A 57,671-nucleotide genomic window follows, 5' to 3' on the forward strand; every position below is an offset into this window, starting at 1 on the left:
GCTCCACCGCGACCGGCGTCCCGCCTCCTGGCGCACGGCCGAGACCTGCGACCTGGTGCCGCTGCTGACCTCCGCGGACCCCGGGGGCGCAGGGCCCGCCGCGGACCGGGACGGCGCCGGCGGCTCGGACACCTTCGGCGGCGGGGCCGACGGCCGCTCGCCCCTGCTGATCGACTGCCTGTCGTTGTGGCTGACGCACACCATGGACGAGGTCGGGGCGTGGGACGAGGAGGTGTGGGCCGGGCGCGGCGAGGCCGAGCTGCGCAAGCGGGTGGCCGAACTGGTCGCCGCGGTGCGGGCCTCCCGTCGTCCGGTGGTCGCGGTGAGCAACGAGGTCGGCTCGGGCGTGGTGCCCGCCACCGCCGCCGGCCGCCGCTTCCGCGACGAACTGGGCCGGCTGAACGCCGCCTTCGCCGCCGAGTGCGAGCAGGTCGTCCTGGTGGTGGCGGGCCAGGCCGTGGTGGTGCGGGGCTGAGGGCCTGCTGGGGCGCGTGGGCCGGGACGCCTCTTCCGGCGGTGGCGCCGCGCAGCGCCCCCGCGGTGACCGGGGCACGCGGGCGCGGGGCGGCGGCGGCCGGTAACCTGCGGCGAATGAGCGCCCTGAACCTCGACGACTTCGCCCAACTGATCGTGCGCCCCGACGGTGGGGCCCGCCGTGACGCCGAGGAGCGGCGCGCGCGAGGGCACCTGCCGGCCGGCGCCCTGGGGCGGCTGGGGGAGATCGGCGACTGGCTGGCCTCGGTCCAGCAGCAGGTGCCCGCCGCCCCGGTCGAGCGGCCCCGGCTGCTGCTGTTCGCCGGCGACCACGGGGTGGCCGGCCTCGACGTCTCGGGGCGGCAGGCGGGCACCACCGCGGAGTTGGTGCGGGCGGCGCTGGACGGGGTCAGCCCGGGCGCGGTGCTGGCGCGGGGAGCCGGGGTGCCGCTGCGCGTGGTGGACATGGCGGTGGACTGCCCGCCGGAGGACCTGCCCGCCGAGGTCACCCGGCACCGGGTGCGCCGCGGCTCGGGCCGTATCGACGTGGCCGACGCCCTGACGCCCGAGGAGGCGGAGGCGGCGTTCCGGGCCGGTCTGGCCGTCGCGGACGAGGAGGCCGACAGCGGCACCGACCTGGTGGTCCTCGGCGACCTCAGTGTCGGCGGGACGACGGTGGCCGGCACACTGATCGCGGCGCTGTGCGGCACGGACGCCTCCGTGGTGACCGGTCGCGGCGGCGCGGGCATCGACGACCTGGCGTGGATGCGCAAGTGTGCGGCGATCCGGGACGCGCTGCGCCGCGCCCGTCCGGTCCTGGGCGACCAGCTGCAGCTGCTCGCGGCGGTGGGCGGCGCCGACCTCGCCGCCATGACCGGCTTCCTGCTGCAGTGCGCGGTGCGGCGGACCCCGGTGATCCTGGACGGGGTGGTCTCCGCGGCGGCCGCCCTGGTCGCCCAGCGGATCGCGTTCCGCGCCCCCGACTGGTGGCTGGCCGGTCACAGCAGCGGCGAGCCCGCGCAGGCCAAGGCGCTGGACCGGATCGCGCTCACCCCGCTGCTCGACCACGGCGTCGCCGCGGGCGAGGGCACCGGGGCGCTGCTGGCCCTCCCGCTGGTGCGGGCCGCCGCCGACCTGGCCGCCGCGCTGCCGGTGCGGCCGGAGCCGGCCGGGGACGAGGCGACGGAGGCGGACGCCGAGGCGGTGACGGCGACCGGCGGCGAGGCGGCGGACGCGGGCGAGGGGAAGCCCACGGCGTGACGGAGCAGTCCGCCGCGGCGCCCGCCCCCGACCCGGCCGGGCAACCGCCCGCCGCCCAGCGGCCGCAGGCCGCCCCGCCGCCGCCCGACCGGCCGGCCGGCCTTGGCGAGTCCCTGCGCTTCGCCTTCGGCACCCTGACGGTCCTGCCGGTCCACGTCACCCGCTGGGACCGGGCCGCCGCGCGGGGCGGCATGCTGTGCGCGCCGGTCGCGGGGCTCGTCGTGGGCCTGTGCGCGGCGGGCGCCGGGGCGGCGCTGCACGCGGCCGGGGCGGGGGCCGCGCTCGCCGCCGTCGCCGCCGTCGCGGTGCCGGCGGTCCTCACCCGCGGCCTGCACCTGGACGGACTGGCCGACACCGCCGACGGGTTGGGCAGCGGCAGGCCCGCCGAGGCGGCGCTGCGCATCATGAAGCAGTCCGACGTCGGACCGTTCGGCGTCGTCACCCTGGTGCTGGTGGTGCTGGCTCAGGTGGCGGCGGTGGCGGCCGCCTTCGAGGAGGGCTGGGGGCGCGGGGCGGTGCGGGTGGTGGTGGTCGCGCTGGCCGCGCGCGGGGCGTTGACGCTGGCCTCCCGGGCCGGTGTGCCGGCGGCCCGTCCGGAGGGGCTGGGCGCGGCGGTGGCGGGGGCGGTGCCGCGGGCCGCGGCGTTCACGGCCGCCGCGGTGGTGCTGGTGGTCTGCGCCGGCCTGGGGGCCTGGTGGGGTCCGTGGGAGGCGGTGCGGTGTGCGGCGGCGCCGCTGCTGGGCTGGTGCGCCGCCCAGCTCCTGCTGCGGCGCTGCCGGCGGCGGTTGGGCGGGGTGACCGGGGACGTCTTCGGGGCCCTGGCCGAGACGGCCGGCGTCACGGCCGCCGTGGTGCTCACCCTCGGCTGACGGCCCGTCGGCCTGCGCCGGCAGCCTCCCCGGGCCCGGAAGCGCAGGCCGGTCCTGTGTGGTCACCGCTGCGGGAGGCAAGCGTAGGCTCGTCGCCGACCGGCGCCCAAAGGCGGGCGCACACTGCTGTTTCCGTCCGAAACCCAAGAACAGGACCTGCATCACTGTGACTGCACTCAGCTTCAGTACTTCCTCCGCCGCGGCGCTGCGTGCGGACGCGGTCGTCGTCGGCGTGGCCAAGGGCCCCGACGGGCCGGTGGTCGCCTCCGGGGCGGAGGCCGTGGACAAGGCGTTCGGCGGGGACCTGGCCGCCGTACTGGAGACCCTCGGGGCGAGCGGCGCGGAGGGCGAGGTGACGAAGGTGCCCGCCGGCGACGGGCTGAAGGCCCCGCTGGTGCTGGCCGTCGGCCTGGGCGCGGCACCGGACGAGGACGAGGACGAGGCGTTCGACGCCGAGACCCTGCGCCGGGCGGCCGGCAGTGCCGCGCGGGCGCTCGCCGGGACGAAGAAGGCCGCGTTCGCGCTGCCGGCGCCCGACGCGGTGACGGCCGCGGCGGTGGCGGAGGGCGCCCTGCTCGGGGCCTACGCCTTCACCGCCTACCGGGGTGAGCAGCAGGGCCGGGCCAAGGGCCGCAAGGGCGCCGCCGACCGCGGTACCCCGCTGGCGGAGGCCGTGGTGCTGGGCGCCAAGCCGCGGGAGCGCGCGTACAAGGCCGCCGCCGAGCGGGCCGCGGTGCTGGCCTCCGAGGTGCACCGGGCGCGGGACCTCATCAACACCCCGTCCAACGACCTGAACCCGGTGACCTTCGCCGAGCAGGCGCAGGCCGTGGCGAAGGAACACGGCCTGAAGTTCGAGGTGCTGGACGAGAAGGCGCTGGCCAAGGGCGGCTACGGCGGCATCATCGGCGTCGGCCAGGGCTCGCAGACCCCGCCGCGGCTGGTGAAGATCGCCTACCGCGCCTCGCGCGCCGACCGCCACCTGGCCCTGGTCGGCAAGGGCATCACCTACGACTCGGGCGGCATCTCGCTGAAGCCGGCCGGCCACAACGAGACGATGAAGTGCGACATGAGCGGCGCCGCCGCGGTGCTCGCCACCGTGGTCTCGGCCGCGCGGCTGGGACTGGCCGTCAACGTCACCGGCTGGCTGGCGCTGGCCGAGAACATGCCCTCCGGCGGCGCCCTGCGCCCCGGCGACGTGCTGCGGATGTACAACGGCAAGACGGTGGAGGTGCTCAACACCGACGCCGAGGGGCGCCTGGTGATGGCCGACGCCCTCTCCCGCGCCTCGGAGGAGTCGCCGGACGCGCTGATCGACGTGGCGACGCTGACCGGCGCCATGATGGTCGCGCTCGGCAGCCGCACCTTCGGCATCATGGCCAACGACGACGCCTTCCGCACCACGCTGCACGAGATCACCGAGGAGGTCGGCGAGCCGGCCTGGCCGATGCCGATGCCGCAGGAACTGCGCAAGGGCATGGACTCCCCCGTCGCGGACATGGCCAACATCGGTGAGCGGATGGGCGGCGGGCTGGTGGCCGGCCTGTTCCTGCAGGAGTTCGTCGGCGAGGACATCACCTGGGCCCACCTGGACATCGCCGGCCCCGCCTTCCACGAGGGCGCACCCTTCGGCTACACCCACAAGGGCGGCACCGGCACCGGCGTGCGCACGCTGCTCCGTCTCGCCGAGCGCATGGCGGAGGGCGACCTCGGCTGAGGCCCCCTCCCCCGGCACCGGGCCGGCTCGCGCTGCGGCGCGGGCCGGCCCGGTCGCGTCCTCCCGGGCGTGCGGACCCCGCGTGTGCGGGTTCCCGGGGGTGCCGGGGCCTTCGGCCCGGGGTCCGGCGCGGCTGTGTCCGGTCTCACGCGGGTGGTGTCGGCCACGGCGGGGAGCCCGCGCGGGGGGAGGCCCGGCACCGGCGGGCGGACGGCCCGGCCGGGCGGCCGGAGGTACCGCTTCGACCTGGGTGTTCGCTGGTGACGAAATCGGCCCTGCGCGGAACGGAGCCGGTCCGCAGGCGCGGGAAAACGCACGGGTGAGCGCGGTTCCCGCCCGCATGAGTGTGCCGGCGGCGGGCCGTCGGTGTCCCACCGCGACGGCCCGCCGTCCCGGTGCGGCCCAACAAGTGCGAAGATGGCTCTCGGCAGACAGGGGCCCCACATCCAGGGCCGAAGTGAACAAGCGGCCGAACGACAGCCGCCGCCCGGTTTCTCGACCGGCACCGGCGTATTCCATGCATGGAGGACGTGACGTGGCGAACGACGCCAGCACCGTTTTCGACCTAGTGATCCTCGGAGGCGGTAGCGGCGGTTACGCCGCTGCCCTGCGCGGGGCGCAGCTTGGTCTGGACGTCGCCCTGATCGAGAAGAACAAGCTCGGTGGCACCTGCCTGCACAACGGTTGCATCCCCACCAAGGCCCTGCTGCACGCCGGCGAGATCGCCGACCAGGCCCGCGAGTCCGAGCAGTTCGGTGTCAAGGCCTCCTTCGAGGGCATCGACATCGCAGGCGTCCACAAGTACAAGGACGACGTGATCTCGGGCCTGTACAAGGGCCTGCAGGGCCTGGTGGCCTCCCGCAAGGTCACCTACATCGAGGGTGAGGGCCGTCTGTCCTCCCCGACCTCCGTGGACGTCGGCGGCCAGCGCGTCGAGGGCCGCCACGTGCTGCTGGCGACCGGCTCCGTGCCGAAGTCGCTGCCGGGCCTGGAGATCGACGGCGACCGCATCATCTCCTCGGACCACGCGCTGACGCTGAACCGCGTGCCGAAGTCCGCCATCATCCTGGGCGGCGGCGTGATCGGCGTGGAGTTCGCCTCCGCGTGGAAGTCCTTCGGCACCGACGTCACGGTCGTCGAGGGCCTCAAGCACCTGGTGCCGGTGGAGGACGAGAACAGCTCCAAGCTCCTGGAGCGCGCCTTCCGCAAGCGGGGCATCAAGTTCAACCTGGGCACCTTCTTCGACAAGGCCGAGTACACCCAGGACGGCGTCCGCGTGACGCTGGCCGACGGCAAGACCTTCGAGGCCGAGGTGCTGCTGGTCGCCATCGGCCGCGGCCCGGTCTCGCAGGGCCTGGGCTACGAGGAGGCCGGGGTCGCCATGGACCGCGGCTACGTCCTGGTCGACGAGTACATGCGCACCAACGTGCCCACCGTCTCCGCCGTGGGTGACCTGGTCCCCACCCTCCAGCTCGCGCACGTCGGCTTCGCCGAGGGCATCCTCGTCGCGGAGCGCCTGGCCGGCCTGAACACCGTGCCGATCGACTACGACGGCGTGCCGCGCGTGACGTACTGCCACCCCGAGGTCGCCTCCGTCGGCATCACCGAGGCCAAGGCCAAGGAGGTCTACGGTGCGGACAAGGTCGTCGCGCTGAAGTACAACCTGGCGGGCAACGGCCGGAGCAAGATCCTCAAGACCGCCGGCGAGATCAAGCTGGTGCAGGTCAAGGACGGTGCCGTGGTCGGCGTCCACATGGTCGGTGACCGCATGGGTGAGCAGGTCGGCGAGGCCCAGCTCATCTACAACTGGGAGGCGCTGCCCGCCGAGGTGGCCCAGCTCATCCACGCGCACCCCACCCAGAACGAGGCGCTCGGCGAGGCCCACCTGGCCCTGGCCGGCAAGCCCCTCCACTCGCACGACTGACATCACGTCCGGGCGCGACCACATCCGCACTTTCGATAGGAGCAAGTGAAACCATGGCGGTTTCCGTAACCCTGCCGGCGCTCGGCGAGAGCGTGACCGAGGGCACTGTCACCCGGTGGCTGAAGGCCGAGGGTGAGCGTGTCGAGGCCGACGAGCCGCTGCTCGAGGTCTCCACCGACAAGGTCGACACCGAGATCCCGGCCCCCGCTGCCGGTGTGCTGTCGGCCATCAAGGTCGCCGAGGACGAGACCGTCGAGGTCGGTGCCGAGCTGGCGCTGATCGACGACGGTTCCGGCGCCCCCGCCGCCCAGGAGGCCCCGGCCGCGCAGCCCGAGCCGGCCGCGCAGCCCGAGCCCGCCCCGGCGCAGGAGGCCCCGGCCCAGCCCGAGCCCGCCGCCGCCCCGGCCGGTGGCGCCTCCGGCACCGACGTGGTGCTGCCCGCGCTCGGCGAGTCCGTCACCGAGGGCACCGTCACCCGGTGGCTGAAGGAGGTCGGCGACAGCGTCGAGGCTGACGAGCCGCTGCTTGAGGTCTCCACCGACAAGGTCGACACCGAGATCCCCGCCCCGGCCTCCGGCACCCTGCTGGAGATCGTCGTCGGCGAGGACGAGACCGCCGAGGTCGGCGCGAAGCTCGCCGTCATCGGTTCGGCCGACGCGGCGCCCGCCGCCGCCCCGGCTCCGGCCGCCCCGGCGCCGGCCCCCGCCCCCGAGGCCCCCAAGCAGGAGGCCCCCAAGCAGGAGGCCCCGAAGCAGGAGGCCCCGAAGCAGGAGGCTCCGGCCCCGCAGGCCCCGACCGCCCCGGCGCCGCAGCAGGTCACCACGCCTGCCCCGGACCCGGTCCCGTCCGCCCCCGCGCCTGCCCCGGCCCCGGCCGCGGCTCCGGCCGGTGACGGCGGCGAGGGTGCCTACGTGACGCCGCTGGTGCGCAAGCTCGCCCAGGAGAACGGCGTCGACCTGAGCCAGGTCAAGGGCTCGGGCGTGGGCGGCCGCATCCGCAAGCAGGACGTCATCGCCGCCGCCGAGGCCGCCCGCGCGGCCCAGCAGCAGGCTCCGGCCGCCGCCGCCCCGGCAGCGCCCGCCGCCGCCCAGGCCCCGAAGATCGAGGCCTCCCCGCTGCGTGGCCAGACGGTCAAGATGCCGCGGATGCGCAAGGTCATCGGCGACAACATGATGAAGGCCCTGCACGGCCAGGCGCAGCTGACCTCCGTGGTCGAGGTGGACATCACCAAGATCATGCGGATGCGCGCCAAGGCCAAGGACTCCTTCGCGCAGCGCGAGGGCGTCAAGCTGTCCCCGATGCCGTTCTTCGTCAAGGCGGCGGTCCAGGCGCTGAAGGCCCACCCGGTCATCAACGCCCGGATCAACGAGGACGAGGGCACCATCACCTACTTCGACACCGAGAACGTCGGTATCGCGGTGGACGCCGAGAAGGGCCTGATGACCCCGGTCATCAAGGGTGCCGGCGACCTCAACATCGCGGGCATCGCCCGGCGGACGGCGGAGCTGGCCGGCGCGGTCCGCTCCAACAAGATCACGCCGGACGACCTGTCGGGGGCGTCCTTCACGATCTCCAACACCGGTTCGCGCGGCGCCCTGTTCGACACCGTGATCGTGCCGCCGAACCAGGTCGGCATCCTGGGCATCGGTGCCACCGTCAAGCGCCCGGTGGTCATCAACCACCCGGAGCTGGGCGAGACCATCGCGGTGCGCGACATGACGTACCTGGCGCTCTCCTACGACCACCGCCTGGTGGACGGTGCCGACGCGGCCCGCTACCTGACGACGGTCAAGCAGATCCTGGAGGCGGGCGAGTTCGAGACCGAGATCGGTCTCTGAAGATCGCGCGCAGACGCGTCCCGGGCCCGTCGCGCACGCTGACCGCGTGCGCGGCGGCCTGAGCCGAGCACCAGGGGCCGGCCCGGTCCGTACCGCCTACGGACCGGGCCGGCCCTTCGGCGTAGGCCCCGTGGTCCCGCCCCGGCCCTCCGCCACGCAACCTGCCCCGCCCGGGCCCAACCCCTACGGAGCTGTCATGACCCCGCCTGTCGTCCACTCGCTGCGCGAGCAGATCCGCGAGCACATCCTGGACGGGATCGTCAGCGGGCGCTGGCAGCCGGGCGAGCGGATCGTGGAGCGGCGGATCGCCGTGGAGCTGGAGGTCAGCCAGACACCGGTCCGAGAGGCGCTGCGCGAGCTGGAGTCGCTGCGGATCATCGAGTCCTCGCCCAACAAGGGCGTGCGGCTGCGGAACCTGTCGGCCGCCGACCTCAAGGAGAGCTATCCGGTGCGGGCGGGCCTGGAGCAGGTCGCCGCCGAGCTGGCCGCCGAGCGGCTGGCCGGGGACACCACCGCCCTGGCGGCCGAGGTGGCGGCGTTGCGGGAGGCCGACCGGCTGGGCGACGGCGAGGCCCAGGTGCGGCACACCGTGGAGTTCCACCGGCTGCTGGTGGGGGCGGCGCACAACAGCGTGCTGCTGCACACCTGGGAGTCGCTGGGCGTGGAGGTGTGGACCTCGCTGTCGATCCGCTGGTTCCCCGACCCCGAGCCGCGGGAGTACGCCGCCGAACACCAGGAGCTGGTGGAGGCCTTCCAGCGTCGCGATCCCATGATCGGCTCGCTGCTGCGCACCCATGTGCTCAGCTGCGCACCCCGGGTGTGACGCGCTCCACTGCGCGGGGGCAAAGCGGGCATCTTAACCTGGCACAGCGTGTCAGTAAATGAGGCACGCCGTGCCGACCTGCGCCTTTTCGTCGGGGAAGCGTTGATCGATCATCGATCGAGGGCGTAATCTCGATGGCCGGGGCGAGAACCACCCTGGACTGCCACCCATCGTCATCCCGCCCACCAGCGTTTTCCCGCACCCGTCTCACCGTCCGGAAAGGGGCCACCCATGCCCGAACCCGTACGCCAGCCGTACAGCCAGCTCGACCAACTCCCGGACCGTGACCCGCAGGAGACAGCCGAGTGGCGCGAGTCCTACGACGCCGTCGCCGAGGCCGCGGGTCCGCAGCGCGCCGCGTACCTGATGCGCCGCACGCTGGAGCACGCCGCGGCCCGGGACGGCGCCACGGCTCCGCGACTGCTGGAGACGGACTACGTCAACACCATCCCGACCTCCGCCGAGCCGGCCTACCCCGGTGACGAGGAGCTGGAGCGCAAGGTCACGGCCTGGGCCCGCTGGAACGCCGCGGCGATGGTCTCCCGCGGCTCCAAGGACGGCCTCGGCGGCCACATCTCCACCTTCGCCTCGGCGGCCTGGCTCTACGAGACCGGCTTCCAGCACTTCTTCCGCGGCAAGGACGGCGACGGCAGCGGCGACCAGATCTTCGTCCAGGGCCACGCCTCCCCCGGCATCTACGCCCGCGCCTTCCTCGACGGCCGCCTCACCGAGGACCACCTCGACCACTTCCGCCGCGAGGCCGGCGGCGAGGGCCTGCCCTCCTACCCGCACCCGCGGCGTCTGCCCTGGCTGTGGGAGTTCCCCACCGTCTCCATGGGCATCGGCCCGATCTCCGCGATCTACCAGGCGCGCTTCAACCGCTACCTGGACCACCGCGGCATCAAGGACACCGCCGACAGCCACGTCTGGGCGTTCCTCGGCGACGGCGAGATGGACGAGCCGGAGTCGACCGCCGCACTCGCGCTCGCCGGCCGTGAGGGCCTGGACAACCTGACCTTCGTCGTCAACTGCAACCTGCAGCGGCTCGACGGCCCGGTCCGCCCGAACTTCTCCATCGTCCAGGAGCTGGAGGCGCAGTTCCGCGCCGCCGGCTGGAACGTCGTCAAGGCCCTGTGGGGCACGGCGTGGGACGAGGTCTTCGCGCTCGATGCCGAGTGCGCCGTGGTGCGCCGCCTGGGCGAGACGCCGGACGCGCAGTTCCAGACCTACGCGACCCGTGACGCCGCCTACATCCGCGAGACCTTCTTCGGGGCCAACCCGGAGCTGGTGCGCGTCGGCGAGCAGCTCAGCGACGACAAGCTCATCGAGCTCTTCCACTCCTCGCGCGCCGGCCACGAGCCGCGCAAGGTCTACGCCGCCTACAAGGCCGCCGTGGAGCACAAGGGCGCGCCCAGCGTCGTCCTGGTCCAGACGGTCAAGGGCCACACCCTCGGCAAGACCTTCGAGTCGCGCAACGCCAACCACCAGATGAAGAAGCTCACGATGGACGAGTTCCGCGCCATGCGGGACCTCCTGGGGCTTCCCATCCCGGACGACGCCCTCGCCGGCGACACCGTCCCCTTCTGGCACCCCGGCCAGGACTCCCCGGAGATCCGCTACCTCCAGGAGCGCCGCACCGCCCTCGACGGTCTGGCCCCGGCCCGCAAGGTCGCCGCCAAGCCGCTGCCGATGCCGGCCGAGAAGAACTTCGACGCGCTGAAGAAGGGCTCCGGCAACCAGGAGATCGCCACCACCATGGCGTTCGTCCGCCTGGTGAAGGACCTCATGCGCGACAAGGAGACCGGCAAGCGCTGGGTCCCGGTCGTGCCCGACGAGGCGCGCACCTTCGGCATGGAGTCGCTCTTCCCGTCCGCGGGTCTCTACTCCCCCAAGGGCCAGACCTACGACCCGGTCGACCGTGACCAGCTCCTGTACTACAAGGAGGCCAAGAACGGTCAGATCCTGAACGAGGGCATCACCGAAGCCGGCTCGCTGGCCGACTTCACCGCCGCCGCCACCGCCTACGCGACGCACGGCGAGCCGATGATCCCGTTCTACATCTTCTACTCGATGTTCGGGTTCCAGCGGACCGCCGACCAGTTCTGGGCGCTCGCCGACCAGCTGGGCCGCGGCTTCGTCATCGGCGCCACCGCGGGCCGCACCACCATGACCGGTGAGGGCCTCCAGCACGCCGACGGCCACAGCCACCTGCTGGCCTCCACCAACCCGGCGGCGATCTCCTACGACCCGGCCTTCGCCTTCGAGGTGTCGGCCATCGTCAAGGAGGGCCTGCGGCGGATGTACGGCGAGAACGCCGAGGACGTCTTCTACTACCTGACGGTCTACAACGAGCCGAAGGTGCAGCCGGCGATGCCCGCGGGCGTCACCGACGAGCAGATCCTCAAGGGCCTGTACCGCTTCCAGGAGGCGCCGGAGGTCCCGGAGCCCGCGAACGGCAAGCCCGCGCCCCGCACCCAGCTGCTGGCCTCGGGCACCGCGATCCACTGGATCCTGGAGGCGCAGCGCCTGCTCGCGCAGGAGTGGGGTGTGGCCGCCGACGTGTGGTCCGCTCCGTCCTGGACCGAGCTGCGCCGCGACGCGCTGGACTGCGACGCGGCCCGGCTGCGCGGCGAGGACCGCGTGCCGTACGTGACGCGCGCGCTGGCCGGTGCGCAGGGCCCGGTCGTCGCGGTCAGCGACTGGATGCGGGCGGTGCCCGACCAGATCGCGCAGTGGGTCGAGCAGGACTGGGTCTCCATCGGCACCGACGGGTTCGGCCTCTCCGACACCCGTGACGCGGCCCGCCGCCACTTCGGCGTCGACCCGCAGTCGATCGTCGTGCAGGTGCTGGCCGCCCTCTCCCGCCGCGGTGAGATCAAGGCGGAGACGGTCGGCGAGGCCGCGCGCCGCTACGGCCTGTAGGCCCCTGCGGCCCGGCCGCAGCACAGCCGGGTCCCGCTCGCACGGGCGGGGCCCGGACCACCGCGCCGGCGGCGGCCACGTCGCCCGCGCGGCCCCTCCACTCCCGTGCGAAGACCGTAACCGCGCCCGGGTCTTCGCACGGGAATCTTTTTCTCCCCGGCAGTTCCCGGCACGCCCGGCGCGGGCCGCGGCCCCGGCCCGCGCCGGACCGTCCGCGCCGGCCGTCCGGCATGATGCGCTCATGCGCGCCGCCCGACTGGTCAAGATGGTCCTGCTGCTGCAGGCCCGGCCCGGTATGACGGGCGCCGAGCTCGCCACCGAGCTGGGCGTCTCGGAGCGGACCGTGGGGCGGGACGCACTGGCCCTGTCCGAGGCGGGCGTGCCGGTCTACGCGGACCGGGGACGGGTCGGCGGCTACCGCCTGGTGGCCGGTTACCGCACCAGTCTCACCGGGCTCGCCGACGACGAGGCGCGTGCCCTGCTGCTCTCCGGAGTGCCCAGCGCGCTGCGGGAGCTGGGCCTGACCGAGGCCGCCTCGACGGCCGCCCTGAAGGTGGCGGCGGCCCTGGCCCCCACCGGCCGGGAGGCCGCCGCCGGCGCCGCGCTCCGCTTCCACCTGGACGCCCCCGCCTGGTACCGGGAGCCGGAGCCGCCCGCGCTGCTGCCCGCCGTCGCCGGGGCCGTCCGGGACGACCAGGTGGTGCGGGTGCGCTACCTGCGGGGCGATCGGGAGGTGGAGCGGGAGGTGGAACCGCACGGGCTGGTCCTCAAGGCGGGCGTCTGGTACCTGGCCGCCCGGGTCCGGGAGGCCGGCGGCCCGGCGCCGGACGGTGGTCCGGGCCCCGGGGACGGAGGCTCGGCCGCGGTGGAGCGGCCGTCCGCCTTCCGGGTCTACCGGGTGGACCGGGTCGCGGCGGTGACGCCCACCGGGGACCGCTTCGCCCGCCGGGACGACTTCGACCTGCCGTCCTTCTGGGCCGGGCACGCCGCCGCCTTCGCCCGCAGCCTGCTCCGGGAGGAGGTCCGGGTCAGGTTGACGCCGGCCGGGGCCCGGCTGCTGCCGCTCGTCACCGACGCCGCCGCCGCGCGGGAGGGGCTGGCCGGTGCGACGGGGCCGGACGAGGCGGGGCGGGTGACCCTCACGCTGGCCGTGGAGAGCGCCGAGGTCGCCTTCTCCCAGCTCCTCGCGCTGGGGGCGGAGGCCGAGGTCCTCGCTCCCGCCCCGCTGCGCGAACGCTTCACCGCCACCGCCCGCCGGCTGGCGGAGCTCTACGGGCCGCAGCAGGCGTAGCCGGGCCCTACCGGTAGTCCGCCACGTCCGGCTCCCGCCCCTCCACCACCTCGGTCATGTACGGCCAGGCGTCGGGCTGGGAGCCGTCGGTGTCGGTGAAGCCGTACGCGCGGGCGAGTTGGCCGCTGCTGAGCGACTGCCCGTTCCAGCGCGCGACCTCGGGGTCGGTGGCCAGTGCCCGCGCCGCCCGGCCCACCAGCGCCGGGGACTCCGAGATCGCGAAGTGGGGGTCCCGGGCGGTGCCGTCCCGCCAGTTCTCCTCCGTCACCTCGAAGTAGGTGTCGAGCATCGCCTCGGACCGCAGGTAACCGGGGGTGAGGCTGACGGCCGTGCACCCGAGGCCGGCCAGTTCCTTCCCGAGGCCGAAGACCATGCGGATCGGGGCGCTCTTGGCCAGGTCGAAGTAGAGGTGGTCGCGGTAGCGGCGCATGAACCCGGCGGTGCCGTCGGTGAGCTCGATCAGCAGGCCGCCGGGGCGGGCGGTGAGCAGCGGCAGCGCGTACCGCAGGGTGATCAGGTGGGACTCGACGCCCAGCCGCAGCATCCGCAGGCCCTTGTCGAGGTCGAGCTCCCACATCGGCCGGCCGAAGTCACCGGGATGGTCCATGAGGTGGTCGCCGCCCCACACACCGTCGACCAGCACGTCGAGCCGGCCCGCCTCCCGGGCCACCCGCTCGGTCAGCGCCCGTACCGCCGCCTGGTCGAGGTGGTCGGTGGGCACGGCCACACCGGTGCCGCCGGCCGCGGTGACCAGTTCGGCGGTCTCCTCGATGGTCTCGGTGGTCCTGCCGACCTCGCTGGCCCGGTGGCGGGTGGTGCGTCCGCTGACGTACACGGTCGCCCCGGCCCGCCCCAGCTCCACGGCGATCGCCCGGCTCGCCCCGCGCGTCGCCCCGGCCACCAGCGCCACCCGGTCCGCCTGCGGCCGGTCCGGATCCCTGCCTCGTTCGCTGTCCACGTCCCTCGTCCTCCTTCGCCCGCCGCGCCGGACGTCGGTCCGCGCGGTCCCGGTGCGGCGACCGGTCGGCTCGCCGCCGGCCCGAGTCTGGCGGCGAAACCGGACATCCTCTGTCACCCTTCTCCGGCCGGTCGCGGCGACGTTCCGCCGCGCCCTTGGCCGCCGTCCCGGCCGGTCGGCCAGGCGTCCGTGCCTCCTGTCCCGGACGGCGCCCGGGCGGCCACCCGGTGGGGCGGCGGACGACGTGCGCCACCGGGCGGGAGGGCCGATCCTGGTTGCCGTGATGGACGAGACGGAGTTCTGGCGGCTGGTGGACGACAGCAGGGACGAGGCCGAGGGTGACGTCGAGGTCCAGGCCGACCTGCTCGTCGAGCGGCTGACGGCGCTCGACCCGGAACAGGTCGTGGACTTCTCGCGCCACTTCGAGGCCCGCTGGAACCGCGCGTACACCTGGGACGTGTGGGCGGCCTGCGTCCTGCTGACGGACGCGGCGGACGAGGACACCTTCGCCGCCTTCCGCTGCTGGCTCATCGCGCAGGGCCGGGAGGTCTTCGAGAGCGCCCTGTACGAGGCCGACGAACTGGCCGACCTGCTGGCCGACTTCGATCCGGAGACCGACGGTGACGGCGAGGACGTCGGCTACGCGGCGGACGAGGCGTACGAGCGGCTCACCGGCGGCGAGCTGCCGGACCTCGGCCTGGGCCCTGCCCCGGAGGAGCCCACCGGCGAGCCGCTGGACCCGGCGGACCGGCAGGCCGTGGCCGACCGCGCGCCCCGGCTGGCCGAGCGCTTCGGGAGCTGAGCATCGCCGACCGGAAGCGGAAGCGCCGCGGTGCCGCGGCCCGCTGCCGGGCGGAAGGGCCTCGGCCGCGGACCACCGGGGCGAACCGTCCGGGGAACGCCGGCGGCTGACGGGCCGGCCGGTGCCCGGAGCCGGGTGGCCGGGCGCCGCCATGACGGCCGCCGGGCGGGGCAGGATGGGCCCCATGCGTATCGCCCTCACCGGTTCCCACGGTCTCATCGGCTCTGCCCTGCTGGACTCCCTGCGCGCCGACGGTCACCAGGTGGTGCGCCTGGTGCGGCACCGGCCCACCGCCGCAGACGAGGTGTTCTGGGACCCGGTCCGGCAGACCGTGGACACCGCGGGCCTGGCGGGCTGCGAGGCGGTCGTCCACCTGGCGGGGGCCGGGGTCGGCGACCGCCGGTGGACGGCGGCGTACAAGCGTGAGCTGCGGGACAGCCGGGTCCTGGGCACGGCCGCCCTGGCGGAGGCGCTCGCCGCGCTGGACGCGCCGCCGCGGGTCTTCGTCTGCGGCACCGCCGTGGGCTACTACGGCGAGACCGGGGACCGGCGCACGGACGAGTCGGCCCCGCCCGGGGACGGCTTCCTGGCCCGGCTCTGCGTGGAGTGGGAGGAGGCCGCGCAGCCCGCGCTGGAGGCCGGGGTGCGGACGGCGTTCGCGAGGACGGGCCTGGTCGTCTCCCGCCGCGGCGGTGCGTGGGGCCGCCTCTACCCCCTCTTCCGGGCCGGGCTCGGCGGGCGCCTGGGGGACGGGCGGCAGTACTGGAGCTTCATCGCCCTCCACGACCACATCGCCGCCCTGCGCCATCTGCTCGACACCGAGGAGCTGGCCGGCCCGGTCAACCTCACCGCCCCGGAGCCGGTCACCAACCGGGAGGTCACCGCCGCCATGAGCCGGGTGCTGCGACGTCCCGCCCTCCTTCCGGTGCCCGCGCCGGCGCTGCGGCTCGCGCTGGGCGAGTTCGCCGGGGACGTCCTGATGAGCCAGCGGGTGGTGCCCCGCAAGCTGCTCGACTCCGGCTTCAGCTTCGCCTTCCCCGAGGTGACGGAGGCGATCCGGGCCGGGCGGGAGCCGGGCACGGCGGCCCCGCGGGGCCGGGGATGACCGGGGGCGAGGGGACGGGACGGGCGCGTGGGACGGCAGGGGAACCCCGGCCGGAGCGGAGGGTGCCGCCTGCCCCCCGGCGGGCCCCCGCAAGGCGCCGGGGCGCCCCCCGTGCGCCCCTCGCGCCCACCACAAGCCCGTACTAACGTGCGGATACCCCCCTCCCCACCCGGGCGCACCACCGGCCGCACACTCCGCTCCGGTGTCCGCCCGCTCACGGGCAGGGCGCCGGCACCGGACTTCCTCGCGGACGCGGGGCCCGTCCGGCCCCGGCGTCCTCCGCAGACCCCGCTGACCAGCCGAACCGCCAGGGAGGACTCGTGCCGCGCACACCTCGTAACGCACCGTCCGTGGACGTCGTCGTCGTAGGGGCCGGCCTCGCGGGGCTGGCCGCCGCCCACCACCTGACGCGCGCCGGGCTGAGCGTGGCCGTGCTGGAGGCCGGCGAGCGCCCCGGGGGACGTGAGGCCACCGAGGAGGTCGACGGCTTCCTGCTGGACCGCACCGGGCGGCTGCTCCTCACCTCCTACTCGGAACTGCACCGGACGCCGGGACTGGACGCGCTCACGCTCCGCCCGTTCCCCGGCGGGGTGCAGATCCACAACGGGCGGCGGGCGCAGCGCCTGGGCGTGCCCCGGAGCACGAGGGGCGCGCTCTCCTCGGCGCGCGCCCTGGCACGCGCGGACCGCCCGGTGGAGCAGGTGCTGGCCACCCGGGCCACGTTCCCGCCGCGCCCCTTCGACGCCGCCTCGTTCCTCCGGCCGCTCCTGACGGCTTTGCTCTGCGACCCCCGTCTGGGCACCTCCAGCCGGTCGGCCGCGGACGCCCTGCGCAGCTTCGCCTCGGGCCGGCTGTGCCTGCCGGGCGGCGGCGCCCGCACGCTGCCCGCGCTGCTGGCCGAGGCGCTGCCACCGGGCACGGTGCGCACCTGCGCCCGGGTCACCTCCGTCGCCACCACGGGTGTCACCACCGCGGACGGCCGGCGGACGGCGTGCCGGGCCGTGGTGGTGGCCGCCGGGGCCCGGGAGGCGGCCGTGGTGCTGCCCGGGCTGCGCGTCCCGGAGTTCCACCCGGTGACGGTGCTGCACCACGTCGCCGACACCGCGCCGGAGCGCGCCGGGGCGCTGCTGCTGCCGGAGCGGGGACCGGTGGCCTACAGCTACGTCGCGGACGCGGTGGACCCCTCGCGGGCCCCGGCGGGCCGGACGCTGGTGACGACCGCCGTGCTCGGGCAGGCGGCCTCGCTGAGCCCGGGGGTGCTGGACAAGACGGTGCGGCCCCAGCTGGAGGCGGTGCACGGCGTCCGCGCGCAGGGCTGGGAGCTGGCCGGCGCCCACCACGAGCCGGACGCCGTGCCCGCCACACCCGTCCCCCACGACCCCCGGCGGCCGGTCCGGGTCATGGCGGGGCTGTACGTCTGCGGCTCCCACCGCGACACCGGCACGGTGCAGGGCGCGCTCCGCTCCGCCCGCCGGGCCTCCCAGGCCGTCCTCCAGGACCTCGGCAGGCCGACCGTGCCCGAGCCGGGCGCCGAGGCCGCCGAGGCGGCCTGAGCGGCCCGAGGAGCCCTTGCCGGCGGTTGCCGGGCCCGCGCGAACCCGCGGGCCGGGTCCGCCACCCCGCCCGGACAGCGGCCCGGCGCGGCCGGCCGACGTACCCGGCGCGGACTGCCGGGGCGTCCGATGCGGTCAGCCGACGTGCCCGGCCGTGCGCTCCCGGTAGCCGCGGACCGCGGGGCTGTCCCGGTAGGGCTCCAGCCGGCGCTCGAAGTCGCGCACGTACTCGTGGGCGCGGACCGACCGCATCTCGGCGGCAGCGGCGGCGGCCTGGGCGCCCAGTGCGCAGGCCTGCTCCAGGTCCCCCAGGCCCAGGCGGGCGGTGGCGAGGACGACGGTGCAGAAGAGCCGGGAGCGGGCGTAGCCGCCGCCGCGCAGTTCCAGCGAGCGTTCCGCGTGCTGGGCGGCGAGCCGGTACTGGCCGAGGTCGCGGTGGCAGTGGCCGAACTCGTCGGCGAGCTGGGCCGTGTCGAAGAAGCGCGCCCAGTGCGGCACCTCGTCCCCCGGCCGGGCCGCCTCCAGGGCACGCTCCGCCCTGGCCAGCGAGGCGGTGCAGGCCCGCGCGTCCCCGAGGACCCCGTGGCCGCGCGCCTCGGCGGCGTGCAGCAGCGCCTGGACCACCGGCGGGGCCGATCCGGCCACCCCCTGCTGCGCCACCCGCGCGAGCTGCACCGCCTCCCGCCCGTGCCCGAGGTAGACCGCCTGCCGGCCCATCGTGACCAGCACGTAGGCGCCGTAGGCCCGGTCCGCCGCGGCCTGGGACAGGCGCAGGGCCTGGACGAAGTAGCGCTGCGCGAGGCCGTGCGCGGTGATGTCGTAGGAGGTCCAGCCGGCGAGCCGGGTGAGGTCGGCGACGGCGGCGAACAGGCGCCGTCCCTGCGTCTCGCCGTAGTTGCCGCGCAGCATGGGCTCGACCTCGTGCTCCAGGTAGCGCACGAGGGCCTGCCGGGCGTGGCCGCCGCCGTAGGCGTGGTCCAGGCCGCGGAAGAGGTCGGCGACGGACCGCAGGGCCGCGATGTCGCCCTCGGAGACGCGCCCGCCCGCCGGCCGCTCCACCTGGTCGGTCTGGCGTTGCCGCGGCACGGTGGCACGGGCCTGCGCCGGGACCCGCTCCGCCGCGCCGGCTCCGGGCCCGTCCGCCGTCCCGTCGCCGGCCGGGACGCCGTGGGCGACCCGCTCGTCGGCGCGGCCGATCAGCCAGTCCCGGCTGGGGACCACGAGCCCGGCGGGGGTGAAGGCGATCTTCCGCAGTTCGGCGTGGCTGCCGGAGTCCTTGCGCCACAGGCCGCTGACGATGTCGACGGCCTCCGCCGGCGTCGCCGCGAACTCCAGCCCCGCGTAGACCGGCGCACAGGCGTCCAGGCCGAGGTCCTGGGCCGAGAGGCGACGGCCCAGGCGGCGGGTGAACACCTCCGCGATCAGGGCGGGCGTGGTGCCCCGCGGCTGCTGCCCGCGGAGCCAGCGGGTGACGGAGGTCTTGTCGTAGCGCAGGTCGAGGCCGTGTTCCAGCCCGAGCTGGTCCACGCGTCGGGCAAGGCCCGCGTTGGAGAAGCCCGCCTCGGCGATGAGCTCGGCGAGCCGGCGGTTGGGGGTGCGCTGCTGGGGTGCCCCGTGCCGCAGGACAGGGGCGGTTCGTTCCGTCATCAGCTTTACCGGTCTCCTGCCTTCCGGGCCGCGTGCCGGACCGTCACGATGTCCGGCACGCCGTTCGCCCTCCTCGACGGCGTGAATGTAGCTGTCCCGGACGTCCATCTCGTCAGGTTCGCCCCGCATTCATCCGATCGTGTGAGCACCCGCGCAGCTCCCCGGTGATCCGCCGGGGCACCTCGCCGCCCGCCCCGGCCGGGCGCGGACCGGGCCGGGCTCCCGCCGCGGGACGGGAGGCGGGCCGGGACTCCCCGGCTCTCGCGGCACCGCCGGACGCGCTTCACCCGCACGGCCGTACAGTTGCTCTGGGCGCGAAGGATGCAACAGAGGTTCGTAGAGGAGCTGCCGTGACCGCCATCTCTCGGGGGGAGACCCCCGTTCCCGAGGGGCTGCGCTTCGTGCACCTGGGCTTCGGGGACGAGGCCGTGGAGTACCTGGAGGCGTGGGAGGAGCAGCGCCGGGTGCACGCCGCCCGCTTCGCCGACGAGATCCCCGACACCTGTCTGCTGCTGGAGCACCCGCCGGTCTACACCGCGGGCCGGCGCACGGAGGACAGCGAGCGCCCCCTGGACGGCACCCCGGTCGTCGACGTGGACCGCGGCGGCAAGATCACCTGGCACGGCCCCGGGCAGCTCGTGGGCTACCCGATCATGAAGCTCCCGCGCCCGGTCGACGTGGTGGCCCACGTCCGGCGCCTGGAGGAGGCCATGATCCGTGCCTGCGCCGACTTCGGCCTGGAGACCACCCGCGTCGAGGGCCGCAGCGGTGTCTGGGTCCTGGGCGACCCGGTCGAGCAGCGCGCGAAGGGCGGCCTCGACCTGGACTTCGACCCGAGGCTCAGCGGCGGGGACGGCGAGGGCGAGTTCGACCCGCGGCTCAGCGGCCCCGAGTACGCGCCCTCCAACGCGGGCCAGCGGGGCGAGGACCGCAAGCTCGCCCAGATCGGCATCCGCGTCGCCAAGGGCGTGACGATGCACGGCTTCGCGATGAACGTGAACCCCGACAACACCTGGTTCGACCGCATCGTGCCGTGCGGCATCCGGGACGCCGGTGTGACCTCGCTCTCGAACGAGCTGGGGCGGGAGGTGACCGTGGCGGAGGTGGTGCCCGTGATGGAGAAGCACCTGCGCGAGGTCATGGAGGACGCCGTCCTGCTCCCCCGGGCCGTCTGAGCCGGCTCCCGCAACGGCGTGCGCGCCCGGCGCGCACGCCCCCGGACGCGGAGGGTTCCGCCGTCCGCCGCACGGCCCCCACCCGGCGGCTGCCGGTGCCGCAGGCACCGAGCACCCGCCCAAGGACCGTGAAAACGTGCGATTCGCCGGGCGTACCCTGGTGTACGCCGACGAATCGAAGCCACGTCACCCGAACGCACGACGACCGGATAGAAAGGGGCGCCGGACGTGTCCGCAGACGCACCCGACGGCCAGACGCCGCGGCCCGAGGGCCGGCGCATGCTGCGCCTAGAGGTCCGCAACAGCCAGACCCCCATCGAGCGCAAGCCCGAGTGGATCAAGACCCGCGCGAAGATGGGCCCGGAGTACAACCACCTCCAGGGGCTGGTCAAGAGCGAGGGGCTGCACACCGTCTGCCAGGAGGCCGGCTGTCCCAACATCTTCGAGTGCTGGGAGGACCGTGAGGCGACGTTCCTCATCGGCGGCGACCAGTGCACCCGGCGCTGCGACTTCTGCCAGATCGACACCGGCAAGCCGCAGGAGCTGGACCGCGACGAGCCGCGCCGGGTCGCCGAGTCGGTGCAGACGATGGGCCTGCGGTACGCGACCATCACCGGCGTCGCCCGTGACGACCTCGACGACGGCGGCGCGTGGCTCTACGCGGAGACCGTGCGCCAGATCCACGCCGCCATGCCCGACACCGGCGTCGAGCTGCTGATCCCGGACTTCAACGCCGTCCCCGAGCAGCTGGCCGAGGTCTTCTCCTCCCGCCCGGAGGTGCTGGCGCACAACGTCGAGACGGTGCCGCGCATCTTCAAGCGCATCCGCCCCGGCTTCCGCTACGAGCGGTCGCTGGAGGTCATCACCAAGGCCCGCGAGGCCGGCCTGGTGACCAAGTCCAACCTCATCCTGGGCATGGGCGAGGAGCGCGAGGAGATCAGCCAGGCGCTCCAGGACCTGTACGACGCGGGCTGCGAGCTCATCACGATCACCCAGTACCTGCGGCCCTCGGTCCGGCACCACCCCATCGAGCGCTGGGTGAAGCCGCAGGAGTTCGTGGAGCTGAAGGAGGAGGCCGAGGAGATCGGCTACGCCGGCGTCATGTCCGGTCCCCTGGTCCGCTCCTCCTACCGGGCCGGCCGCCTGTACCAGCAGGCGATCGACCGCCGCGCCGGCATCGTGCGCGAGGACGAGCCGGTGGCCCCGGCGGTCTGACAGGCACCGCCCCGGGATGTGAGTCCCGGCACACCGTGACGCCCGTCGCGGCCCGCGCCCCAGGTGGGGCCGCCGGCTGCGGCGGGCGTTCTTTCGACGGGTTTGACCCTCAGGTCATCCGTTGGTAACACCGGAGGGTGACGATGCTCCTACGCACCGTCCGCTTCCCGCCTCCGTACCGACCCTCCCGAGGGGACTGTGATCATGCCGGCTGCGCCCGTCCGCTCCTCCGCCGCGTCCCTCCCTTCTGTGGCCCACGCGCTGCGCGCGGTGGAGGCCGTCCTGACCCGCCGCGGGCACCGCACCGCCCGCCGCAACGCCTGGAACGCCGTGCTGGAGGACCGTCGCCGTGCCGTCGGCCGCCGGGAGGCGAGCGTGGTCCTGGAGGCCGTGGCCACCGGTTCCCGCAGCGACCCGTAAACTTCGCGGTATGGCGACGAAGGCACCCGCGCAGAACGCGGACACTGCGAACCAGGGGCGACTGAAGCAGATCGTCCAGACCTACAAGATGACCCGCCGGGTCGACTCCAAGGTCGGGCTTGTCCTCGCGGGTGTGGGCATCGTCGTCTTCGGCGTCCTCCTCGGGATCGGCTTCCTGATCGGCCATCCCGTCTACCTGGGCGTCCTCGGATTCGTCCTGGCCTTCCTGGCGATGGCCGTGATCTTCGGCCGCCGTGCCGAGCGCGCCGCCTTCGGGCAGATGGAGGGCCAGCCCGGCGCCGCGGCGGCCGTGCTGGACAACGTCGGCCGGGGCTGGACCGTGACCCCGGCGGTGGCGATGAACCGCAACCAGGACGTGGTGCACCGCGCCGTCGGCAAGGCCGGCATCGTCCTGGTCGGCGAGGGCAACCCCAACCGGCTGCGGGGCCTGCTGGGCGCCGAGAAGAAGCGGATGGCCCGTACGGTGCCCGACGCCCCGGTCCACGACTTCATCGTCGGCGACGAAGAGGGCCAGGTTCCGCTGAAGAAGATCCGCACCACGCTGCTGAAGCTCCCGCGGGTGCTGCCCGGCGCCCAGGTGACGGCCGTCAACGACCGCCTGCGGGCCCTCGGCGACCTGATGAGCAACATGCCGGTGCCCAAGGGCCCGATGCCGAAGAACACCCGCATGCCCCGCGGCGGCCGACGCTGACGCGGTAGCCCAGACGCCCGGGAGGGGCGGGTCCGGAGACAGGTTCTCCGGACCCGCCCCTCTCGTGGTCCCGGCGGTCGTGTTCCCGGCGGTCGTGGTCACGGCGGCTGGGGGCTTCCGTCCGCCGTCGCGCGCCGGCGCGGAAGCGGGGCGGTCCGTCTGCGGGACGCCGGAACGAGCGCGGGAGCGCGTACGCGCGCGTCCGAGCCCGGGCCCGAGCGCGGACACAGCCGGAACCCGCCCGGGGACCTCGCGAGCTCCGAGGATTGCGGGAGGAGCCGCGCAGAACTCAGGGACCACCGAACCCCTGGGCGGCCCCCGGCAGCCTCAGATCCGTACCTCGACGGTCCGGGCCAGCCGGTCGTGGAGGCCACGGCCGTCGCGGTCCCAGATGAGGGCGGGGACGACCACGACCAGCAGGACCGTCCGCAGCAGCACCCGGCCCAGTCCGGCCCGGCCGCCGCCCTCGCTGACGACCCGCAGGCCCAGCAGGCGCTTGCCCGGGGTGAAGCCGACCGTGCCGACGGTGGCGAGGCTCAGCACCCCGAAGACCAGCAGCGCCCAGTTGCTCACGTCCTGCGTCCCGCCGCCGCTCAGCAGCCCGTAGGCCACGAGCAGGCACAGCGCCCAGTCGACCAGGATCGCCACCAGGCGCCGTCCCGGGCGGGCGACGGAACCGGCGCCCTCCTCCGGCAGTCCCAGCCGCTCACCGCGGTAACCGAACTCGATGCCCATGTCCTCGGCGGCCGAGCGCGGGCCGGAGATCCACGATCCCATTGCTTGCCTGTTGTCCACCCGACAACGGTACTGCGACCGCATACGTTCCCCCTCCTACGGGCCTCCCCCGACGTCGCCACCGGCCCGTAGGGCAGCGCGTCGGACCAGGTCAAGAGGGCGCCCACCCGGTTAACCTCGGCGAAACAATCGGGTCATGCTCGGGAAATCCCCCCTGCCTAGGGTCGGGACCGCGCGCCACCGCACATGGACGCGCTCCGAGTGGCAACCCCGTGTCCGCCGACCGGTGGCCGGGCTAGGAGGAGTTGGATGTTCCAGAACGCCGACGAGGTCAACAAGTTCATCGCGGATGAGGACGTCAAGTTCGTCGACGTCCGGTTCTGCGACCTGCCCGGTGTGATGCAGCACTTCACGGTACCGGCGAAGGCGTTCGACCCGGCCGAGGAGCTCGCCTTCGACGGTTCGTCGATCCGTGGTTTCCAGGCCATCCACGAGTCCGACATGGCCCTGCGCGCCGACCTGAACACGGCCCGCGTCGACCCGTTCCGCCGCGACAAGACGCTGAACCTGAACTTCTTCATCCACGACCCGATCACCGGCGAGCAGTACAGCCGTGACCCGCGCAACGTGGCGAAGAAGGCGGAGGCCTACCTCGCCTCCACCGGCATCGCCGACACCGCGTTCTTCGGTCCCGAGGCCGAGTTCTACGTCTTTGACAGCGTGCGCTTCGAGACCTCCGCGAACCGCTCGGTGTACGAGATCGACTCCGAGGCCGGCGCCTGGAACACCGGCTCGGAGAAGGACAACCGCGGCTACAAGGTCCGCTACAAGGGCGGCTACTTCCCGGCCCCGCCGGTCGACCACTTCGCCGACCTGCGCGCCGAGATCTCCCTGGAGCTCGAAGCGGCTGGTCTCCAGGTCGAGCGCCAGCACCACGAGGTCGGCACCGCGGGCCAGGCGGAGATCAACTACAAGTTCAACACGCTGCTCGCCGCCGCCGACGACCTGATGCTCTTCAAGTACATCGTGAAGAACGTCGCCTGGCGCAACGGCAAGACCGCCACCTTCATGCCGAAGCCGATCTTCGGTGACAACGGCTCGGGCATGCACGTCCACCAGTCGCTGTGGACGGGCGGCCAGCCCCTCTTCTACGACGAGCAGGGCTACGCGGGCCTCTCGGACACCGCCCGCTACTACATCGGCGGCATCCTCAAGCACGCCCCCTCGCTGCTGGCCTTCACCAACCCGACGGTGAACTCCTACCACCGCCTGGTCCCCGGCTTCGAGGCCCCGGTCAACCTGGTCTACTCGCAGCGCAACCGCTCCGCCGCGATGCGCATCCCGATCACGGGCTCCAACCCGAAGGCCAAGCGCGTCGAGTTCCGCGCCCCGGACCCGTCCTCCAACCCGTACCTGGCCTTCTCCGCGCTGCTGCTCGCGGGCCTGGACGGCGTCAAGAACAAGATCGAGCCGGCCGAGCCGATCGACAAGGACCTCTACGAGCTCGCCCCCGAGGAGCACGCGGGCGTCCCCCAGGTCCCGACCTCCCTCCCGGCCGTCCTCGACGCCCTGGAGCAGGACAACGAGTACCTCCAGCAGGGCGGTGTCTTCACCGCCGACCTGATCGAGACCTGGATCGACTACAAGCGCACCAACGAGATCGCCCCGATCCAGCTCCGCCCGCACCCGCACGAGTTCGAGCTGTACTTCGACCTCTAAAGGGCGAGGTCGGGTGACCTGGACGGGGTCCCGGAAAACGGACTGGTATCCGCGAACTCTTCTCCTGAGTTCCTGTGGTTCGCAGCCGTTTTCCCCCGTCTGCACCGCCCGGCCGGTTCTCTGATGTGACGACAGGTCGACCAGTGAGGGCCACCACCCGGATGCGGGTGGTGGCCCTCACTGGTCGGCGACGCCGTGGGGTGCCGGCGGCTTCAGGACGCCAACGCCACCAGAACGATCAGCACGAGCAGGATCGCAAGGGTCTCCCACCGCCACGCGCGACGCAGGTCGCTCAGCGTGAGGCCGCTGTGCGACCTCCTGGACGAGGCGGAACCGGAGGACGCTTCGTTGGTGTCGTGGGACGCGTCGTCGCTCATGGGGTCAGGTTAGCGCTCCGGCCGCCACCGGGCGCCGGGGATCAGAGCCCGGCAACGGCAGGGCAGGCGCCCGGCGGCGACGCTCCCCGCGCCCGGCTTCCGGGCGGGCGCCCCATGCGCCACTGGTCCCCCGGGAAACCCTCCGGTTACGCTTCAGGGCAGCGACCGGAGGGAGTTCCGGTCCCGCGCGCCGGGGCGGCGGTCGGCCTCCTCCGGTCCCGCCCCTGGAGATTCCCATGCAAGAACCACTGTCCCGCCTCCTGGAGGACCACCCCGTCGTCGCCAGCGTGAAGGACGACGAGGACCTGCGGGCCGTGCTGCGCTCCGACTGCTCCGTCGTCTTCCTGCTCTACGGGACGCTGCTGAACCTGCCCGACCTGGTGCGCACGCTCAAGGACCACGGCAAGACGGTGTTCGTCAACGTCGACCTCCTGGAGGGCTTCGGCGGCAAGGAGATCGTGGTCACCTACGTCCGGGAGCGGACGGTGGCCGACGGGGTGCTCAGCTCCAAGGCGCACATGGTGCGGGCCGCCCGGGAGCAGGGGCTGTTCGCGGTGCACCGGTTCTTCCTCATCGACTCGCTCTCCTACCGCAACCTCGCACGGCAGGTGCGGCTGTCGAAGGCGGACTGCGTGGAGATCCTGCCCGGCTGCATGCCGCGGGTGATCGGCTGGGTCGTGGCGGACATCGAGGTGCCGCTCATCGCCGGCGGGCTGGTCTGCGACCGTGACGACGTCTTCGCGGCGCTCGGGGCGGGAGCGGCGGCGGTGGCCTCGTCCAACCACGCGGTGTGGGAGATGTGAACACCACAGAAATCAGGGGTTGACACCGTTACGACCGCAACTTAGTTTGAGCGAGTGGCCCGTAAGAGGGCCCTCCACAACCTCATATCGGCTCCGGTTTTCCCGGGGCAGTTACTAGAGACCAGAGAACAGTAACTCCTTCCACTGCGGGGGATTGCTGTTCTTTTTTTGTTGCCCGGACGCCGGTCGTCACGGGCCCTGTTCCACAAAGAGGTGGCACTGTGATCCCTGCGAAGAGCGCCCGCCGGCCGGGCCGGAGGGCATGAAGATGACCACGCCCTCCGCTGCTCCCGCCCCCGCCGCCCTGAGCAGGGCGCAGAAGTGGGTCAGCTTCCTGATCCTCTCCATGACCTGCGGTGTCATCTTCCAGGTGGCCTACATTCGGTTCGTCTTCCTGGGTCCCACCGCACAGGCGCTGGATCTCTCGGCGCAGGACTACGGCAACATCGTCTCGGTCTTCGGTGTCACCGCGATGGTGATGTACTTCTGCGGCGGTTGGTTCGCCGACCGTTTCCCGCCGAAGCGGCTCATCGTCATTGCACTGGTCGGTACCGGCGCCGCCGATCTCTTTCTCGGAACCGTCCCCGGATACTGGGGCGCGTTGGCCGCGCACGTCGTCATGGCGGTCATGGGAACGGGCCTTTACTGGTCCGCACTCGTGAAGGCGATCGGCATGCTGGGGAGCTCCTCGGAGCAGGGCCGGCTCTTCGGGTTCCTGGAGGGCGTGCGGGGTGTGACGTCCACGCTCGTCGGCCTCGTCGGCGCCGGGATCGTCGCGGTGTCGGTGGTGGAGTCCGCCGGCGTGCTGTGGCTGATCCGGATCTACGGCGTCCTGTGCTTCGTCTTCGCCTGCCTGGTCTGGTTCCTGGTCAAGGGCGACGAGAAGCGGCTGGCCGAGCTCGGCAGGAGCGCCGTCTCGCTGCGCCAGCTCTGGCTCGCGGCGAAGAACCGGTACACGTGGCTGATCGGCCTCACGGTCATGCTGATGTACTGCTTCTACACCACGCTGGGGTACTTCTCGCCGCTGCTGGAGTACCACTACGGCATGGCGGCGGGCCTCATCGGCGTCATCGGAGTGGTGCGGACCTACGTCTTCCAGTTCGTCGCCGGACCGGCCGGCGGTGTGGTGGTCGACAAGGTCACCCGTTCCACGCCGCGCTTCCTGCGCTGGATGTTCGTCGGCAGCGCCGTGATCGCCGCGGTCTTCCTGGTGATGCCGCGCTCCGCCACCTTCATGTGGGTGGCGCTGGCCCTGATGTTCGTGCTGTGCCTGCTGGTGTTCGCCAGCCGCGGCGTCTACTGGGCCCAGGTCGGCGAGGTGGAGGTGCCGGAGACCGAGCGGGGCGGCGTGATCGGCCTCGCCTCGGGGCTGGCCTACCTGCCCGACGCCTTCCTCCCGACGCTCTGCGCCTGGTGGATCGGCGACCCCTCGGCCCGGCCCGCGGTCCCCGAGCACGGCGGTGGCTTCACCGCGATGTTCCTCTTCCTGCTGGTCATGGCGGTGCTCGGGACCCTCCTGACGACGGTCACCGGCAGGCTCCGCGCCCGGCAGGGGACGCGGGGGACGGCCCACGCGGACACGGGCCCGGACGGGGAGGCGGACGCCGGCACGGGCACCACCAACGACGCCGCGGGCGCCACCGACCCCGCACGGAGCGCGACCGTGTAGCCCGCACGCCCCTCCCTCCCCGCCGCCCCCGCCCCGCACTTCGAACGACAGGTGTGAACCATGGACATCACCGACTTCTCCCGCGACTTCTTCTCCCTGGAGGGGAAGAACGCGATCGTCACCGGCGGCAACACCGGCCTCGGCCAGGCCTTCACGCTGGCCCTGGCCAAGGGCGGTGCCAACGTGTTCGTCCCGAGCATCGCCGAGGACGACGGCACCACCGCCCGTCTCGTGGCCGCCGAAGGCCGGCGCATGGAGTTCCTGGAGTGCGACATCACCGGCGCGGGCGTGGCCCGTCAGGTGGTGGAGGGCTGCGTGGAGGCGCTCGGTTCGGTGGACGTCCTGGTGAACTCCGCGGGCGTCTGCCGGCTGGCTCCGGTGGAGGATTTCGGCCGCGCGGAGTGGGACCCGATGGTGGACGTCAACCTCACCGCGCCCTTCGAACTGAGCCGTGAGGCGCTCCGGTTCATGATCCCGCAGCGCTCCGGGAAGATCATCAACATCGCCTCGATGTTCTCCTTCCTCGGCGGTCAGATGTCACCGGCCTACGCGGCCACCAAGCACGCGATCGCCGGCTTCACCAAGGCGTACTGCGACGAGCTGGCACAGCACAACATCCAGGTCAACGCCATCGCCCCGGGCTACTTCGCCACGAAGATCACCGAGGCCACGCGGTCCGATCCGGAGACCAACCAGCGGGTGCTGGACCACATCCCGGCGGGCCGCTGGGGCGAGGTCGCCGACCTCATGGGCACCACGGTCTTCCTGGCCAGCCGCGCCTCGGACTACGTCAACGGCCACGTGCTGCCGGTGGACGGCGGCTACCTGGTCCGCTGACCCGCAGCCGCCTCCCCGGCGGCCCCGGGCGTCCCGCCCGGGAAGCCCCCGGCACGCCCTTCCGCAACACCCCTCTCGAAACGCAAGGAATCCCCATGGCTCAGTCCCTCTCCAAGCTGCGGCGCGAGGACATCGTCGCCCGTCTGACGGAGCTGGTCGGCGCCGACCGCGTGGTCACCGACGAGCAGCAGCTCCGCGAGGCGAGCGTGGACCGCTTCAAGAAGTACACCTCGGTCCACGGCATCTACGACGGCCCGTTCCCCTCGGCGATCGTCAACGCCACCTCCACCGAGGAGGTCTCCCGGGTCCTCGCCTTCGCCGACGAGAACCGGATCAACGTGGTGGCCCGCACCGGCCGCACCGGCACCGAGGGCGGCCTGGAGACGGCGGTGGAGGACACCATCGTCCTGGACGGCTCGGGCCTGAACGAGATCATCACCGTCGACACCGAGAACATGCAGGTCACCGCCGGTTGCGGGGTGCCGCTCCAGGTGCTGGAGGACACCCTGCGGGCCCAGGGCTACACCACCGGCCACTCCCCGCAGTCCAAGCCGCTGGCCCAGCTCGGCGGCCTGGTCTCGACCCGCTCGATCGGCCAGTTCTCCACGCTGTACGGGGCGATCGAGGACATGGTCGTCGGTCTGGAGGCGGTCTTCCCCGACGGCACCGTCTCGCGCATCAAGAACGTCCCGCGGCGCTCGGCGGGCCCGGACATCCGCCACGTCGTCATCGGCAACGAGGGTGCGCTCTGCTACATCACCGAGGTCACCGTCAAGATCTTCCGGTACATGCCGGAGAACAACGAGTTCCACGGCTTCCTCGTCGACGACATGGCCACCGGCATCTCGGTGATCCGCGAGGTCGTCACCGGCGGCTTCAAGCCCTCGGTGGTCCGCGTCTACTCCCCCGAGGACGCCCGCCAGCACTTCGCCCACTTCTACCAGGGCAAGTGCGTGGTCGTCTTCGTGGCCGAGGGCCCCAAGGGCATCGTCCGCGCCACCAGCGAGGAGATCGAGCGGGTCGTCGCTCAGCACCCGCACGAGAAGGTCGACCCGGCGCTGGTCGAGGAGTGGTTCGACCACCTCAACTGGGGCCCGGACAAGATCGAGGCCGAGAAGCAGACCATGCGGGAGAAGGGCGAGCTGGGCTACACCACCGAGGTGTCGGTGGACTGGTCCCGCACCGTCGCTCTCTACGACAACGTGATGGCGCGCGTCCGCGAGGAGTTCCCGGCGGCGGAGGACCTCACGATGCTGGGCGCGCACTCCTCGCACAGCTACCAGACGGGCACCAACCTGTACTTCGTCTACGACTACCGCATCAACTGCGAGCCGCGCGAGGAGATCGAGAAGTACCACAAGCCGCTCAACGCGATCATCGTGGAGGAGGCGCTGAAGCTGGGCGGCTCGATGGTCCACCACCACGGCGTGGGCAAGTACCGGGCGCCGTGGGCCGAGCAGGAGCACGGCAGCGCCTACCACATGCTCACGAAGCTGAAGGCGGCCTTCGACCCCAACGGGATCATGAACCGGGGGACGATCTTCCCGCTGGCGGACTGACCGCCTCCGGCCGGGCGCGGACCGCTCCGCGCCCGGCCCGTCCCCGGTGTTCCACCGGCCTCCTCGTTCCTCCCCCGCCCGGACGGCGCCGTCCGGGCCCGCGCACCCCGGAGTGGGCATGACTCGCTACTTCATCGGCATCGACAACGGCTCGCAGAGCTCGAAGGTGACCGTCTTCGACGAGCACGGCCGTGTCGTGAGCGAGGGGCGGCAGGCGCTGCGCCCGTACGACACCCCGCGCCCCGGCGTCGTGGAGCACCCCGGCGACGACCTGTGGGACTCGATCGGCGAGGCCGGCCGCCGCGCGATGGCGGCCTTCCCCGGGGACACGGCCGACATCGTGGGGGTGGGGCTGTGCACGATCCGCTTCTGCCGGGCGCTGCTGCGCGCGGACGGCTCGCCGGCGCAGCCGGTGCTGAGCTGGATGGACGACCGGGTCTCCCGGCCGCACGAGGACACCGACCCCCAGGTGCGGTACGTGACGACGTCCTCCGGGTACATCACGCACCGTATGACCGGTGCCTTCCGGGACACCGCCGCCAACTACGCCGGGATGTGGCCGCTGGACGCCGACACCTGGCAGTGGTCGCAGGACGAGGCGGTACTCGCGGCGGCGGGCCTGCGCCGCGAGATGCTGTTCGACCTGGTGGCGCCCGGTGACGTCCTCGGCACGGTGACCGAGGAGGCGGCGCGGCACACCGGCATCCCGGCGGGCCTGCCGGTGGTGGCGACCGCCAACGACAAGGCGGTCGAGGCGCTGGGCTGCGGCCTGCGCATGCCCGACACCCTCCTGGTCTCGCTGGGCACCTACGTCGCCGGCATGACCACCGGGCCCCGCAACGTCCCCGGCGCGCAGGGGTTCTGGACCAACTATGCCTCGGTGCCGGGGCGTTACCTCTACGAGTCGTTCGGGGTGCGGCGCGGCATGTGGACGGTGAGCTGGGTGCGGGACCTGCTGGGCGGGGAGGCGGCGGGGGCCGGCCGCGCCCCGGGCACCTCGGTCGAGGACCACCTCAACGCCGAGGCGGCGAAGGTGCCGGCCGGGTGCGACGGTCTGATGACGATCCTGGACTGGCTCGCGCCGACCGAGGCTCCCTACCGCAAGGGGAGCATGCTCGGCTTCGACGGCCGCCAGGGCCCGTACCACGTGTACCGCTCGGTGCTGGAGGGGCTCGCCCTGACCCTGCACTCCACGGCGGGGCTGATGGCCGGGGAGCTCGGCACCGGGTTCGAACGGCTGCTGGTCTCGGGCGGCGGCTCCCGGTCCGACCTGGCGATGCAGATCTTCGCCGACGTCTTCGGTGTCCCGGCGCACCGCCCGCAGGTCACGGGCGCGGCCGGCCTGGGCGCGGCGATCTGCGCCGCGGTGGGGCTGGGCGTGCACGCCTCCTTCGACGAGGCGGTGGAGGCAATGGTGCGGCCCGGCGCGGTCTTCACCCCGGAGGCCGGCAACCACGCGCTGTACGGGCGGCTGTCGAAGGTGTACGAGCAGGTGCGGGAGCACACCGACCCGCTCTACCGGACGGCGCAGGCCGTGCTCGGCTGACGCGGGCCACCGCACCTCCTCGCGCCGGGGGCCGGTGGGTGCGTGACGGTGGCGGCGGGTCCCCGTCCGGGGTGGCCGGGGGCCCGCCGAGCCGTTCGCGCACAGGCCGGTGGACGGCTCACGCCCACTGCCCGGTGCCCCTAGAATCCGGGGAAACGGGAGGGGTTGAGCACATGGCCGACACGGGGGACATCACGGTTGTCGTCCACGACGAGGACGCCGACGCCTCGCAACTGGACGAACTGACCCGCGGATTGCACGAGGAGCTGCTGCTGCTGGACCTGCCGGAGGTCACCCGGGCGGGGGCGGCCGGGGTGCCCGGTGGCAAGAGCGGGCTGGTCACCGCCCTGACGACGCTGGTGGTCAGCGGCGGGTTCTCGGCGGCGGCACTGCGCTCGCTGACGCTGGTGGTGCGCGACTGGATCCGGCGCGGCGGGCAGCGCAGGGCCGTACTGGTCAGCGGCGAACACCGGTTGGAGCTGGACGCCGCCTCCCGGCGGACCCAGGAGGCGGCGGTGCAGGCGTGGATCGAGGCCCTGGCGCAGCAGCCGGCGGGCGGCGCCGCGGCCCCGGCCGCGACGGCCCCCGCCCTGGAAGGCATCACGGAGGAGGCGTGAGCGCGCCCCCGCGCAGCGTCCGGCTCCGGTGCCGCGGCGGGGGTGGGTGCCGCCGTGGGTGAGCGCCGCGCGCTGCTCGTCGCCACCGAGCGCTACCTCGACGAGTCGCTGCCCGCGCTGCGCTCCCCCGTCCACGACGCGCGGAAGCTGGCCACCCTGCTGGAGGACCCGGACGTCGGGCAGTTCGACTCCGTGCAGGTGCTGGTGGACGAGTCGAAGGCGGTCATCGAGGAGGCGGTCGAGCGGCTCTTCCAGGACCGCGGGGTCGACCTCGCCCTGGTCTACCTGTCCTGCCACGGCCTGAAGGACACGCGGGGGAGGCTGCACTTCGCGACGGTGCGGACCAACCGCGAGATGGTGCGGGCCAGTTCGGTGTCGGCCGAGTTCATCCGGGAGTCGATGGAGTACAGCCGGGCGCGGCAGAAGATCGCGCTGCTGGACTGCTGCTTCTCCGGGGCGTTCGGACGGTCCAAGGGCGGGGCCCTGCCGGACGACATCCCCCAGCAGTTCGTGGACCACCGCGGCAGCTACGTGATCACCGCCTCGAACGCGGTGCAGGAGGCCGTGGAGGACGAAGAGGCGGCAGGCGGGGCCGCTCAGTGGAGTTCGGTCTTCACCCGCGCACTGATCCAGGGGATGTCCACCGGCCGCGCCGACCTCGACGAGGACGGCTGGGTCACGGCGCAGGAGCTGTACCAGTACGTCTCCGACCTGGTCGCCCGCACCCACGAGCAGAAGCCCACCTTCTTCGGCAGTGACATCCAGGGCGGTGCGCGGCTGCGGCTGGCGAAGGCGGCGCCCCACGCCCACCGGCCGTTCCCCCACCTCACCGACGCCGACGGGCCGCCGCCGCGTGCCACCGTGGACCAGTTGCTGCCGGCCCTGACGGTCACCGGTGAGCGCGGGCTGGCGGCGGGCGAGTGGCGGGGCAGCGGACGGCTGGTGGCTCCGGTCGGGCGTTCGCACCGGGTCGAGGGGCGGCGGGTGGTGACCCACTGCGTGGACCTTTCGGGCGGCGCGGGGCACGTGGCGGTGGCGGGCGGCCCCCGCAGCGGCAAGACGCTGCTGCTGCAGACCCTGGTCACCTCGCTGGCGCTGACCCACACCCCGCAGGAGGTCGAGTTCCACTGCGTCGACTTCGGCGGCGGGGGGCTGCGGCGCCTGTCCCACCTGCCGCACGTGCGCGCGGTCGCCGCCCGCCACGACCCGCAGGGGGTGCGGCGGGCCGTCTCGCACGCCGTCTGGCTCAACGCGCGGCGGGAGAGCGACTTCGCCCGGCTGCCCTCGATCGACTCCATCGAGGGGTACCGCCTGGCGCGGGCCCGCGGCGAACTCGCCGACCAGCCGGTCGCGGACGTCTTCCTCCTCGTCGACGGCTGGGCGGAGTTCGCCGCCGCGTACCAGGACCTGGCGCAGACCCTGACGGCTGTCGGGCCGACCAGCCTGCGCCACGGCGTCCACCTCGTGCTGTCCACCTCGCAGTGGTCCGCGCTGCCGCCGCCGCTGCTGGAGGTGATGCTGACGCGTTTCGAGCTGGCGCTCACCTCGCCCGACCAGTCGCTGGTCCACCCCGAGCCCGCCGCCCGGCTCACCCCGGCGACCCCGGGGGTGGCGTTGACCGGCGACCGGGCGGAGCGGCGCTACGTGCACGTGGCGGTGCCGCGGGCGGACGGCGTGAGCGCGGTGGAGGACCTGGCCGAGGCCGCGGCGGCGCTGGGCCGCCGGGCGGCGGGCGGCTGGTCGCGTGCGGAGTCCTCGGAGATCTCCTCGGACGCGGTCCCGCTGCTGGAGAGCCAGCAGTTCTCCCACCTGCTGGGCATCGGGGACGCCGGGAGCTTCGACGTGGCCCAGGGCTGGGGCGCCCGGTCCTCGCACGAACGGCTGCGGGTGCCGATGGGGGTCTGCCAGGACGGCCGGCCGGCTCTCCTGGACCTGAAGGAGGCGGCGCAGGGCGGCATGGGGCCGCACGGGCTCTGCGTGGGCTCGACCGGTTCCGGCAAGTCGGAGCTGCTGCGCACCCTGGTGCTGGCGCTGGCGGTCACGCACTCCCCGGAGAGCCTCAACTTCGTCCTCGCGGACTTCAAGGGCGGCGCGACCTTCGCGGGGCTGACGCGGCTGCCGCACGTCTCGGGACTGATCACCAACCTGGCCGACGACATCGCCCTCATCGACCGCATGCGGGACGCGCTCAGCGGCGAACTCAACCGCCGCCAGGAGCTGCTGCGCTCCGCCGGCAACTACGGGCACGTCACCGACTACGAGCGGGCCCGGGCCGCCGGCGCCCCGCTGGAACCGCTGCCCTCGCTCCTGGTGGTGGTGGACGAGTTCAGCGAACTCCTGTCTGCCCGGCCCGACTTCATCGAGATGTTCGTCCAGATGGGGCGCATCGGCCGGTCGCTGGGGGTGCACATGCTGCTGGCCTCGCAGCGTCTGGAGGAAGGCAGGCTGCGGGGCCTGGACACCTACCTCTCGTACCGCATCGGCCTGCGGACCTTCTCCGAGACGGAGTCCCGGGCGGCCCTCGGGGTGCCGGACGCCTACCGGCTGCCGCACGAGCCGGGTTCGGGACTGCTGCGCCACGACGTCGACACGCTGGTCCGGTTCAAGGCGGCGTACGTCTCGGAGGTGCACCGGGTGCCGGGGCCGCGGCAGGAGGGGCCGGGCGTTCCGGCCGAGAGCGTGATGGACGTGCTGGTGCGGCGCATGGCGGGCCGGGGGACGCCGGCCCGCCGGGTGTGGCTGCCGCCGCTGGACGCCTCCCCGTCGCTGGAGGAGGTCCTGCCGGCGTTGGAGGTCTCGCCCGAGCGCGGGCTGCACGCGGGGGGCGGCAGGCTCGGGGGCGGGCTGGTGGTGCCGGTGGGGCTGGTGGACCGGCCCTTCGAGCAGCGGCGGGAGGAGCACTGGCTGGACCTCTCCGGGGCGGCCGGCCACGCCATGGTGGTGGGCGGCCCGCAGTCGGGCAAGTCCTCGGCGCTGCGCACGGTGGTGAGCAGTCTCGCCCTCACCCACACCCCTGCCGAGGTGCAGTTCCACGCGCTGGACTTCGGCGGTGGCGGCCTGGCGAGGCTGGCGGGCCTGCCGCACGTGGGGACGGTGGCCTCGCGGCTGGAGCCGGAGAAGGTGCGCCGGATCGTCGCCGAGGTGCTGGCCGTCCTCACCGACCGGGAGGAGCTCTTCCCGCGGGAGGGCGTCGACTCGGCAGCCGCCTACCGGCGGCGGCGTGGAGCGGGTGAGTTCGCCGAGGACCGGTGGGGCGACGTCTTCCTGGTGATCGACGGCTGGTCCTCCTTCCGCGAGACCCACGAGGACCTGACGGACGCCGTGCAGCAGATCGCCGTGCGCGGGCTGGGCTTCGGCGTGCATCTCCTGCTCGGGGTCAGCCGCTACTCCGAGGTCCGGCCGGCGCTGCGCGACGTGGTCCTCAACCGCGTCGAGCTGCGGCTGGGCGACCCGTCGGACTCGGAGATCGACCGGCGCCGCGCCGCGCAGGTGCCGATCGGCAGCCCGGGCCGCGGGCTTTCGCGGGACGGGCTGCACTTCGTCATGGCGCGGCCGCAGCGCGCGGCCGGCGGGGACGCGCCGGAGGGTGAGGCCGAGCGTGACCTGGTGGCCGAGGTGGCCCGGCACTGGACGGGTCCGTCGGCGCCCGAGGTCCGGCTGCTGCCGGAGGTGCTGCCGGTCGGGGAACTGCCGGAGCCGTTCCAGGGCACCGGCGCCGGGGTGCCCTTCGCCGTGGACGAGGCCACGCTCTCGCCGGTGGTGGTCGACTTCGAGCGGGACCCGCTGCTGGTCGTCTACGGCGACGCCGGGAGCGGCAAGTCCTCGCTGCTGCGGTTGCTGGCCCGGCAGGTCTCCCGCCTGCCGGCCGAGAAGGCACTGGTGGTGGTGGGCGACTACCGCCGAGCGCTGCTGGGGAGCGTTCCCGAGGAGCATCTGGCGAAGTACTGCATCACGGCCGGGCAGTTGCGGGAGTTCGCCGCGACCCTCGCGGCCTCGCTGAGCCGTCGGCTGCCCGGCCCGGACGTCACGCCGAGGCAGCTGCGGGAGCGGAGCTGGTACCAGGCGCCGGACGCGTTCGTCCTCGTCGACGACTACGACCTGGTCGCCACCGCGGGCGCCAACCCCCTGCAGCCGCTCCTGGAGTACCTGCCGTTCGCGCAGGACGTGGGGTTGCGGGTGGTCCTCGCCCGCCGGACGGGCGGGGCGGCCCGAGCCGTCTACGAGCCGTTCCTGCAGCGCGTCCTGGAGCTGGGGGCGCAGACGCTGCTGCTGTCGGGGGACCCCGGGGAGGGGCTGCTCTCGGGCCACCGTCCGCAGCGGCTGCCGCCGGGGCGGGCCCGGTTCGTGGGCCGGGACGGGACGGCGCGGCTGGTGCAGACGGCGTGGTCGCCGCCGGAGGAGTGAGGCCGCGGGCCGGAACGCCGCCGCCCCGGCCGGTGGGTGACCGGTCGGGGCGGCGGGTGGTTCCGTCAGGGAGGGCGGGGGCCCTCCGGTGCCTCACTTCAGGCTGGCGAGCGCCTGGTTGAAGGTCTTCGACGGCCGCATGACCGCGGCGGCCTTGGCGTCGTCGGGGCGGTAGTAGCCACCGATGTCGGCCGGGGAGCCCTGCACGGCGGCGAGCTCGTCGACGATGGTCTGCTCCTGCTCGCCGAGCGTCTTGGCGAGGGCGGCGAACTCCTGGGCGAGCGCGGCGTCGTCGGTCTGCTGGGCCAGTTCGCGGGCCCAGTACAGGGCCAGGTAGAAGTGGCTGCCGCGGTTGTCGATGCCGCCGAGCTTGCGGCTGGGCGACTTGTTCTCGTTCAGGAAGGTGCCGGTGGCGCGGTCCAGGGTGTCGGCGAGGACCTGGGCGCGGGCATTGCCGGTCTTCTGCGCGAGGTGCTCGAAGCTGACGGCGAGGGCGAGGAACTCACCCAGGCTGTCCCAGCGCAGGTAGTTCTCCTTCACCAGCTGCTGGACGTGCTTGGGCGCGGAGCCGCCGGCGCCGGTCTCGAACAGGCCGCCGCCGTTGATGAGCGGCACGACCGACAGCATCTTGGCGCTGGTGCCCAGCTCCAGGATGGGGAAGAGGTCGGTCAGGTAGTCGCGCAGCACGTTGCCGGTGACGGAGATGGTGTTCTCGCCGCGGCGGATGCGCTCCAGCGAGTAGGCGATCGCCTTCTCCGGCGCCATGATCTCGATGGTCAGGCCCTCGGTGTCGTGCTCGGGGAGGTACTGCTTGACCTTGGCGATGAGGTTGGCGTCGTGGGCGCGGCCCTCGTCGAGCCAGAAGACGGCCGGGTCGCCGGTGGCGCGGGCGCGCGAGACGGCGAGCTTGACCCAGTCCTGGATCGGCACGTCCTTGGTCTGGCACATGCGGAAGATGTCGCCGGCGCCGACGGTCTGCTCCAGCACGGTCTCACCGTCCTGGTCGACGACGCGGACGGTGCCGGTGGCGGGGATCTCGAAGGTCTTGTCGTGGCTGCCGTACTCCTCGGCCTTCTGCGCCATGAGGCCGACGTTGGGCACCGAGCCCATGGTCGCCGGGTCGTAGGCGCCGTTGGCACGGCAGTCGTCGATGACGACCTGGTAGATGCCGGCGTAGCTGGAGTCCGGGATGACGGCGAGGGTGTCGTGCTCGCCGCCGTCGGGACCCCACATGTGGCCGGAGGTGCGGATCATCGCGGGCATGGAGGCGTCGACGATGACGTCGCTGGGGACGTGGAGGTTGGTGATGCCGCGGTCGGAGTCGACCATGGCCAGCTCGGGTCCCTCGGCGAGCTCGGCCTTGAAGGAGGCCGCGATCTTCTCGCCCTCGGGCAGGCTCTCCAGGCCCTTGAGGATGCCGCCGAGACCGTCGTTGGGGGTCAGGCCGGCGCCCGCGAGGACGTCGCCGTACTCGGCGAAGGTGCGGGGGAAGAAGGTGCGCACGACGTGGCCGAAGATGATGGGGTCGGAGACCTTCATCATGGTGGCCTTCAGGTGCACGGAGAACAGCACGCCCTCGGCCTTGGCCCGGGCGACCTGGTCCTTCAGGAACTCGCGCAGCGCGGCGACGCGCATGACGGCGGCGTCGACGACCTCGCCGGCGAGTACGGGTACCGACTCGCGCAGCACGGTGGTGGAGCCGTCGTCGCCGTGCAGCTCGATCCGGAGGCTGCCGTCGGCGCCGATGACGGTGGACTTCTCGGTGGAGCGGAAGTCGTCGCCGGACATGTGGGCGACGTTGGTCTTCGACTCCGGCGTCCAGGCGCCCATGCGGTGGGGGTAGGACCGGGCGTAGTTCTTCACCGAGGCGGGCGCCCGCCGGTCGGAGTTGCCCTCGCGCAGGACCGGGTTGACGGCGCTGCCCTTGACCTTGTCGTAGCGGGCGCGGATGTCGCGCTCCTCGTCGGTCTTCGGGTCGTCCGGGTAGTCCGGGAGGTCGTAGCCCTGCTCCTGGAGCTCGGCGACGGCCGCCTTGAGCTGCGGGATCGAGGCCGAGATGTTGGGCAGCTTGATGATGTTGGCGCCGGGGGTCCTGGCGAGCTCGCCCAGCTCGGCGAGGGCGTCGTCGATGCGCTGGCTCTCCGACAGGCGCTCGGGGAAGCCGGCGATGATGCGACCCGCCAGGGAGATGTCGCGGCTCTCCACGCCGACGCCGGCCGTGGAGGCGTAGGCCTCGACGACGGGCAGGAAGGAATACGTCGCCAGGGCCGGGGCCTCGTCGGTCTGCGTATAGATGATGGTCGAGTCAGTCACCGGGTGCTCTCCGCTCCACGTCTGCAACATTGCTCGACATCAAGATATCTCGTGTGCGGGTCCCTCACGAAAGGACCCTGGTCGGCGTCGGCACCCGGTGGGCCGGACCGCCCACGAGCCCCGGTCACCGGGCGGTCTGCGGGGTGCGGCCGAGGGTGAGGAGGGTGAGGTTGCGCAGCGCGGGGCCGGGGTGCAGGTAGTCGCTGTGGCTGCCGTCACCTGCGGCGAAGCGGTGGGCACCGTAGGCGGGACTGGTGGGGTCGGGGCCGAAGCCCCACTGCCGTCCCAGGAGGTCGAGGTGGACGTGGGGCACGCGGGCGATCCAGTCGTTGGCCGCCCGGCCGGCCCAGACGGCGACCCCGGGGGCGAGGTCGGCGGCGGACTCCACGCCGGTGCCGGGGCTGCCGTAGAGGGCGACGGCGTGCAGGGCGGCGGTCACGGCGGGGCGGGCGGTGTGGAGGGCCGCGCCGCACACCACGGTGCCGTAGGAGTGGCAGAGCAGGGTGGTGGGGGCCGCGGGGTTCACGGCGTGGAGCTGGGTCAGGAGGCGGTCCAGGCGGGGCGCACCCTCGTCCGCACGTGCCGTGCTCATGACGTCGCTACTGATGGTGTGGGGTGCCCGGTAGCCGTACCAGGCGACGACGGCGAGGTGGGTGCGGGGGGCGAGGCGGTGGGCCTGGGCCCGCAGCGCCAGCGCACCGCTGTGCAGGGAGGCGTTCGGGCTGCCCAGGTGGTCGAAGCTGTCCAGGGTGGTGTCGGAGCCGGGGACGAGGACGGCGATCCGGTCGGCGCCGGCCAGGTCCCCGAGGACCTCCACGGCCTGGCCGTCGCCCCGGGCGTCGGCGCTCCAGAAGGTGCGGCCCCCTGCGGCGAGGCGCTCCAGGGACCGGGCGCGGCCCGGGTCGCCGGCCCGGTGGGCGGTCCGCGCGGCGGTCAGCAGGTAGTGGTGGACCGACTGGTAGCGGGCGGTGAGGGTGTCGGCGCTTGCCGCGGGCGGACGCGGCGGGGGCGGCGCGTCCGGCGCGACGGGCCGGGTGGCGGCGACGACGCACACCAGGAGGACCACGGCGGCGAGCAGCGCCTTGAGGAGCTGTCGTGGGTCGGTGCGGGACATGCGGTCTTCCTTCCGGCCGGCTGGGGACGGAAGGAAGTTAGGTCGGGCGCACCCTCGCGCGGATCCCGCCGGGGAGCCGTCTCGCGGGGGCTACCGGGGTGCCGCCGGGGAGGGCGGGCGCTACCGGGGTGGGGGGTGGCCGGGCGTCGCACAGCGCGTCGCCGCCGTCCGGGCCGCCGTGGACGGCCGGCCCGGGGCGCGCGGGGCGCGAGCGGGAACCACCGGTCGCGCCCAGGCCTCAGTCACCGCGTCGCGCCTCCCTTTCGAGGACGGCGCGGAGGCTGCCTGCGGGCCGCCCGGTGAGGCGCTGGACAGTGTCGGTGACGCGGTCCTCCGCCCCCTCGGCGATGGCCCGGTCCATGTCCGCCAGCATCGCGGCGAACTCCGCGGGCATCAGCTGCGCGAGGCGGTCGCGCAGCTGCGCACGGGACAGCCGGCGGTGGACCACGGGGCGACCGGTGACCTCGGTGACGGCCGTGGCGACGTCGTCGTGGCTGAGCGCCTCGGGCCCGGTGAGCACGAGGTCGGTGTTGGGCGCGTGCTCGCAGGTCAGTGCGTGGACGGCGACGGCCGCGATGTCCTCGGCGTCGACGAAGGCGACCCGGCCGCTGCCGGCCGCGGTCGCGATGACGCCGTCCTCCCGGATGCTCACGGCGTGCGCGTGCGTGCCGGTGAAGTTCTGCATGAACCACGAGGGACGCAACACCGCCCACTGGTCGAACAGGTCGGGCAGGGCCTGGTGCACCGCGCCCACGGCCGGTCCGCCCTCGGGGACGGCCGACGAACTGAGCAGCACCGCACGGTGTACGCCGGCCGCACGGGCCTGCCGGAGGAAGGGGAGCATGACCCTCGCCGGGTCGGGGTCGCCCAGGGGCGGTACGAGGTAGACGCGGTCGGCTCCGTCGAGGGCGGCGGCGTGGGTGGCGGGGGCGTACCAGTCGAAGGCGACCGGCTCCGTCCCGGGGACCGGGGTGCCCTGACGGCTGGCGGCTGCGACGCGGTGGCCGGCTGCGCTCAGCCGGGCGGCGGTACGACCACCGGTGGTGCCGGTGGCTCCGATGACCAGGGTGCTGCCGGTGGGGGTCATCGGCTGCTCCCGGCGAAGTCGGTGCCGGGTTCCTGTACCGCGAGGGGGTTCCAGTAGTCGCGGTAGGAGCTGATGCGCCCGTCCTTCACGGTGACCACGGCGATGTAGGTCATGTCGAAGGCGCTGCCGGTCTGCACCAGGCGGCCGACGCCTCGCATCTCGGCCACCACGGTCTCCGGATCGGTGGTCTGGTGGATCCGCAGGTCGGGGAAGTCCCGAAGGTCGATGTGGTCGGGGTAGGGCCGCATGTAGGCGGCGACGGCCTCCTTGCCCTCCAGCCGCCGGGGCCAACCGTCCGGGGCGAAGGGGAACTCCATGATCCCGTCCTCGGCCCACAGGTCGAGCCAGCCGGAGATGTCCTTGTCCAGTAGCAGTCGCAGGCTGTTGCGGTAGAGATCCACCGCCGCAGAGGTCGGTTCGGGCACGGGTGTCCTCCCTCTCGTAGAATACGGACCAGGGGTCCGCTTCGAACGATACGGACCCGAGGTCCGCTTCGCAAACGGAGGAACGGCATGGCCGAGCGCAAGCCCCGCAAGGACGCCGCCCGCAACCGGGAGGCCCTCCTCGCGGCTGCCGACGCCCTCTTCGCCCGCAGTGGGAGCCCCGAAGGGGTCACCATGGCCGAGGTCGCGGCGGAGGCCGGCGTCGGCAAGGGCTCGCTCTTCCGGGCCTTCGGCGACCGCCCCGGGCTGCTGCGCGCGCTGTACGAGGCGCGGCTCGAACCAGTCAGGGAGGCGATCGCGTCCGGCCCGCCGCCACTGGGGCCCGGCACCCCGCCGCACCAGCGCGTGCCCGCCCTGCTCGACGCCGTCCTGTGCTTCAAACTCGACAACCGCCGCCTCGCGCTGGCCCTGGAGGAGAGCGGAAGCGGCAGCAGCCCTTATCAGGCGGAGCACTACGAGCGGTGGCACGGCCTGCTCCAGGGCGTACTGGAGCAGATCCCCGGCCGGGAGGCCGACAGCTGCTTCACCGCCCACGCCCTGCTCGCCGCCACCCGGGCCGACCTCGTCGAGCACCTGGCCGGACCGGGGCGTGTGCCGCGCGCGAGGATGCGCGCGCAGCTGGCGGACTTCACCGCCAGGGTCCTGAGCCCCGGCCCGCCGCAGGAGCCGGCGGCCGGGGACTGATCGGGGAACGCCCCTCAGGGCACGTCCAGGATCCGCTCGACCTCGCCGCGGGCTCGGGCGACGACGGTGTGGGCACGCGCGGCGGCGTCGGCGCTCCGGCCCGCCGCCACCGCCTCGGCCACGGCCCGGTGTGCGGCCACCGCGGTCATGTCGATGTGCTCCGGCATCAGCGCCAACTCACCGCGGGAGACCAGCAGTTCCTCGGTGACCTCGGCGAGCTGGGCGAACATGGCGTTGCCGGAGGCGGCCAGCAGGGTGCGGTGGAAGACGGAGTCGGCGTCGATGAAGCGGTCCCGGTCCTCCTCGTCCGCGGCCTGCCGCATCTCCTCGGCCAGCCGGAGCAGTTCGCCGCGGGCCGCCTCGGGGGCGCAGACCGCGGCGAGGCCGGCCGCGGCGGGTTCCACGGCGGCCCGCAGTTCGGCCAGTTCCCGCAGTTGCTCCTCGCGTCCGGGCGAGGCCAGCCGCCAGCGGATCACCTGCGGGTCGTAGAGGTTCCAGCGCTCCAGCGGGCGGACGGTGATGCCGACGCGGGGGCGGCTGGTGACGGCACGCTTGGACTCCAGGACACGGACGGCCTCGCGGGCGACCGTGCGGGAGACGCCGTACCGCTCCTGGACGTCCTCCAGCCGCAGCACGGTGCCGGCGCTGGCGGTGTCGGCGACGAGTGCGGCGCCGATCCGGTCGACCACCTGTCCGTGCAGGCCCTGCAGTTCCACGTCTCTCCCGGTTCCTTCCGCTCGCGGCCGGCCGGGGCTCAGCGGGCCTGCGCGAGGGCGGTCAGCAGCGCGGTGACCCGCTCCCCCGCCTCCTGGACGCCGCCCGAGGTGAGGGCGGAGCCCATGCCGCAGGCGACGGCGCCCGCCGCGATCCACTCCGGCGCGCTGTCGATTGTCACACCTCCGGTGGGGATGACCGGCGCCTGCGGCAGGGCCGCCCGGACGTCGCGCAGCCAGCCGGGGGTGGCCGTGGTGGCGGGGAAGAGCTTGAGCGCGTCGGCGCCCTCCTCCAGGGCCCGGACCATCTCGGTGGGAGTGGTCACGCCCGGGATGACGGGCACGCCGTAGCGGTGTCCGGTGCGGATGACCTCGGGGTGGAGGCTGGGCGAGACCAGGAAGCGGGCCCCGGCCTCGACGGCCTCGCGGGCCGCCGCCGCGTCCAGCACGGTACCGGCGCCGACCAGGGCGGCGGGCCGCTCCCGGGTCAGCTCGGCGAGGGCGGTGCGGGCGCCGGGGGTGGTCAGGGCGACCTCCACGGCTTCGAGCCCGGCGTCGAGGACGGCGTGGGCGGCGGCGACCGCTTCCCTCGCGGTGGGCTTGCGGACGATGCCGAAGACGCGCTGGGCGGTGACGGCTTCCATGAGCTGCCAGCGGTACACGGGGACTCCGTTTCTCGGCCGGGCTCCGGTGGGGCGGCCCGGCGGGCGGTGCTGGTGGTGGGAGGGGGTACGGGGGTAGGGGGTGGCGGGCTGTGCCCACCCCGTCGGGTGCCGGTGGCTCAGCGGTGCACGGTCTCGGCTCCGCCGTCGGCGGTGAGACCGGCGAGGGCCCGCTCCAGCGCAGTGCGGTCGGGCAGCCCGTCGGTGTCGGTGACGCACCCCACGACGAGCGCGGCGACCGCCGCCCCCTGGGCGAGGCAGCTCTGGTCGTCGGCGCCGCGCAGCCGGCCGGAGAGGAACCCGGCGGCGAAGGCGTCGCCCGCGCCCACGGGGTCGGTCAGCGGCACGGTGAAGGCCGGCTGGGCGGTGCGGGAGGTGGCGGTGTGACAGGTCGCGGACTTGTCGGGGTGCTTGACGACGACGGTGTCGACGCCGGCCGCCAGCAGCCGCGCGGCGTGCGTGTCGGCGCCGGCCCGCTCCCCGGCCAGCAGGTCCAGTTCGTCCGTGCCGGCCAGGACGAGGTCGGCGCGGTCCAGCAGCGGCCCGACGACCTCCCGCCACCGCTGCGGCGAGCCCAGCTTGTGGCGGACGTTGGGGTCGAGGCTGACGCGGACGCCGCTCTCCCGGGCCAGGTCCAGCAGCCGCTCGGTCGCGCGCCGGGAGGTCTCCGAGAGCATCGGGGTGATGCCGGTGAGGTGGAGCAGCCGGGCGCCGCGCAGGGCTTCGGCGCTGACCTCCTCCGGCGCGAGGCGGGAGGCGGCGGACCCGGCGCGGTGGTACTGCACGTCGATGGCGCGGGCGGGGTGGGAGTCGCGCAGCAGCAGACCGGTGGGGGCCTCGGCGTCGAGGACCACGTGGGAGGTGTCCACGCCCTCGGCACGCACCTGGGCCAGGACGGCGCGGCCGGCGGGGTCGTCGCCGAGGCGGCCGAGCCAGCGCACGGCGTGCCCGAGGCGGGCGAGGCCGGTGGCGACGTTGGTCTCGGCGCCGGCCACGGAGCGGCGGAAGGAGACGGCGTGCTGGAGCGGCACCCCCGGCTCCGCCACCATCAGGAGCATCGCCTCGCCGCACAGGACGACCTCGGGTCCTCGGGTGGGGGCGGGCGTGCGGTCCGGGGTGGGGGGCTCGGTCATCGGGCGGCTCCTCGCGCGTCGACGGGTGAGGGGTGGGCGGTGCCCGCGAGACGGCCGGGGACGGGTCCGCGGCCTCGGCGGGCGACCGGTCGAGCATAGGTAGCCCCTGCCGGCCCGGCGGGGGAGGGGTCTGGTCCACCAGGCGGCTGACCGGCCACGACGGTGTCCGCGGGCCGAAGCCGGGGCGGCCCGCGCCGGGCTTCTTGGGGGCTCGGGGCGGGCCGGGCCACCCCCTGCTGAGGCGGCGCGAAGGGGCCGGGGGCGGTCCTGCCGTCGCCCTCGGCCCTCAGAAGGCCTGCCGAGGCGGCGCCGAGTCGCTGGAGCCGACGAGGAAGTCGAGGTCGGCTCCGGAGTCGGCCTGGGTGACGTGCTCGGTGTACAGCCGGGTCCAGCCGCGGTCGGTGTGCGGGGCGGGCGGCTGCCAGCCGGCCCGGCGGCGTTCCAGTTCGGCGTCGTCGAGCAGGACGTCGAGGCGGCGGCCGGGGACGTCGAGCCGGATGCGGTCGCCGGTGCGGACCAGGGCGAGGGGCCCGCCCACCGCGGCCTCGGGGGCCACGTGCAGGACGCAGGCGCCGAAGGCGGTGCCGGACATCCGGGCGTCGGAGACCCGGACCATGTCGCGCACCCCGGCGTCCAGCAGTTTCTTGGGCAGGGCGAGGTTGCCGACCTCCGGCATGCCCGGGTAGCCCTTCGGCCCGGTGCCGCGGACGACGAGGACGGTCTCGGCGGTGACGTCCAGGTCGGGGTCCTCGTGGACGGCGAGGTAGTCCTCAAGCGAGTCGAAGACGAGGGCGGGCCCGGTGTGGGTGTGCAGGTCCGGCTGGGCGGCGGACGGCTTGAAGACGGCGCCGTCGGGGGCGAGGTTGCCGCGCAGTACCGCGGTGCCGCTGCCGGCGGGCAGGACGGGGTTGTCCAGCGGCCGGATGACCTCGTCGTCGTGGACCTCGGCGCCCCGGCAGTTCTCGGAGAGGCTGCGGCCGGTGACGGTCACGGTGTCGTGGCGCAGGTGGTCGCGGAGCCGGTGCAGGAGGGCGGGCAGGCCGCCGGCGTAGGCGAACTCCTCCATCAGGAACCGGCCGGAGGGCATCAGGTCCACCAGCAGCGGGAGTTCGGCGCCGAGCCGGTCGAAGTCGGCCAGGTCCAGGGGGACGCCGACCCGGCCGGCGATCGCCAGGAGGTGGACGACGGCGTTGGTGGAGCCGCCGATGGCGGCGTTGACCTTCAGGGCGTTCTCGAAGGCGGCACGGGTCATGATCCGCTGCGGGGTGAGGTCGCTGCCGGCGAGCGCGACGGCCCGGGCGCCGGTCTCCTCGGCGAGGGTGCCGCGGCGGGCGTCCACTGCGGGCAGCCCCGAGGCACCGGGCAGCATCATGCCGAGGGTCTCGGCGAGGCAGGCCATGGTGGAGGCGGTGCCCATCGTCATGCAGTGGCCGGCGGAGCGGTTGAGGGAGGACTCGAACTCGGTGAACTCCTCCTGGCTGACCGTCCCGGCACGCAGTTCCTCGGTCATGCGCCAGATGTCGGTGCCCGAGCCGACCGCCCGGCCCCGGAACCGGCCGTTGAGCATGGGACCGCCGGTGAAGACGATCGCGGGGACGCCGGCGCTGGCCGCCCCCATGAGCGCTGCGGGCGTCGTCTTGTCGCAGCCGGTGAGCAGGACGACGGCGTCCAGGGGGTTGGCGCGGATCTGCTCCTCGATCTCCATCGCGGCGAGGTTGCGGTAGAGCATCGAGGTGGGGCGCAGGAAGGGTTCCCCCAGCGACATGCTGGGGAACTCCAGGGGGAAGCCACCGGCCTGGAGCACACCCCGTTTCACGGCCTCGGCGATGAGCCGGAGGTGGCCGTTGCAGGGGGTGAGTTCGGAGTAGGAGTTGCAGATCCCGATCACCGGGCGGCCGTCGAAGTTGTGCCCCCCGCGCCCCATGGCCCGCAGGTGGTGGCGGGCGATGAAGCCGTTCTTGCCGCCCTCGCCGAACCAGGCCCGGCTGCGCAGCGGGCGGCCGGCCGCCGCGGACTCGGGCCGGTGGGCGGGCTCGGAGGGGGTGGCGGCCATGGGGGCTCCTCTCGTCGGCGCCGGCACCGGGTGTGCCGGGCGGGGTCGCGGGCCGGGCCGGTCACCGGGCGGGACGGAACTTCTTCCGCTCGACCCTTCAATGGTGCTATCACATCACGTTAGTTTCTCTCCCTGTCCACCCCCGGACGGCGCCGACGGGACCGGCGCCGCAGGCGGGGCGGGCCCGCAGGAAGGGCCGCCGGAACGACCGGCGGCCGGGAGGCAAGGGAGCCGCCTGATGGAACGCACGGTGATGAGGGCGGTGACCTGGCGGCTGATGCCGTTCCTGGTCCTGCTCTACCTGGTCGCCTACGTCGACCGCTCGAACGTGGGGTTCGCCAAGCTCACCCTCCAGCACCAACTGGGCCTGTCCAACGCCGCGTTCACCGTCGGGCAGGTCGCCTTCTTCGTCGCCTACGCGGTCTTCGAGGTGCCGGGCAACGTGTGGCTGGAGCGCTTCGGGGCGCGGCGCTGGTTCACCCGGATCATGCTCGGCTGGGGCGCGGTCACCATGCTCAGCGCGCTGGTCTCCGGCAGCACCGAGTTCTACCTGGCACGCTTCGCGCTGGGGGTCGCCGAGGCGGGCTTCTACCCGGGCATCCTCTACTACCTGACGAAGTGGTACCCCTACCGCTACCGGGCCCGGGTGGTGGGCGCCTTCATGCTGTCGCAGCCCCTGGCGTTCCTCGTCGGCAACCCCGTGATGGGAGCCGTGGGCGGACTCGACGGGGCGCTCGGCCTGCACGGCTGGCAGTGGATCTTCCTGGTGACGGGGGCCCCGGCCGTCGCACTGGCCCTCGTCACCCTCCGGGTGCTGCCCGACGGGCCGGAGCGGGTCGGCTGGCTCGACGAGGCCGGACGCGGCTGGCTGGCCGCCGAACTCGGCGCCGAGGCCGAGGCGGTGGGCGCCGGGCACGGCAGCCCGCTCCGCGCCCTGCGCGACCGGCGGGTGGTCCTGCTCTCCCTCTTCTACCTGTGCTTCCCTCTGGGCGCGTACGGACTGAGCTTCTGGCTGCCCACCATCGTCGACGGCTTCGGCGGGCTCAGCAGCGCCCAGACCGGCCTGGTCACCGCCGTCCCCTACCTCTTCGTGGCGGTCGGGCTGTACGTCGTCCCGCGCCTGGCCGACCGCTCCGGCGCCCGCTACCTGTGGATCGGGGTGACGGCGGCGCTCGGCGCGGTGGGGCTGGCCGCGAGCGCGCTGGTGACCGACCACGTGGCGCAGATGGCCCTGATCAGCCTCGCGGCCCTGGGGATCTACGCGGGCCAGCCCGTGCTGTGGACCCTCCCCACCCGCTTCCTGACCGGCCTCCAGGCCGCCTCCGCCATCGCCCTGATCAACGCGGTGGGCAACCTCGGCGGCGGGTTCGGCCCCCTGGGCATCGGCGTGATCGTGGACCGGACGGGCAGCTCCACCACGGGGCTGTGGTTCCTGGTGGCCGCGATGGCCGTCGCGGTCGCCGGCACCTTCGGCGTACGGCGGGCGGTCGAGGGGCGGGCGGTCCGGAAGCGGGCAGCCCCGGCCGCCGACGGGCCGCGCGGGGACGGGGCGCCGGGCGGGGATAGGGCGCCGGGCGGGACGGTGCGGGAGGCGGGGTGAGGGGGCGGGCGCCCCGCGGCCAGTCCGACACGCCTGCGGCGGGCGCACCGGGCACCGGCCGCGGCCTGCGCCCGGAACGGCCGCACACTCCGCACCGACTGCCGGCCGCCCTCCTTGCCGCACTCAGCCTGCGCCCCACCCGGCCGCTCTTCTCTCAGCCCTCCAGTGCCGCCTGGGCCCGGGCCAGCACCTCGGTGACCTGCGCACCGAACCGCACGTCGCAGGGGTGTGGCGGGCCGCCCCGGGCCGCGGTCAGCAGGGCGTCCAGGGCGCGGTGGTAGGCCGTCTCGGGCGGGTCCTGGCGGACGGGCAGGGAGGTGACGCCCGCGGCGCCCCGGAGGGTGACGCCCACTCCGGAGCCGGCCTGCGGTGCCGTCAGGCTCAGCGTGAGGCTGCTGGCGGCCCCCGAGCGGTGCCCCAGGGAGAGCAGGACGGTGTCCCCCGGGCCGCGTACGGCCGTGACCCGCTCGACCTCGCCCAGCACGGGCAGCAGCACGGACAGTGCGTGCGGGCCGGTGTCCCACAGTGCGCCCTTCTCCCGCCGCCAGGCCGACTCGGCGTACGGACTGTCGCTGTCGACGCCGAAGACCGAGCCCAGCCAGTCCGCGTGGGCGGTGAACCACCCGCCCTTCGCGGCTTGTTCGGTCACCCAGTCGCCCTCCCCCGCGCCGAAGCGCACGGTGAAGAAGACGACACCGGCGACACCGTTCTCCTCGGTCGCCTCGACCAGCTTCCGCGCCTGGGCGACGTCGGTGGCGACCGGTTTGTCCAGCAGCAGGTGGCAGCCGGCCTCGGCGGCGCGTACCGCGAGGTCGGCCTGGACGGCGGGCGGCAGCGCGAGGGCCACGGCGTCGACGGCCTCGAACAGGTCCTCGGGGCGTTCGTGGACGCGGACCCCGTGCCGGGCCGCCAGTTCCTCGGCCACCGCCGGACGGCGGCCCCAGACGCCGGTGAACACGGTGTCGGGATGGGAGGCGAGGGCCGGCGCGTGGACGCGCCGCGCCCAGGGGCCGGTGCCGAGCAGTCCGATGCGGAGGGGGGGTGGTGTGGTCATGGTCCCCAGTCTGGGGGGCGACCTGCCGAACGCGGTGGTCCTCGGGACGGCGGCAGGGCCGAGCCCCGCCGCAGGGGGCAGCACCCGCGGCTCCCCCGCATCCCGCCCGCACGTCGCGCCCCTTCCCCGCCACCGTCCCGGCCCGCTCCCGGTACGCCGTCCGGCTCGGTGAACGGCCGGGAGTCGGCGGCCGGTTGCCCCGGCGCCGGCCGGTGAAGAGCCGGGGGGAGGGCTGACGCGGCGCCACGGGTCTGGTTCAATGGCGGCATGGTCGGCATCCTCGACAGCGCGACGGGTCGCAGTGACCTGGAGCCGTTCTGGCCCTCTCGGCAGGCTCACCACTACGACCGGCTGTGTTGCGCCGCGCACTGAGCGCGGGCCCGCTCGCCGGCTGACCACCTGCCCCTCGCCTCCTCGTGGCGACCATCCGAGGGGCGCCCCACCTCGTGGCCGACAGCCCTGCCCGCGCGTACGACGTCCTCGACGCCCCTTCGCGCGAAAGCTGCCCTCCCATGACCGATGCCCTCGGCTCCACCGACCTCCTGCGCCCCGACGGGCGCACCCCGATCCGCGGTACCGCTGCGCGACGCGGCACCGACGGTCCGTCCGCGGTCCGTTCCGCCCCGCTGCGCGGCCGGGCCCGCCTGCGGGCGATCCCCTCCGAGGAGACACGGGTGGCGGCCGGCCTCCTCGGCCCGGCTGCCACCTGGCACCCCGCCCCCGAACACGACCAGCCGGCACACGCCGGCCGGCCGGCCATGGTCGGCTACCTGGTGCTGGTCCCGGCCGACCGGCCGATCGTGGCCGAAGCCGCCCCGGCCCCGGCTCCGCCCCCGGCCCCCAGCCCCAGCCCCGTACCCGTCCGTCCCGGCGCCCCCGCGGCCTACTCCGGCGCACAGGAGGGAGCCGCCGCCCGGCCGGTGGCGGCCTCCGGTGAGAGCGAGGGCGAGGGCGGGACACCGTCGCCGGCGGCCCTGCGGCTGCGGGTGGACCGGGAGCGCCGGACCGTCCACGTCGACGGCCGGGCGCTGTCCCTGACCTATCTGGAGTTCGAGCTGCTGGCGCACCTGGTGGAGCACCCGCACCGGGTCCACACCCGCGAGCAGCTCGTCGCGACGGTGTGGGGGTACGGCCACGTCGGGGACGGTCGTACCGTCGACGTCCACGTGGCCAGGTTGCGGCGCAAGCTGGGCCCCGGGCTGCGGCGGGCGATCGTCACGGTGCGGCGGGTGGGCTACAAGTACGCCCCGCCGGGCGGGCTGGGCTGAGGGCCCACGGGCCCGGCGGCCCTGCCGGACCCCACGGGGGCCGGAGCGTAGTCCGGGCGGCTCGCACGAGGGCCCGGACGCCGTTCCTGTCAAGGCATTCGGCCGAGGTGGGATGAGGACGGGCGCGTCGTCGGCTGCTGCCCGTAGAGTGCCGACGGGTGCGGCCCCGTGCCCGTGGGCCGGAGCCGGACGGCAAGCAGCAGCGAGCAGCAGCAAGGAGACACGTGATGGGCACCGTGGAGGAGAAGGACTGGCTGTACTCCCTGGACATCTCCGGCGCCGAGTGGCAGCGTCCGCCGGGCGACCCGGAGGCTGAGGCGGTGGAGATCGCCTTCCTGGAGCAGGGTGCGGTCGCCATGCGCAACTCCACCGACCCCGAGGTGGTGCTGCGCTTCACCGAGGCCGAGTGGCGGGCCTTCGTGCTGGGGGCGCGGGACGGGGAGTTCGACCTGGACGCGGCGACACCGCCGGCCTGAGGCACCTGACCCGGGGCGGCCGTCCAGGTGGGCCCGCTGCCCGGCGGCCCGCAGGGTGCACACCGTCCCGGACCGGGCCGCGCGGCGCGGTCCGGACGCCCGGAACCCACCGGACGCGCCGGGCCGGGTGCGGGCGGTGTGGGCCGGACGCCGCAACCAGGTGACCATCACCGGCATCGCTCGTTCACCGTCCGTGGATCAGCAGCCGACAGCCCCCCGCACGGACCTCGCCGACCACTCGGCCCCTCCCGAGTCGTCCGAGGCCGCCCCGCCCACCCCCGATCCCACGGCCCGCGCCACCTCCCCCGACCCCGCCGCCGGGAGTTCCGGCGAGAAGCCGGGGCCGGGCGCCACGGTCGTCGACGTTCCGCAGGCCGAGGCCGCCCTCGTGGAGAACTACCCCCGGCTGGCGCGCCTGGCGTACCTGGTGCTGCCGCCCCGGCTCGGCCGGCACCGGCGGGTACTGACGGCACACGCCGTGGTGCAGCGCGCCCTGCCCCGCAAGCCGGTGCCGCTCGACGCGCCGGCCACCGTGCCCGCCCCGCGCGGCACCGCTCACCGGCTCTCCCAGCCCGCGTACTCCCTGGTGCGGCTGCGGGTGCTCAGCGCCGCGCTGGCCGAGGAGACCCGCGCGCCCCGCCTGTTCGGTCGCCGCCTGCCGCTGCCGCCGGTCCCCACGGGGCTCCCCCAGGTCTGGGGGCTGCGGGTGTTCCCGCCCTCGGGCGGAGTCGACGAGCTGGCGGTGGACCAGGCGCTGGCGGGCCTGTCGGCACCGGCGCGCGCCGCCTATGTGCTGCGGGTGCTGGAGCGGCTGGACGAGCCGGGGGCCCGCGCGGTGCTGGCCGCCGCCGGGGTGGTGGACCCCCACCGGGCCCTGACGGCGGCGGACGCGGTGAGCGTGCCGGGCGCCGGCGACGGGCGGACGCTGCTGGAGTCCGCGGAGTTCGACCCCTGTTCCCTCCAGGCACGCCCGACCGACCTGATGCGGCGCCGGCAGCGGTTGCGGGTGGCGGGCGCGGCGGGCCTGGCACTGGCGGTGGGCGGGGTCGCGCTGTGGCTGACCGGCGGCGGCTGGGGGGCGGACGGCGCCGCGGCACCGCCCTACAGCCGCAACCCGGCGGCGCAGGCGGCGCTGGACCCGGCCCAGCTGACCCACGCCGCGGCCGGCGGGTGGCGGGACGCCGAGCGGCGCGACTTCTCGGTGTGGCCGGCGCGCGGCGAGCGGACCTCGGACCGGGCGTTGCTGCGCCGGGCGTTGGCGGTCTGGGCGCGGCCCGGTGCCACCGCCCAGGTCTCGGCGGCGCCGGACACCCCGACCGGACCGCCGGCCGGGCCGCCGCGGCTGCTCTTCGCGGGCGTGGTGGACCGGGCGAGCGTGGTGCTGTTCGCCGACGGCTCCCGGGTGGTCCGATACGCCGAGGCGGCCGACGGCGACCAGGGCGGCGTGGCGCTGGACTTCGCGCGGGTCGACGGCGCCGACGAGGCGGCGGCCTCGGCGCTGGTGGTCAACCGCGCCGACGGGAACGTCCGCTTCCTGACGGCGCCGTGGGCCGGTGACGTGCGGCGGCTGGACCTGGCGAAGCCCTCGGACGACGGCGGCAGGGTGGCGGTGGACTCGCGCGGTGTCACCGAGGCGCTGCGTGCGCCCGGCGCCGACACCACCGGGCGCTCCTGCGACTCCTGGCCTGCCCTGCTGGCGGGCGGCCACGTCCTCACCGACCTCGGCGAACTCACCCCGGCCCGCCTCACCTACGGCGAGCCGGCGCACCCGGGGGACGCGACCTCGCACGCGGCCCGCACCATCTGGGCCCGTACCGTCTGCCATCTGCCGGCGGTGCGGAGCAGGGGTGTCCGCACGGTCAACTCCTGGCCGTTCGCGGCCCAGCGGCTGCCCGCCACCGAGGACTGGGCGACCTGGGTGTGCACCCGGGCGGCGACCTGGCGGGGGGACGGCAGCCGGGTGATGGCCCAGTTCCAGCCGCCGCTGGACGGCGAGAAGCCCTACACGCCGGGCGGGGTCGCGGCCCGTGCCGAGGACTCCCCGGCCTGCGGTCCGCGCTCCCCGCGGGTGCTGGCCGGCGTGCTGTGGCAGGGCAAGGGCGCGGGCAAGCGCTGGTACCTGCTGGCGGCCGGCAGCGACGAGGTGCGGAGCATCAAGGTCAGCGGCGGCGTCTCGGGGCACAGTTCCTCCCGGCTGCTCGCCGTCCCGGCCTCGGGTGGTTCGCGGGCGGAGCTGACGGGCGAGCTGAAGGGCGGCGGCGGCCTGTCCGCGCTCCGCTGAGGCCTGCCGCGGGCGGCACGACGGCCCCGGGCCCGACCGGTACCCGGCGTCCGGTCCTCGTGCCGCCCGTCGCACACTGTGGCCATGGACATCCCGCTCGCCCTGGACCACCGGCGCGCCGTCGAAGCCGACCTGCCGGCAGTGGTCGCGCTCTACGACGACGCCGCGCACTGGATGCGGGCCCACGGCATCACGCAGTGGGTTCCCGGCGGGAAGGACCTGGCGCACTTCCGCCGGGTGGCCGCCGCGGGTGAGGTGTGGCTGGCGCTGGCGCCCGGTGACGGGCGCGTGGTGGGGGCCTGGGAGTTGTGGTGGGAGGATCTGCCGGCCTGGGGGCCGCAGGCACCGGTCGCGGGGTACGTGCACCGGCTGATGGTCGACCGTGAGCACGCCCCCGCCGGTGCCGGCCGGGCGATGCTGGCGCGGGCCGAGCAGCGCATCGCTCAGGCCGGCCGGGAGCTGAGCCGGCTGGACCACGTCACGTCCAACCCGCGGCTGGCGGCGTACTACGAGGCGGCCGGTTACCGCGTCGTCGGCGAGCAGGCCGCCAAGCGGGACGGTGGCGGCAGCCCGTACGGCGTGACCTTGCGGGAGAAGCGGCTGCGCTGACCCTCCGGCCGCGGGCGTGCCGGGCCCGGCCCCGCCCCCTCGTACGGGGCCGGGCCCGACGGGTGTGCCGCCCTACCCGGCGGTGGGGCAGGTGGGGGCGGCGGCGTTCACGGCGAGGGCCGTGTGCGCGGGGACGGTGGCGGTGAAGCGACCGTCCCCGCCGACGGTGACGGTGCCGCCGCCGATCACGTCGCAGTAGGTGCCGGCGGGCAGGTCGGTCTGGAAGGTTTGGGTGAGCGCCGAGCCCTCGTTGTTGAGGACGACGTGGGCGGCGGGGCCGCGGCCGAAGGCGATGGCGTTGTTCCCGTTGTCCCACCACCGGGTGACGCCCCGGCCGTGGGCGGCGTTGTGCAGGGCGACCATGGCGCGGATCTCGGGCTGGGCGTGTTCGCAGGTCCAGCCGTCCTGGCCGCAGGCGGTCACGGTGCCGCCGTTGGGCGGGCCGGCGTCCACGTCGGTGTAGGTGTAGCCGGAGTGGACGTCGGGTGAGCCGTAGGGCCAGGCCAGCATGAACACGTTGGCCAGGGTGTAGAGGGCGCCGTCGGAGTGGTTGAGGGTGGAGCCGCCTCGTTCGGTGTCCCAGTTGTCGACGAAGACGCCGGCCTTGTCGCCGGGCACGTAGCCCCAGTCGGCGCCGAAGTTGCGCAGCACCGCGAGCCGGTCGCCGCCGGTGAGGACCCGTTTGAGGTCGCGGCCGTAGCGGAACTCCTGGACGTCGCCGGTGTTCAGGTACTCCTCGGGCTGGACGGCCTCGCCCGCGCCCTGGATGACCTCCTGCTTCCAGTAGACGTCCGGCTTGCTCAGCCGGCTCTTGATCGCGGCCAGGTCGGTGGCGGGGATGTGCTTGGCGGCGTCGATGCGGAAGCCGTCGACGCCCAGGGAGAGCAGGTCGTCGAGGTAGGCGGCGAGGCGGCCCCGGACGTAGCTCTCGCCGGTGTCGAGGTCGGCGAGGCCGACGAGTTCGCAGTTCTGGACGTTGGCGCGGTCGGTGTAGTCGCTGACCTGGCTGGTGCAGTCGTCCATGTCCTGCGGCTGGTAGATGCCCGGGTAGGTGTACTTGGTGTAGCTGGAGCCGCCGGTTCCGGTGCCGGAGCCGGCGGACATGTGGTTGATGACGGCGTCGGCGACGACCTTCACACCGGCCGCGTGGCAGGTGTCGATCATGTTCTGGAAGGCGGCGCGGTCACCGAGACGGCCGGCTATGCGGTAGCTGACGGGCTGGTAGGACGTCCACCACTGGGGGCCCTGGATGTGCTCGGTGGCCGGTGAGACCTCGACGTAGCCGTAGCCGGCCGGACCGAGGGTGGTGGTGCACTCGTGGGCGACCGAGGCGTAGGACCACTCGAAGAGTTCGGCGGTCACGTCCCGGTCGCCGGGGGCGGCGGCCCTGGCCTGCGGCGCGGCGGGGCCGGTGAGGGTGAGCAGGACGGTGGCGACTGCGGCGGCGCCGGCGGCCAGGGTCCGTGGTCGGCGGGTCGGGGTGGTGGCGGGTGTGGTGCCGGGCCGGGACATGCGTGTTGCGTCCATGACATGCCTTCCTGTGGGGCGGGTAGGCGGGCGGGACCTCCCGCCGGCCGGTGGTGGCCGGGGGAGGCGCCGCGGGTGTCGTGCGGTCCGCCCGGCCCGCGGCCGGCGGGGAGGCGGACGCGGGTCGGGCGGCGGACCGGGGCGGGGGCGGGCCCCCGGCCGGTCAGCCCTTGGTGGTGCCGGCGGTCAGGCCGGTGACCAGGTGGCGCTGGGCGAAGCCGAAGACGACCATGGCCGGTACCGCGATGAGCACCGCGGCGGCCGTCATCGAACCCCAGTCGCCCGAGTACTGGTTGACGAAGGTCTGCAGGCCGCCGGCGAGGGTGAGGTTCTCCTCTCCCGTCATGAACGCCGAGGCGTAGGCGACCTCGGCCCAGGCGGTGACGAAGGTGTAGAAGCCGGTCACGGCGATGCCGGGGCGGGCCAGCGGCAGCACCAGGCGCCAGAAGGTGCCGAAGGGGTTGAGTCCGTCGACGCGCCCCGCCTCGTCGATCTCCACGGGGATGGTGTCGAAGAAGCCCTTCATCATCCAGGCGCAGAACGGCACCGCGATGGTCAGGTAGGTGATGACCAGGCCGACGGGCTGGTTGAGCAGGCCCATGCTCGCCATGAGGTTGTACAGCGGCACGATGAGCACGGCCACCGGGAACATCTGGGTGAGCAGCAGCAGCCACATCAGCGGGCGCATGCCGGGGAAGCGGAAGCGGCTGACGGCGTAGCCGGTGGTCGCGGCGATGACCACGCCGATGACGGTGGTGAGCCCCACGACGACCAGCGAGTTGCGGAACCAGGTGGCGAACTCCGTGCCGCCCAGCACGTGCCCGTAGTTGGCGAGGGTCGGGTGGTCCACGAGGCTGGTGGTGAAGGCCTCGTAGCGCGGCTTGAAGGAGGTCACCAGCAGCCACAGCGGCGGCAGCACCGCCACGGCCGAGGCGAGGAGGAGGACGGCGTGCAGCCCGGTGGAGGCCAGCGGGCCGCGTTCGCCGCGGCGCCGCGGGCGGCGGCGGGGGGTGGTCCCGGTGCTCGTCACGCTCACCACACCTCTCCCTGGCGGCGCAGCGCCCGCCGGTAGACGACGGCGACGACGCTCAGGAGCAGCAGGATCAGCACGCCCCAGGTGGCGGACTGGGCGTAGTCGCGGGGGCTGTCGACGAAGGAGAGCCGGTAGGCGTACGTCACCAGGATCTCGGTGGCGTCGCCGGGACCGCCGCGGGTCAGCAGGTAGATGACCGGGAACATGTTGAAGGTCCAGATCGTGGAGAGCAGGACGACGGTGGAGGCGACGCCGCGCAGGCCGGGCAGGGTGATGTGGCGGAAGCGCTGCCAGGCGCCGGCCCCGTCCATCTCGGCGGCCTCGTACCACTCCCCCGGCAGCGACTGGAGGCCGCCGAGCAGCGCCACCAGCATGAACGGCACGCCGAGCCAGACGTTCACGGCGATGACGGAGATCTTGGCCCAGGTGGGGTCGTTGAGCCAGGGCACCGCGTCGATGCCGCCGCCGGACAGCACCTTGTTGAGGATGCCGTTCTTCTCGTTGAACAGCAGCCGCCAGGCGAAGACGGAGACGAAGGCGGGCACCGCCCACGGCAGGATGAGGGCGAGGCGGTAGGCGGTCCGGCCGCGCAGCGGGCGGTTGAGGAGCAGCGCGAGGGCCAGGCCCAGGGCGAAGGTCAGCGTCACGCAGGC

45 protein-coding genes and 1 pseudogene (2 of these 46 cut by a window edge) are annotated in these 57,671 nt (G+C 74.2%); 30 read left to right on the forward strand and 16 right to left on the reverse strand.

Features of this window, described 5'->3' with window-relative positions; all coding sequences use genetic code 11:
- The 9 genes from ACFV3R_RS21570 to ACFV3R_RS21610 all read left to right on the forward strand — a co-directional run.
- Positions 1-475, forward strand: the 3' end of a protein-coding gene (locus ACFV3R_RS21570) for a bifunctional adenosylcobinamide kinase/adenosylcobinamide-phosphate guanylyltransferase (RefSeq protein WP_385585319.1). Its footprint begins 845 nt before the window's first position; the window shows 475 of its 1,320 coding nt (coding positions 846-1,320); its start codon lies beyond the left edge, outside the window; the stop codon is at positions 473-475.
- A gap of 116 nt (positions 476-591) precedes the next feature.
- On the forward strand, positions 592-1,734 hold the full coding sequence (locus tag ACFV3R_RS21575) for a nicotinate-nucleotide--dimethylbenzimidazole phosphoribosyltransferase (protein ID WP_385585322.1): 1,143 nt from the start codon (positions 592-594) through the stop codon (positions 1,732-1,734).
- Positions 1,735-1,847: 113 nt separating this feature from the next.
- Positions 1,848-2,603 (forward strand): adenosylcobinamide-GDP ribazoletransferase, encoded by a 756-nt coding sequence (locus ACFV3R_RS21580; protein ID WP_385585470.1) that lies wholly within the window; start codon positions 1,848-1,850, stop codon positions 2,601-2,603.
- Positions 2,604-2,769: 166 nt separating this feature from the next.
- Positions 2,770-4,317, forward strand: coding sequence for a leucyl aminopeptidase (locus tag ACFV3R_RS21585; RefSeq protein ID WP_385585325.1), 1,548 nt, complete (start codon positions 2,770-2,772; stop codon positions 4,315-4,317).
- Between the two features lie 535 nt (positions 4,318-4,852).
- Positions 4,853-6,241, forward strand: a complete 1,389-nt coding sequence (gene lpdA, locus ACFV3R_RS21590; protein WP_385585328.1) for a dihydrolipoyl dehydrogenase — start codon at positions 4,853-4,855, stop codon at positions 6,239-6,241.
- Between the two features lie 53 nt (positions 6,242-6,294).
- Positions 6,295-8,079 carry a 2-oxoglutarate dehydrogenase, E2 component, dihydrolipoamide succinyltransferase gene (sucB, locus tag ACFV3R_RS21595; protein ID WP_385585331.1) on the forward strand — a complete coding sequence of 595 codons (1,785 nt, stop codon included), beginning with the start codon at positions 6,295-6,297 and terminating at the stop codon, positions 8,077-8,079.
- A gap of 196 nt (positions 8,080-8,275) precedes the next feature.
- The gene (locus ACFV3R_RS21600; RefSeq protein ID WP_385585334.1) at positions 8,276-8,902 is read left to right on the forward strand and encodes a GntR family transcriptional regulator; all 627 of its coding nucleotides are present in this window, start codon (positions 8,276-8,278) and stop codon (positions 8,900-8,902) included.
- A gap of 231 nt (positions 8,903-9,133) precedes the next feature.
- Complete coding sequence (aceE, locus tag ACFV3R_RS21605) at positions 9,134-11,824, forward strand: pyruvate dehydrogenase (acetyl-transferring), homodimeric type (RefSeq protein WP_385585337.1); 2,691 nt, start codon at positions 9,134-9,136, stop codon at positions 11,822-11,824.
- A 241-nt stretch (positions 11,825-12,065) separates the two neighbouring features.
- Positions 12,066-13,115, forward strand: a complete 1,050-nt coding sequence (locus ACFV3R_RS21610) for a helix-turn-helix transcriptional regulator (RefSeq protein WP_385585340.1) — start codon at positions 12,066-12,068, stop codon at positions 13,113-13,115.
- Between the two features lie 7 nt (positions 13,116-13,122).
- Here the strand turns inward: ACFV3R_RS21610 and ACFV3R_RS21615 are convergent, their stop codons facing one another.
- A complete protein-coding gene (locus ACFV3R_RS21615; RefSeq protein ID WP_385585343.1) occupies positions 13,123-14,073 on the reverse strand; it encodes an SDR family oxidoreductase in 951 nt (316 codons plus the stop codon).
- A gap of 280 nt (positions 14,074-14,353) precedes the next feature.
- On the opposite strand from ACFV3R_RS21615, the gene ACFV3R_RS21620 reads away from it, so the two are divergent.
- From ACFV3R_RS21620 to ACFV3R_RS21630, 3 genes are all read left to right on the forward strand, one after another.
- Positions 14,354-14,875: a DUF4240 domain-containing protein gene (locus ACFV3R_RS21620; RefSeq protein ID WP_385585346.1), complete on the forward strand. Its 522-nt coding sequence runs from the start codon at positions 14,354-14,356 to the stop codon at positions 14,873-14,875.
- Between the two features lie 184 nt (positions 14,876-15,059).
- Complete coding sequence (locus tag ACFV3R_RS21625; RefSeq protein WP_385585349.1) at positions 15,060-15,980, forward strand: TIGR01777 family oxidoreductase; 921 nt, start codon at positions 15,060-15,062, stop codon at positions 15,978-15,980.
- A gap of 320 nt (positions 15,981-16,300) precedes the next feature.
- Positions 16,301-17,533, forward strand: a complete 1,233-nt coding sequence (locus ACFV3R_RS21630; RefSeq protein WP_385585352.1) for an NAD(P)/FAD-dependent oxidoreductase — start codon at positions 16,301-16,303, stop codon at positions 17,531-17,533.
- Between the two features lie 135 nt (positions 17,534-17,668).
- Here the strand turns inward: ACFV3R_RS21630 and ACFV3R_RS21635 are convergent, their stop codons facing one another.
- Positions 17,669-19,180, reverse strand: coding sequence for a regulator (locus ACFV3R_RS21635; RefSeq protein ID WP_385585354.1), 1,512 nt, complete (start codon positions 19,178-19,180; stop codon positions 17,669-17,671).
- A 350-nt stretch (positions 19,181-19,530) separates the two neighbouring features.
- Here ACFV3R_RS21635 and lipB point away from each other — a divergent pair, with 350 nt between their 5' ends.
- The 4 genes from lipB to ACFV3R_RS21655 all read left to right on the forward strand — a co-directional run bounded on the left by lipB (position 19,531) and on the right by ACFV3R_RS21655 (position 22,702).
- Positions 19,531-20,355 (forward strand): lipoyl(octanoyl) transferase LipB, encoded by an 825-nt coding sequence (lipB, locus tag ACFV3R_RS21640; RefSeq protein WP_385585357.1) that lies wholly within the window; start codon positions 19,531-19,533, stop codon positions 20,353-20,355.
- A 279-nt stretch (positions 20,356-20,634) separates the two neighbouring features.
- The gene (gene lipA, locus ACFV3R_RS21645) at positions 20,635-21,570 is read left to right on the forward strand and encodes a lipoyl synthase (protein ID WP_385585473.1); all 936 of its coding nucleotides are present in this window, start codon (positions 20,635-20,637) and stop codon (positions 21,568-21,570) included.
- A gap of 204 nt (positions 21,571-21,774) precedes the next feature.
- Complete coding sequence (locus ACFV3R_RS21650) at positions 21,775-21,990, forward strand: hypothetical protein (protein WP_385585359.1); 216 nt, start codon at positions 21,775-21,777, stop codon at positions 21,988-21,990.
- A 10-nt stretch (positions 21,991-22,000) separates the two neighbouring features.
- Positions 22,001-22,702 carry a DUF4191 domain-containing protein gene (locus ACFV3R_RS21655; RefSeq protein WP_385585362.1) on the forward strand — a complete coding sequence of 234 codons (702 nt, stop codon included), beginning with the start codon at positions 22,001-22,003 and terminating at the stop codon, positions 22,700-22,702.
- 327 nt (positions 22,703-23,029) lie between these two features.
- On the opposite strand, the gene ACFV3R_RS21660 is transcribed toward ACFV3R_RS21655, so the two are convergent.
- Positions 23,030-23,497 carry an RDD family protein gene (locus ACFV3R_RS21660; RefSeq protein ID WP_385585365.1) on the reverse strand — a complete coding sequence of 156 codons (468 nt, stop codon included), beginning with the start codon at positions 23,495-23,497 and terminating at the stop codon, positions 23,030-23,032.
- A gap of 249 nt (positions 23,498-23,746) precedes the next feature.
- Here ACFV3R_RS21660 and glnA point away from each other — a divergent pair, with 249 nt between their 5' ends.
- Entirely contained in the window at positions 23,747-25,156 is a 1,410-nt protein-coding gene (glnA, locus tag ACFV3R_RS21665) for a type I glutamate--ammonia ligase (RefSeq protein WP_385585368.1), read from the forward strand.
- Between the two features lie 212 nt (positions 25,157-25,368).
- Here the strand turns inward: glnA and ACFV3R_RS21670 are convergent, their stop codons facing one another.
- Positions 25,369-25,533: a hypothetical protein gene (locus ACFV3R_RS21670; RefSeq protein WP_385585371.1), complete on the reverse strand. Its 165-nt coding sequence runs from the start codon at positions 25,531-25,533 to the stop codon at positions 25,369-25,371.
- A 236-nt stretch (positions 25,534-25,769) separates the two neighbouring features.
- On the opposite strand from ACFV3R_RS21670, the gene ACFV3R_RS21675 reads away from it, so the two are divergent.
- The 7 genes from ACFV3R_RS21675 to eccCb all read left to right on the forward strand — a co-directional run bounded on the left by ACFV3R_RS21675 (position 25,770) and on the right by eccCb (position 36,968).
- Positions 25,770-26,336 (forward strand): glycerol-3-phosphate responsive antiterminator, encoded by a 567-nt coding sequence (locus ACFV3R_RS21675; protein ID WP_385585376.1) that lies wholly within the window; start codon positions 25,770-25,772, stop codon positions 26,334-26,336.
- A 268-nt stretch (positions 26,337-26,604) separates the two neighbouring features.
- Positions 26,605-28,005, forward strand: coding sequence for a nitrate/nitrite transporter (locus ACFV3R_RS21680; protein WP_385585379.1), 1,401 nt, complete (start codon positions 26,605-26,607; stop codon positions 28,003-28,005).
- Positions 28,006-28,065: 60 nt separating this feature from the next.
- Complete coding sequence (locus ACFV3R_RS21685) at positions 28,066-28,842, forward strand: SDR family NAD(P)-dependent oxidoreductase (protein ID WP_385585382.1); 777 nt, start codon at positions 28,066-28,068, stop codon at positions 28,840-28,842.
- Positions 28,843-28,937: 95 nt separating this feature from the next.
- Positions 28,938-30,401 carry an FAD-binding oxidoreductase gene (locus tag ACFV3R_RS21690; RefSeq protein ID WP_385585385.1) on the forward strand — a complete coding sequence of 488 codons (1,464 nt, stop codon included), beginning with the start codon at positions 28,938-28,940 and terminating at the stop codon, positions 30,399-30,401.
- A gap of 118 nt (positions 30,402-30,519) precedes the next feature.
- Positions 30,520-31,947, forward strand: a complete 1,428-nt coding sequence (locus ACFV3R_RS21695) for an FGGY-family carbohydrate kinase (protein WP_385585388.1) — start codon at positions 30,520-30,522, stop codon at positions 31,945-31,947.
- A 173-nt stretch (positions 31,948-32,120) separates the two neighbouring features.
- Positions 32,121-32,564, forward strand: a complete 444-nt coding sequence (locus ACFV3R_RS21700) for a hypothetical protein (RefSeq protein ID WP_385585391.1) — start codon at positions 32,121-32,123, stop codon at positions 32,562-32,564.
- A 54-nt stretch (positions 32,565-32,618) separates the two neighbouring features.
- Complete coding sequence (eccCb, locus tag ACFV3R_RS21705) at positions 32,619-36,968, forward strand: type VII secretion protein EccCb (protein WP_385585394.1); 4,350 nt, start codon at positions 32,619-32,621, stop codon at positions 36,966-36,968.
- Positions 36,969-37,061: 93 nt separating this feature from the next.
- Here eccCb and ACFV3R_RS21710 read toward each other — a convergent pair whose 3' ends face one another.
- The 4 genes from ACFV3R_RS21710 to ACFV3R_RS21725 all read right to left on the reverse strand — a co-directional run bounded on the left by ACFV3R_RS21710 (position 37,062) and on the right by ACFV3R_RS21725 (position 41,907).
- Positions 37,062-39,281: an NADP-dependent isocitrate dehydrogenase gene (locus tag ACFV3R_RS21710; RefSeq protein ID WP_385585397.1), complete on the reverse strand. Its 2,220-nt coding sequence runs from the start codon at positions 39,279-39,281 to the stop codon at positions 37,062-37,064.
- Between the two features lie 124 nt (positions 39,282-39,405).
- The gene (locus ACFV3R_RS21715) at positions 39,406-40,395 is read right to left on the reverse strand and encodes an alpha/beta hydrolase (protein WP_385585400.1); all 990 of its coding nucleotides are present in this window, start codon (positions 40,393-40,395) and stop codon (positions 39,406-39,408) included.
- A 238-nt stretch (positions 40,396-40,633) separates the two neighbouring features.
- A complete protein-coding gene (locus ACFV3R_RS21720; RefSeq protein WP_385585403.1) occupies positions 40,634-41,482 on the reverse strand; it encodes an NAD(P)H-binding protein in 849 nt (282 codons plus the stop codon).
- Complete coding sequence (locus ACFV3R_RS21725; protein WP_385585406.1) at positions 41,479-41,907, reverse strand: nuclear transport factor 2 family protein; 429 nt, start codon at positions 41,905-41,907, stop codon at positions 41,479-41,481. Before ACFV3R_RS21725 ends, ACFV3R_RS21720 begins: the two co-directional genes overlap by 4 nt.
- Positions 41,908-41,994: 87 nt before the next feature.
- On the opposite strand from ACFV3R_RS21725, the gene ACFV3R_RS21730 reads away from it, so the two are divergent.
- A complete protein-coding gene (locus tag ACFV3R_RS21730) occupies positions 41,995-42,609 on the forward strand; it encodes a TetR/AcrR family transcriptional regulator (protein WP_385585409.1) in 615 nt (204 codons plus the stop codon).
- Positions 42,610-42,623: 14 nt separating this feature from the next.
- Here the strand turns inward: ACFV3R_RS21730 and ACFV3R_RS21735 are convergent, their stop codons facing one another.
- The 4 genes from ACFV3R_RS21735 to ACFV3R_RS21750 all read right to left on the reverse strand — a co-directional run bounded on the left by ACFV3R_RS21735 (position 42,624) and on the right by ACFV3R_RS21750 (position 47,170).
- On the reverse strand, positions 42,624-43,325 hold the full coding sequence (locus ACFV3R_RS21735; protein WP_385585412.1) for a FadR/GntR family transcriptional regulator: 702 nt from the start codon (positions 43,323-43,325) through the stop codon (positions 42,624-42,626).
- Positions 43,326-43,363: 38 nt separating this feature from the next.
- Positions 43,364-43,984 carry a bifunctional 4-hydroxy-2-oxoglutarate aldolase/2-dehydro-3-deoxy-phosphogluconate aldolase gene (locus ACFV3R_RS21740; RefSeq protein ID WP_385585416.1) on the reverse strand — a complete coding sequence of 207 codons (621 nt, stop codon included), beginning with the start codon at positions 43,982-43,984 and terminating at the stop codon, positions 43,364-43,366.
- A gap of 119 nt (positions 43,985-44,103) precedes the next feature.
- On the reverse strand, positions 44,104-45,117 hold the full coding sequence (locus ACFV3R_RS21745; protein WP_385585419.1) for a sugar kinase: 1,014 nt from the start codon (positions 45,115-45,117) through the stop codon (positions 44,104-44,106).
- A gap of 286 nt (positions 45,118-45,403) precedes the next feature.
- Positions 45,404-47,170, reverse strand: coding sequence for an IlvD/Edd family dehydratase (locus ACFV3R_RS21750; protein WP_385585422.1), 1,767 nt, complete (start codon positions 47,168-47,170; stop codon positions 45,404-45,406).
- Positions 47,171-47,408: 238 nt separating this feature from the next.
- Here ACFV3R_RS21750 and ACFV3R_RS21755 point away from each other — a divergent pair, with 238 nt between their 5' ends.
- A complete protein-coding gene (locus ACFV3R_RS21755) occupies positions 47,409-48,770 on the forward strand; it encodes an MFS transporter (protein WP_385585425.1) in 1,362 nt (453 codons plus the stop codon).
- 154 nt (positions 48,771-48,924) lie between these two features.
- Here ACFV3R_RS21755 and ACFV3R_RS21760 read toward each other — a convergent pair whose 3' ends face one another.
- Positions 48,925-49,824, reverse strand: coding sequence for a Gfo/Idh/MocA family protein (locus tag ACFV3R_RS21760; RefSeq protein ID WP_385585428.1), 900 nt, complete (start codon positions 49,822-49,824; stop codon positions 48,925-48,927).
- 512 nt (positions 49,825-50,336) lie between these two features.
- Between ACFV3R_RS21760 and ACFV3R_RS21765 the strand changes: the two genes are divergently transcribed.
- From ACFV3R_RS21765 to ACFV3R_RS21780, 4 genes are all read left to right on the forward strand, one after another.
- Entirely contained in the window at positions 50,337-51,092 is a 756-nt protein-coding gene (locus tag ACFV3R_RS21765; RefSeq protein ID WP_385585431.1) for a winged helix-turn-helix domain-containing protein, read from the forward strand.
- 227 nt (positions 51,093-51,319) lie between these two features.
- Positions 51,320-51,568 (forward strand): DUF397 domain-containing protein, encoded by a 249-nt coding sequence (locus ACFV3R_RS21770; protein ID WP_385585433.1) that lies wholly within the window; start codon positions 51,320-51,322, stop codon positions 51,566-51,568.
- Positions 51,569-51,704: 136 nt separating this feature from the next.
- Positions 51,705-53,849 carry a hypothetical protein gene (locus tag ACFV3R_RS21775; protein ID WP_385585436.1) on the forward strand — a complete coding sequence of 715 codons (2,145 nt, stop codon included), beginning with the start codon at positions 51,705-51,707 and terminating at the stop codon, positions 53,847-53,849.
- 84 nt (positions 53,850-53,933) lie between these two features.
- Entirely contained in the window at positions 53,934-54,458 is a 525-nt protein-coding gene (locus tag ACFV3R_RS21780; protein ID WP_385585439.1) for a GNAT family N-acetyltransferase, read from the forward strand.
- Positions 54,459-54,533: 75 nt separating this feature from the next.
- Here the strand turns inward: ACFV3R_RS21780 and ACFV3R_RS21785 are convergent.
- The 3 genes and pseudogenes from ACFV3R_RS21785 to ACFV3R_RS21795 all read right to left on the reverse strand — a co-directional run.
- A pseudogene (locus tag ACFV3R_RS21785) lies at positions 54,534-55,970 on the reverse strand (alpha-amylase family protein); the annotation flags it as partial.
- A gap of 178 nt (positions 55,971-56,148) precedes the next feature.
- Positions 56,149-57,015, reverse strand: a complete 867-nt coding sequence (locus tag ACFV3R_RS21790; protein ID WP_385585441.1) for a sugar ABC transporter permease — start codon at positions 57,013-57,015, stop codon at positions 56,149-56,151.
- A 2-nt stretch (positions 57,016-57,017) separates the two neighbouring features.
- Positions 57,018-57,671, reverse strand: partial view of a carbohydrate ABC transporter permease gene (locus ACFV3R_RS21795; protein ID WP_385585476.1) — the 3' portion only. The gene runs 225 nt beyond the window's last position; only the last 654 of its 879 coding nucleotides appear in the window; its start codon lies off the right edge, out of view; its stop codon occupies positions 57,018-57,020.

The organism is Streptomyces sp. NPDC059740 (assembly GCF_042733155.1).
Taxonomy (GTDB): Bacteria; Actinomycetota; Actinomycetes; order Streptomycetales; family Streptomycetaceae; genus Streptomyces.

What these genes read in the sequence shown, in the direction of transcription:
- ACFV3R_RS21575 (WP_385585322.1), top strand. Translation starts at nt 592, where the DNA reads ATGAGCGCCCTGAACCTCGACGACTTCGCCCAACTGATCGTGCGCCCC.
- sucB (WP_385585331.1), top strand. Translation starts at nt 6,295, where the DNA reads ATGGCGGTTTCCGTAACCCTGCCGGCGCTCGGCGAGAGCGTGACCGAG.
- ACFV3R_RS21600 (WP_385585334.1), top strand. Translation starts at nt 8,276, where the DNA reads ATGACCCCGCCTGTCGTCCACTCGCTGCGCGAGCAGATCCGCGAGCAC.
- aceE (WP_385585337.1), top strand. Translation starts at nt 9,134, where the DNA reads ATGCCCGAACCCGTACGCCAGCCGTACAGCCAGCTCGACCAACTCCCG.
- ACFV3R_RS21610 (WP_385585340.1), top strand. Translation starts at nt 12,066, where the DNA reads ATGCGCGCCGCCCGACTGGTCAAGATGGTCCTGCTGCTGCAGGCCCGG.
- ACFV3R_RS21625 (WP_385585349.1), top strand. Translation starts at nt 15,060, where the DNA reads ATGCGTATCGCCCTCACCGGTTCCCACGGTCTCATCGGCTCTGCCCTG.
- ACFV3R_RS21635 (WP_385585354.1), bottom strand. Translation starts at nt 19,180, where the DNA reads ATGACGGAACGAACCGCCCCTGTCCTGCGGCACGGGGCACCCCAGCAG.
- lipA (WP_385585473.1), top strand. Translation starts at nt 20,635, where the DNA reads ATGCTGCGCCTAGAGGTCCGCAACAGCCAGACCCCCATCGAGCGCAAG.
- ACFV3R_RS21650 (WP_385585359.1), top strand. Translation starts at nt 21,775, where the DNA reads ATGCCGGCTGCGCCCGTCCGCTCCTCCGCCGCGTCCCTCCCTTCTGTG.
- ACFV3R_RS21655 (WP_385585362.1), top strand. Translation starts at nt 22,001, where the DNA reads ATGGCGACGAAGGCACCCGCGCAGAACGCGGACACTGCGAACCAGGGG.
- glnA (WP_385585368.1), top strand. Translation starts at nt 23,747, where the DNA reads ATGTTCCAGAACGCCGACGAGGTCAACAAGTTCATCGCGGATGAGGAC.
- ACFV3R_RS21670 (WP_385585371.1), bottom strand. Translation starts at nt 25,533, where the DNA reads ATGAGCGACGACGCGTCCCACGACACCAACGAAGCGTCCTCCGGTTCC.
- ACFV3R_RS21675 (WP_385585376.1), top strand. Translation starts at nt 25,770, where the DNA reads ATGCAAGAACCACTGTCCCGCCTCCTGGAGGACCACCCCGTCGTCGCC.
- ACFV3R_RS21680 (WP_385585379.1), top strand. Translation starts at nt 26,605, where the DNA reads ATGACCACGCCCTCCGCTGCTCCCGCCCCCGCCGCCCTGAGCAGGGCG.
- ACFV3R_RS21685 (WP_385585382.1), top strand. Translation starts at nt 28,066, where the DNA reads ATGGACATCACCGACTTCTCCCGCGACTTCTTCTCCCTGGAGGGGAAG.
- ACFV3R_RS21690 (WP_385585385.1), top strand. Translation starts at nt 28,938, where the DNA reads ATGGCTCAGTCCCTCTCCAAGCTGCGGCGCGAGGACATCGTCGCCCGT.
- ACFV3R_RS21695 (WP_385585388.1), top strand. Translation starts at nt 30,520, where the DNA reads ATGACTCGCTACTTCATCGGCATCGACAACGGCTCGCAGAGCTCGAAG.
- ACFV3R_RS21700 (WP_385585391.1), top strand. Translation starts at nt 32,121, where the DNA reads ATGGCCGACACGGGGGACATCACGGTTGTCGTCCACGACGAGGACGCC.
- ACFV3R_RS21715 (WP_385585400.1), bottom strand. Translation starts at nt 40,395, where the DNA reads ATGTCCCGCACCGACCCACGACAGCTCCTCAAGGCGCTGCTCGCCGCC.
- ACFV3R_RS21720 (WP_385585403.1), bottom strand. Translation starts at nt 41,482, where the DNA reads ATGACCCCCACCGGCAGCACCCTGGTCATCGGAGCCACCGGCACCACC.
- ACFV3R_RS21730 (WP_385585409.1), top strand. Translation starts at nt 41,995, where the DNA reads ATGGCCGAGCGCAAGCCCCGCAAGGACGCCGCCCGCAACCGGGAGGCC.
- ACFV3R_RS21745 (WP_385585419.1), bottom strand. Translation starts at nt 45,117, where the DNA reads ATGACCGAGCCCCCCACCCCGGACCGCACGCCCGCCCCCACCCGAGGA.
- ACFV3R_RS21750 (WP_385585422.1), bottom strand. Translation starts at nt 47,170, where the DNA reads ATGGCCGCCACCCCCTCCGAGCCCGCCCACCGGCCCGAGTCCGCGGCG.
- ACFV3R_RS21755 (WP_385585425.1), top strand. Translation starts at nt 47,409, where the DNA reads ATGGAACGCACGGTGATGAGGGCGGTGACCTGGCGGCTGATGCCGTTC.
- ACFV3R_RS21760 (WP_385585428.1), bottom strand. Translation starts at nt 49,824, where the DNA reads ATGACCACACCACCCCCCCTCCGCATCGGACTGCTCGGCACCGGCCCC.
- ACFV3R_RS21765 (WP_385585431.1), top strand. Translation starts at nt 50,337, where the DNA reads ATGACCGATGCCCTCGGCTCCACCGACCTCCTGCGCCCCGACGGGCGC.
- ACFV3R_RS21770 (WP_385585433.1), top strand. Translation starts at nt 51,320, where the DNA reads ATGGGCACCGTGGAGGAGAAGGACTGGCTGTACTCCCTGGACATCTCC.
- ACFV3R_RS21780 (WP_385585439.1), top strand. Translation starts at nt 53,934, where the DNA reads ATGGACATCCCGCTCGCCCTGGACCACCGGCGCGCCGTCGAAGCCGAC.